This window comes from Streptomyces sp. NPDC006655 (genome assembly GCF_040703965.1).
Taxonomy (GTDB): Bacteria; Actinomycetota; Actinomycetes; order Streptomycetales; family Streptomycetaceae; genus Streptomyces.
In genome coordinates, this window is the sequence record NZ_JBEYJU010000048.1 from 1 (window position 1) to 56,761 (window position 56,761).

The 56,761-nt window shown below is 71.0% G+C and carries 52 protein-coding genes, 1 tRNA gene and 1 pseudogene; 37 read left to right on the forward strand and 17 right to left on the reverse strand.

The window, feature by feature from the left end:
* Window positions 1-605 (forward strand): hypothetical protein (locus AB0958_RS25920; protein WP_366892855.1); only part of this gene is annotated, 605 nt, incomplete at its 5' end.
* A gap of 98 nt (window positions 606-703) precedes the next feature.
* A complete protein-coding gene (locus AB0958_RS25925) occupies window positions 704-1,627 on the forward strand; it encodes a hypothetical protein (RefSeq protein WP_366892857.1) in 924 nt (307 codons plus the stop codon).
* Between the two features lie 211 nt (window positions 1,628-1,838).
* Here the strand turns inward: AB0958_RS25925 and AB0958_RS25930 are convergent, their stop codons facing one another.
* The gene (locus AB0958_RS25930) at window positions 1,839-2,297 is read right to left on the reverse strand and encodes a MarR family transcriptional regulator (protein ID WP_366892858.1); all 459 of its coding nucleotides are present in this window, start codon (window positions 2,295-2,297) and stop codon (window positions 1,839-1,841) included.
* A gap of 63 nt (window positions 2,298-2,360) precedes the next feature.
* Here AB0958_RS25930 and AB0958_RS25935 point away from each other — a divergent pair, with 63 nt between their 5' ends.
* The 4 genes and pseudogenes from AB0958_RS25935 (at window position 2,361) to AB0958_RS25950 (ending at window position 7,416) form a co-directional block, all read left to right on the forward strand.
* Entirely contained in the window at window positions 2,361-2,729 is a 369-nt protein-coding gene (locus AB0958_RS25935; protein ID WP_366892859.1) for a VOC family protein, read from the forward strand.
* Window positions 2,730-2,761: 32 nt separating this feature from the next.
* Window positions 2,762-4,086, forward strand: a pseudogene (locus AB0958_RS25940) (ISL3 family transposase).
* A gap of 710 nt (window positions 4,087-4,796) precedes the next feature.
* Window positions 4,797-6,164 (forward strand): nitrate/nitrite transporter, encoded by a 1,368-nt coding sequence (locus tag AB0958_RS25945; RefSeq protein WP_366892860.1) that lies wholly within the window; start codon window positions 4,797-4,799, stop codon window positions 6,162-6,164.
* A gap of 88 nt (window positions 6,165-6,252) precedes the next feature.
* Window positions 6,253-7,416 (forward strand): uroporphyrinogen-III synthase, encoded by a 1,164-nt coding sequence (locus AB0958_RS25950; RefSeq protein ID WP_366892861.1) that lies wholly within the window; start codon window positions 6,253-6,255, stop codon window positions 7,414-7,416.
* A 33-nt stretch (window positions 7,417-7,449) separates the two neighbouring features.
* On the opposite strand, the gene AB0958_RS25955 is transcribed toward AB0958_RS25950, so the two are convergent.
* The 3 genes from AB0958_RS25955 to AB0958_RS25965 all read right to left on the reverse strand — a co-directional run bounded on the left by AB0958_RS25955 (window position 7,450) and on the right by AB0958_RS25965 (window position 8,652).
* Window positions 7,450-7,701, reverse strand: a complete 252-nt coding sequence (locus AB0958_RS25955; RefSeq protein ID WP_358983514.1) for a hypothetical protein — start codon at window positions 7,699-7,701, stop codon at window positions 7,450-7,452.
* Complete coding sequence (locus tag AB0958_RS25960; RefSeq protein WP_358983516.1) at window positions 7,698-8,054, reverse strand: hypothetical protein; 357 nt, start codon at window positions 8,052-8,054, stop codon at window positions 7,698-7,700. The genes AB0958_RS25955 and AB0958_RS25960 overlap by 4 nt, the downstream gene beginning before the upstream one ends.
* Before the next feature lie 67 nt (window positions 8,055-8,121).
* A complete protein-coding gene (locus AB0958_RS25965) occupies window positions 8,122-8,652 on the reverse strand; it encodes an ATP-binding protein (protein WP_366892862.1) in 531 nt (176 codons plus the stop codon).
* A 223-nt stretch (window positions 8,653-8,875) separates the two neighbouring features.
* Here AB0958_RS25965 and AB0958_RS25970 point away from each other — a divergent pair, with 223 nt between their 5' ends.
* From AB0958_RS25970 to AB0958_RS26010, 9 genes are all read left to right on the forward strand, one after another.
* Window positions 8,876-9,730, forward strand: a complete 855-nt coding sequence (locus AB0958_RS25970) for a helix-turn-helix transcriptional regulator (RefSeq protein WP_366892863.1) — start codon at window positions 8,876-8,878, stop codon at window positions 9,728-9,730.
* Window positions 9,731-9,747: 17 nt separating this feature from the next.
* The gene (locus AB0958_RS25975) at window positions 9,748-9,942 is read left to right on the forward strand and encodes a DUF397 domain-containing protein (RefSeq protein WP_366892864.1); all 195 of its coding nucleotides are present in this window, start codon (window positions 9,748-9,750) and stop codon (window positions 9,940-9,942) included.
* On the forward strand, window positions 9,935-10,243 hold the full coding sequence (locus tag AB0958_RS25980) for a hypothetical protein (RefSeq protein ID WP_366892865.1): 309 nt from the start codon (window positions 9,935-9,937) through the stop codon (window positions 10,241-10,243). Before AB0958_RS25975 ends, AB0958_RS25980 begins: the two co-directional genes overlap by 8 nt.
* Before the next feature lie 197 nt (window positions 10,244-10,440).
* Entirely contained in the window at window positions 10,441-11,034 is a 594-nt protein-coding gene (locus AB0958_RS25985; RefSeq protein ID WP_366892866.1) for an ABATE domain-containing protein, read from the forward strand.
* Between the two features lie 376 nt (window positions 11,035-11,410).
* Window positions 11,411-11,932 carry a sigma-70 family RNA polymerase sigma factor gene (locus AB0958_RS25990; protein ID WP_010039908.1) on the forward strand — a complete coding sequence of 174 codons (522 nt, stop codon included), beginning with the start codon at window positions 11,411-11,413 and terminating at the stop codon, window positions 11,930-11,932.
* A complete protein-coding gene (locus tag AB0958_RS25995; protein WP_361333845.1) occupies window positions 11,932-12,756 on the forward strand; it encodes a zf-HC2 domain-containing protein in 825 nt (274 codons plus the stop codon). Before AB0958_RS25990 ends, AB0958_RS25995 begins: the two co-directional genes overlap by 1 nt.
* Before the next feature lie 60 nt (window positions 12,757-12,816).
* A complete protein-coding gene (locus tag AB0958_RS26000; RefSeq protein WP_366892867.1) occupies window positions 12,817-15,132 on the forward strand; it encodes a UvrD-helicase domain-containing protein in 2,316 nt (771 codons plus the stop codon).
* A gap of 336 nt (window positions 15,133-15,468) precedes the next feature.
* On the forward strand, window positions 15,469-16,872 hold the full coding sequence (locus AB0958_RS26005) for an NAD-dependent malic enzyme (protein WP_132890533.1): 1,404 nt from the start codon (window positions 15,469-15,471) through the stop codon (window positions 16,870-16,872).
* Between the two features lie 221 nt (window positions 16,873-17,093).
* On the forward strand, window positions 17,094-17,375 hold the full coding sequence (locus AB0958_RS26010; RefSeq protein WP_046733427.1) for an HU family DNA-binding protein: 282 nt from the start codon (window positions 17,094-17,096) through the stop codon (window positions 17,373-17,375).
* Between the two features lie 534 nt (window positions 17,376-17,909).
* On the opposite strand, the gene murA is transcribed toward AB0958_RS26010, so the two are convergent.
* Window positions 17,910-19,250, reverse strand: a complete 1,341-nt coding sequence (gene murA, locus AB0958_RS26015) for a UDP-N-acetylglucosamine 1-carboxyvinyltransferase (RefSeq protein WP_358983422.1) — start codon at window positions 19,248-19,250, stop codon at window positions 17,910-17,912.
* Between the two features lie 251 nt (window positions 19,251-19,501).
* Between murA and AB0958_RS26020 the strand changes: the two genes are divergently transcribed.
* From AB0958_RS26020 to AB0958_RS26055, 8 genes are all read left to right on the forward strand, one after another.
* A complete protein-coding gene (locus tag AB0958_RS26020; protein ID WP_358983442.1) occupies window positions 19,502-20,074 on the forward strand; it encodes a YqgE/AlgH family protein in 573 nt (190 codons plus the stop codon).
* A 29-nt stretch (window positions 20,075-20,103) separates the two neighbouring features.
* On the forward strand, window positions 20,104-20,382 hold the full coding sequence (locus AB0958_RS26025; protein ID WP_132890535.1) for a DUF3039 domain-containing protein: 279 nt from the start codon (window positions 20,104-20,106) through the stop codon (window positions 20,380-20,382).
* Window positions 20,383-20,925: 543 nt separating this feature from the next.
* Window positions 20,926-22,554 carry a beta-N-acetylhexosaminidase gene (locus AB0958_RS26030; RefSeq protein WP_366892868.1) on the forward strand — a complete coding sequence of 543 codons (1,629 nt, stop codon included), beginning with the start codon at window positions 20,926-20,928 and terminating at the stop codon, window positions 22,552-22,554.
* A gap of 261 nt (window positions 22,555-22,815) precedes the next feature.
* Window positions 22,816-23,709 (forward strand): FAD binding domain-containing protein, encoded by an 894-nt coding sequence (locus AB0958_RS26035; RefSeq protein WP_132890537.1) that lies wholly within the window; start codon window positions 22,816-22,818, stop codon window positions 23,707-23,709.
* Window positions 23,706-25,439 (forward strand): 2Fe-2S iron-sulfur cluster-binding protein, encoded by a 1,734-nt coding sequence (locus AB0958_RS26040; RefSeq protein ID WP_366892869.1) that lies wholly within the window; start codon window positions 23,706-23,708, stop codon window positions 25,437-25,439. Before AB0958_RS26035 ends, AB0958_RS26040 begins: the two co-directional genes overlap by 4 nt.
* The gene (locus AB0958_RS26045) at window positions 25,436-27,745 is read left to right on the forward strand and encodes a molybdopterin cofactor-binding domain-containing protein (protein WP_366892870.1); all 2,310 of its coding nucleotides are present in this window, start codon (window positions 25,436-25,438) and stop codon (window positions 27,743-27,745) included. Before AB0958_RS26040 ends, AB0958_RS26045 begins: the two co-directional genes overlap by 4 nt.
* Before the next feature lie 4 nt (window positions 27,746-27,749).
* Window positions 27,750-27,956 carry a hypothetical protein gene (locus AB0958_RS26050; protein WP_366892871.1) on the forward strand — a complete coding sequence of 69 codons (207 nt, stop codon included), beginning with the start codon at window positions 27,750-27,752 and terminating at the stop codon, window positions 27,954-27,956.
* A gap of 135 nt (window positions 27,957-28,091) precedes the next feature.
* Window positions 28,092-29,261 (forward strand): SUKH-4 family immunity protein, encoded by a 1,170-nt coding sequence (locus tag AB0958_RS26055; protein WP_366892872.1) that lies wholly within the window; start codon window positions 28,092-28,094, stop codon window positions 29,259-29,261.
* Between the two features lie 28 nt (window positions 29,262-29,289).
* On the opposite strand, the gene AB0958_RS26060 is transcribed toward AB0958_RS26055, so the two are convergent.
* The 4 genes from AB0958_RS26060 to AB0958_RS26075 form a co-directional block, all read right to left on the reverse strand.
* Window positions 29,290-29,964 carry a response regulator transcription factor gene (locus AB0958_RS26060; protein WP_366892873.1) on the reverse strand — a complete coding sequence of 225 codons (675 nt, stop codon included), beginning with the start codon at window positions 29,962-29,964 and terminating at the stop codon, window positions 29,290-29,292.
* Window positions 29,961-31,124 carry a histidine kinase gene (locus tag AB0958_RS26065; protein ID WP_366892874.1) on the reverse strand — a complete coding sequence of 388 codons (1,164 nt, stop codon included), beginning with the start codon at window positions 31,122-31,124 and terminating at the stop codon, window positions 29,961-29,963. The genes AB0958_RS26060 and AB0958_RS26065 overlap by 4 nt, the downstream gene beginning before the upstream one ends.
* Window positions 31,121-31,957 (reverse strand): CPBP family intramembrane glutamic endopeptidase, encoded by an 837-nt coding sequence (locus tag AB0958_RS26070; RefSeq protein WP_366892875.1) that lies wholly within the window; start codon window positions 31,955-31,957, stop codon window positions 31,121-31,123. The genes AB0958_RS26065 and AB0958_RS26070 overlap by 4 nt, the downstream gene beginning before the upstream one ends.
* Before the next feature lie 1,069 nt (window positions 31,958-33,026).
* A tRNA-Cys gene (locus tag AB0958_RS26075) sits at window positions 33,027-33,098 on the reverse strand.
* A 181-nt stretch (window positions 33,099-33,279) separates the two neighbouring features.
* Between AB0958_RS26075 and AB0958_RS26080 the strand changes: the two genes are divergently transcribed.
* The 4 genes from AB0958_RS26080 to AB0958_RS26095 all read left to right on the forward strand — a co-directional run bounded on the left by AB0958_RS26080 (window position 33,280) and on the right by AB0958_RS26095 (window position 38,594).
* Complete coding sequence (locus tag AB0958_RS26080; protein WP_366892876.1) at window positions 33,280-34,719, forward strand: MFS transporter; 1,440 nt, start codon at window positions 33,280-33,282, stop codon at window positions 34,717-34,719.
* A 306-nt stretch (window positions 34,720-35,025) separates the two neighbouring features.
* Window positions 35,026-36,831 (forward strand): DEAD/DEAH box helicase, encoded by a 1,806-nt coding sequence (locus tag AB0958_RS26085; RefSeq protein ID WP_366892878.1) that lies wholly within the window; start codon window positions 35,026-35,028, stop codon window positions 36,829-36,831.
* Between the two features lie 288 nt (window positions 36,832-37,119).
* Window positions 37,120-37,761, forward strand: coding sequence for a helix-turn-helix domain-containing protein (locus tag AB0958_RS26090; protein ID WP_360513204.1), 642 nt, complete (start codon window positions 37,120-37,122; stop codon window positions 37,759-37,761).
* A gap of 44 nt (window positions 37,762-37,805) precedes the next feature.
* Window positions 37,806-38,594 carry a S16 family serine protease gene (locus AB0958_RS26095; RefSeq protein WP_366892879.1) on the forward strand — a complete coding sequence of 263 codons (789 nt, stop codon included), beginning with the start codon at window positions 37,806-37,808 and terminating at the stop codon, window positions 38,592-38,594.
* A 72-nt stretch (window positions 38,595-38,666) separates the two neighbouring features.
* Here the strand turns inward: AB0958_RS26095 and AB0958_RS26100 are convergent, their stop codons facing one another.
* The 3 genes from AB0958_RS26100 to AB0958_RS26110 all read right to left on the reverse strand — a co-directional run bounded on the left by AB0958_RS26100 (window position 38,667) and on the right by AB0958_RS26110 (window position 40,016).
* Window positions 38,667-38,852 (reverse strand): hypothetical protein, encoded by a 186-nt coding sequence (locus AB0958_RS26100; protein ID WP_366892906.1) that lies wholly within the window; start codon window positions 38,850-38,852, stop codon window positions 38,667-38,669.
* Window positions 38,853-38,865: 13 nt separating this feature from the next.
* Complete coding sequence (locus tag AB0958_RS26105; protein ID WP_366892880.1) at window positions 38,866-39,444, reverse strand: helix-turn-helix domain-containing protein; 579 nt, start codon at window positions 39,442-39,444, stop codon at window positions 38,866-38,868.
* A gap of 92 nt (window positions 39,445-39,536) precedes the next feature.
* Window positions 39,537-40,016, reverse strand: a complete 480-nt coding sequence (locus AB0958_RS26110; RefSeq protein ID WP_366892881.1) for an Lrp/AsnC family transcriptional regulator — start codon at window positions 40,014-40,016, stop codon at window positions 39,537-39,539.
* A gap of 121 nt (window positions 40,017-40,137) precedes the next feature.
* Here AB0958_RS26110 and hppD point away from each other — a divergent pair, with 121 nt between their 5' ends.
* Window positions 40,138-41,286, forward strand: coding sequence for a 4-hydroxyphenylpyruvate dioxygenase (hppD, locus tag AB0958_RS26115; RefSeq protein WP_366892882.1), 1,149 nt, complete (start codon window positions 40,138-40,140; stop codon window positions 41,284-41,286).
* Window positions 41,287-41,313: 27 nt separating this feature from the next.
* Here hppD and AB0958_RS26120 read toward each other — a convergent pair whose 3' ends face one another.
* Window positions 41,314-42,801: a hypothetical protein gene (locus AB0958_RS26120; RefSeq protein ID WP_366892883.1), complete on the reverse strand. Its 1,488-nt coding sequence runs from the start codon at window positions 42,799-42,801 to the stop codon at window positions 41,314-41,316.
* Between the two features lie 92 nt (window positions 42,802-42,893).
* On the opposite strand from AB0958_RS26120, the gene AB0958_RS26125 reads away from it, so the two are divergent.
* Window positions 42,894-44,300, forward strand: a complete 1,407-nt coding sequence (locus tag AB0958_RS26125; RefSeq protein ID WP_366892884.1) for an FAD-linked oxidase C-terminal domain-containing protein — start codon at window positions 42,894-42,896, stop codon at window positions 44,298-44,300.
* Window positions 44,301-44,318: 18 nt separating this feature from the next.
* Here AB0958_RS26125 and AB0958_RS26130 read toward each other — a convergent pair whose 3' ends face one another.
* The gene (locus AB0958_RS26130) at window positions 44,319-44,732 is read right to left on the reverse strand and encodes an SsgA family sporulation/cell division regulator (protein ID WP_366892886.1); all 414 of its coding nucleotides are present in this window, start codon (window positions 44,730-44,732) and stop codon (window positions 44,319-44,321) included.
* Between the two features lie 242 nt (window positions 44,733-44,974).
* Between AB0958_RS26130 and AB0958_RS26135 the strand changes: the two genes are divergently transcribed.
* Together AB0958_RS26135 and AB0958_RS26140 are read left to right on the forward strand one after the other, a co-directional pair.
* Window positions 44,975-46,462 carry an RDD family protein gene (locus AB0958_RS26135; RefSeq protein ID WP_366892887.1) on the forward strand — a complete coding sequence of 496 codons (1,488 nt, stop codon included), beginning with the start codon at window positions 44,975-44,977 and terminating at the stop codon, window positions 46,460-46,462.
* A gap of 55 nt (window positions 46,463-46,517) precedes the next feature.
* Window positions 46,518-47,210 (forward strand): RDD family protein, encoded by a 693-nt coding sequence (locus AB0958_RS26140; protein ID WP_366892888.1) that lies wholly within the window; start codon window positions 46,518-46,520, stop codon window positions 47,208-47,210.
* Window positions 47,211-47,285: 75 nt separating this feature from the next.
* Here AB0958_RS26140 and AB0958_RS26145 read toward each other — a convergent pair whose 3' ends face one another.
* Entirely contained in the window at window positions 47,286-47,579 is a 294-nt protein-coding gene (locus AB0958_RS26145; protein WP_366892889.1) for a hypothetical protein, read from the reverse strand.
* Window positions 47,580-47,992: 413 nt separating this feature from the next.
* On the opposite strand from AB0958_RS26145, the gene AB0958_RS26150 reads away from it, so the two are divergent.
* Both AB0958_RS26150 and AB0958_RS26155 read left to right on the forward strand, forming a co-directional pair.
* On the forward strand, window positions 47,993-50,353 hold the full coding sequence (locus tag AB0958_RS26150) for an immune inhibitor A domain-containing protein (RefSeq protein WP_366892890.1): 2,361 nt from the start codon (window positions 47,993-47,995) through the stop codon (window positions 50,351-50,353).
* A gap of 121 nt (window positions 50,354-50,474) precedes the next feature.
* Window positions 50,475-50,801, forward strand: a complete 327-nt coding sequence (locus tag AB0958_RS26155) for a hypothetical protein (protein ID WP_366892891.1) — start codon at window positions 50,475-50,477, stop codon at window positions 50,799-50,801.
* Window positions 50,802-50,941: 140 nt separating this feature from the next.
* Here the strand turns inward: AB0958_RS26155 and AB0958_RS26160 are convergent, their stop codons facing one another.
* Both AB0958_RS26160 and AB0958_RS26165 read right to left on the reverse strand, forming a co-directional pair.
* Window positions 50,942-51,526 carry an isochorismatase family protein gene (locus tag AB0958_RS26160; RefSeq protein WP_358983381.1) on the reverse strand — a complete coding sequence of 195 codons (585 nt, stop codon included), beginning with the start codon at window positions 51,524-51,526 and terminating at the stop codon, window positions 50,942-50,944.
* A gap of 149 nt (window positions 51,527-51,675) precedes the next feature.
* Window positions 51,676-53,022, reverse strand: a complete 1,347-nt coding sequence (locus AB0958_RS26165) for a nicotinate phosphoribosyltransferase (RefSeq protein ID WP_366892892.1) — start codon at window positions 53,020-53,022, stop codon at window positions 51,676-51,678.
* A gap of 56 nt (window positions 53,023-53,078) precedes the next feature.
* Between AB0958_RS26165 and clpS the strand changes: the two genes are divergently transcribed.
* From clpS to AB0958_RS26185, 4 genes are all read left to right on the forward strand, one after another.
* Window positions 53,079-53,396 (forward strand): ATP-dependent Clp protease adapter ClpS, encoded by a 318-nt coding sequence (gene clpS / locus AB0958_RS26170; protein ID WP_366892893.1) that lies wholly within the window; start codon window positions 53,079-53,081, stop codon window positions 53,394-53,396.
* A gap of 95 nt (window positions 53,397-53,491) precedes the next feature.
* The gene (locus tag AB0958_RS26175) at window positions 53,492-54,097 is read left to right on the forward strand and encodes a DUF2017 domain-containing protein (protein ID WP_366892894.1); all 606 of its coding nucleotides are present in this window, start codon (window positions 53,492-53,494) and stop codon (window positions 54,095-54,097) included.
* A 372-nt stretch (window positions 54,098-54,469) separates the two neighbouring features.
* Window positions 54,470-55,927, forward strand: coding sequence for an amino acid permease (locus AB0958_RS26180; RefSeq protein ID WP_366892895.1), 1,458 nt, complete (start codon window positions 54,470-54,472; stop codon window positions 55,925-55,927).
* Window positions 55,928-56,059: 132 nt separating this feature from the next.
* On the forward strand, window positions 56,060-56,482 hold the full coding sequence (locus AB0958_RS26185) for a M67 family metallopeptidase (protein ID WP_366892896.1): 423 nt from the start codon (window positions 56,060-56,062) through the stop codon (window positions 56,480-56,482).
* The last annotated feature ends 279 nt before the right edge of the window (window positions 56,483-56,761 follow it).

Here is a 56,761-nt window from a genome sequence, read left to right on the forward strand (position 1 = left end):
TCGCCGGTTGCGGTGGGGGAAGCGGAGACAAGTCCGACTCGAACAGCAAGATCGCGGGCGCGGACACGGGGGCGGCGGCTTCGGCTTCGCCGAGCACTTCGGCTTCGACGTCCGAGGCGGCAGGGCGCCCCAAGATCAGTTTCCCTTCTTATGCCTCGAATGTCTTCGAAGACCAGAAGTCCGGCGATGGTACGAAAGATGCGATCCTCGCGGACAGCGCTATGAGTATCAATTCCATGGATGACGCGATCTTCCAGGGGAGTGCCAGCACGAAGGCCCTGGGGTTCTACAATGCGGGCAAGGCGCTCGGTGCGGCGATCACCTATGTGCAAGGGTATATCGACAAGGGCGACACATGGGTCGGTAAAACCCGGTACTTCGACCGCACTGTGACGGTGTCCGGAGCCAAGGATGCATACGTCACCTACTGTTCCGACGAGAGCAAGTCGTTCCTGAAAAACAGGAAGACCGGCAAGGTGAAGAACACGCCGACGACCGCGGAAAGCTACGTGCTTTACCACACCAAGCTTACGAAGAATGCCAAGGGTGTTTGGCAGACAACTGACATTGTGCCGAATCGGGGGGACAAGGCGTGTCAGCCGTAAGAAAGTTGGTCCGAGGCGCAGCGGTGTTTTCGCTGGCGTGGGGTTCGGTCTTCGTCTCGCAGGCCGCTTACGCGGGTGGACGCGGGGACGATGGGACTGTGACCACCGAGACGCAGGAGCACGGAGATTCGTCCTCGGACGGGACCCTGTCCTCGACAGCCGGCGCCATCGTCTACGACCGCTCCAAGAACGGTTCCGGTGCCTCCGTGGGACCCGTCACCTCGACCACGTCCTGGACGCCGCCGGCCTGCTGGTACGCCCCCAAGTACAGCCCCGCCGAGTTCAAGGCGTACGTGGAACCGATCTGGGCGGCGGACTCCACGGGATACCAGTGGGACGCCGAGCAGCGTGACCGCTACGTCAACGGTCACCCCTACAAGGACTTCAACGAGGACAAGACCGGCAAGGGCTACTGGTGGGACTCGTACGTCAACAAGTCCTTCCCGCCGGGGTGGGACAAGTGTGACGAGCCCTATTTCTGGGTGGACAAGGGAGCCGCGCCGCCCGCCGACATCCCGAACACCATCTCCACGAAGATCCTCGGCGAACTTGCGTACAACGAGATCCGTGTCCCCACCACAGAGGTGAGCCTGAAACCCGCGGGCACGACCAAGGTCAACCTCGCCACCTGGGCATGGCTGGACAAGGCCACGTTCAAGCCGGTGTCGGTCACCGCCAGCGTTCCGCTGCTCGGCATATCCGCGACGACGACCGCCGAACCCGTCTCCCTCAGGATCGACCCGGGTACTTCTGACGCGGTGACCTATCCGGCTTCCGGAGTCTGCGAGTTCAACAACGGCAGTGTCGGTGAGGAGTACACCGCGGGTGACGCAGGCAAGACGCCCCCCTGCGGGGTGAAGTACCTCCGCTCCTCCGGCAACGGCTCGTACCAGCTCAAGGCGACGGTGACCTGGAAGATCCACTGGACCGGAAGCGACGGCAACGGCGACAACCTCCCCGACGGCGCCTTCGGCCGATCGCAGGACGTCGTCGTGCAGGAGATCCAGTCCGTCAACAGGTGAGAAATGTCGTCCGGTGACGGCGATCGGGACCTGGCCGTGTCACACACAAGTGCACCTGGCCAGGCCTGCACCCAAGCACGCCGCAAGCCTTTTCCGGCTCATCGCAGTAGAGGGTGTAGTCGGGTCTGTCGGTTTTCGAGGTCGCCGGCACGGATTTCAGGCTCGGCTGCACTCCTGTCCGAGCGCGACGAGACGTGCGCTGCGGAACGAGCTATGCACCCTCGTTGTCATCGCGCAGGGAATGGATCATGCTCTGCAGGATTCGGAACGCGTCTGACTGCTCGGTCTCGGTCAGGCCGGCCAGCATTCTGGCCTCGACGGATCGGACGGCTGCGCTCGCCTTCTCGAGGCTTCGTCGGCCGCGAGGCGTGAGCCGCGTGGGAAGCGCCTTCCCGACGGGCGCCTCCGCAGGCCTGGTCACGTAGCCGTCTCGTTCCAAGGCCTGGAGTAGCACGTTCATCGTCTGCCGTGTCACGAACGCGCCTCGCGCGAGCTCGGAGTTCGACAAGCCCGGTCGTTGCGCCAGCAGCTCGAGGCAGGAGTAGTGCGTCACGCTCATCCCGAGCGGCCGCAGCACTTCCTCCATGGCCGCGCGGAGGGCGCTCGACGCTTCTTTGAGCAGGTAGCCCAGTGACGTCTCCAGGTCGACGCCGACACCTTCTTGACTCATGTCAGTATTCTGACATACCTTGCCGCATGTCAGAAAACTGACACGAAAAGAAGGAGTATCATCATGCCCGCCACCGGCCCCGACTTCATCTCGCTCCAAGTGCGCGACCTCGACGCTTCGCAGGCGTTCTACGAGCAGTACCTGGGCCTCGTCCGCTCGCCGGCCGGACCTCCGCACGCCGTCGTCTTCGAGACGAAGCCGATCGCGTTCGCACTCCGCGACGTCATACCCGGCACCGACCTCACATCCATCGCTCAGCCCGGTATCGGTGCCGCGATCTGGCTCCACGCCACCGACGTCCAGGCCATCCACGACGCGCTCGTCGCCGACGGTCACACCATCGTCTCCGCACCGATCGACGGCCCCTTCGGCCGGACCTTCACCTTCGCCGACCCCGACGGCTACCAGGTCACGCTCCACGACCGCGCTTGATCGACCCAACACCACCGGACGATCATCAGCGGTTGCGCCCTGGGCTCGTACGTGACGCCACCTTCTGCCCTGCTGACCTGACGGCGTTCTGCCGGCTGGATGACCTCGGCTTGGAAGTGGTCGGCCAACAGCTGCATCCCGACCACGCCGTGTTGCTCTGTCGAGTGGTCGACCCTGACGACTGGTGCCATGCCTGCGGCTGTCTGGGGGTGCCGCGCGACAGCGTGCTGCGCCGACTGGTGCACGTCCCGCTCGGCTGGCGGGCAACGATCCTGCACGTCCGCATCCGCCGCTACCGCTGTTCGGGCTGTGGGCAGGTCTGGCGCCAAGACACGACCGCGGCCGCCGCGCCGAGGGCGAAACTCTCGACGCAGGCGGTGATGTGGGCGTTGAAGAGTGTCGTCATCGACCGGATGTCGATCGCCCGGATCGCCGCCGGGCTCGGGGTGTCCTGGCACACCGTCAACGACGCCGTCCTGGCGACCGGCCACCAGTTGCTGATCGCCGACCCGACCCGCTTCGACGGTGTCCAAGTCTTGGGCATGGATGAGCGCGCGTGGCGCCACACCCGCCGCGGGGACAAGTTCGTCACCGTCATCATCGACCTCACCCCGGTCCGCGACGGCGCCGGACCGTCGAGACTGCTGGACATGGTCGAAGGCCGATCCAAGCAGGTGTTCAGGACATGGCTCGAGGCCCGGACACCAGCGTTTCGCGACGGGATCGAGATCGTGGCCATGGACGGCTTCACCGGCTTCGAGACCGCCGCAGGCGAAGAAATCCCCGACGCAGTAGCGGTGATGGACCCCTTTCATGTTGTCGCCCTGACCGGCGATGCGCTGGACCGATGCCGCCAACGCGTCCAGCAAGACACCTACGGGCACCGCGGCCGGGTCGGTGATCCGCTCTACGGCATCCGCAGAGTGCTGCGCACCGGTGTCAGCCTGCTCACCGACCGCCAACACGCCCGACTCACCACCGTATTCACCGCCGATGAGCACGCCGCGGTCGAGGCGACCTGGGGTGCCTACCAGCGCATCGTGTCCGCCTACCGGCAACCCGACCGCCGCGCCGGCAAGACCGAACTCGCCGCCGTCATCAAGACGATCAGCCACGGCGTCCCGGCCGGACTGCCCGAACTGAGTCGACTCGGCAGAACACTGAAACAGCGCGCCGCTGACGTGCTGGCCTACTTCGACCGACCCGGCACGTCCAACGGCCCGACCGAGGCCATCAACGGCCGACTCGAACACCTCCGCGGCACCGCCCTCGGCTTCCGCAACCTGATCAACTACATCACGCGCAGCCCGTTTGACACCGCGGTTTCAGACCCCGACTACACCCTCTGCCGCGATGAGCCGGGAATCCTCTGAGGTTACGCAGCATCGGCCCCTCAACCCGCTCGTAGTGGTGCATGGCGTCACCGTTGCGGTTACGCCGGATGAACTCGGCCACGTCGTCCCCCGGCCCGCTGAAGATCTTGCTCCGCAACCCTTCCAGCTGGGCCTTGGGTTCCCTGAAGTGGATGACGGCCGGGACCGCTCGATCAAGGTGCCCGAGTAGCTGCGATCGCCGGGCCCCGTCTCCTCGTCCCGGACTGAGCTGTGCGGGGACGCGCTCGCGGACTACTGGCCGAGGCTGGAGCGGGCCAAGGCCCTGGCGGACACGGCCCTCGCCAAGGCGAAGCGGGCGCAGCCCGACCTCTCCTCATGTGTCCCAGTTTTCCTCGAACCAGTGGCCGACGTCCTGCCACCAGTGCCGGTTCGGGATCCTGCCGTCGGACGCCTCCTTGGGTCAGGCGGGCGACGAAGGAAGCGGCCAAATACAAGGACGATTCCACCGGCAGCAAGTCGGACGGTGACAAGCCGGACGAGGGCAAGAGCCATGCCCATCCCCCCGAGACGGCCCCTTCTCCCGGACCTCTCACCCGCCCCCTCCCCGGGGTGAGAGCAACGTTCCCTTCCGGTCACCCACAGCCACAGCACGGAAACGCCGCCTCCCTACCTTCGGGCTCAGTCACTCATCCGAAGTCGGCAGACCGAGCACGCGGAGCACCGTGGAGGCGTCATGACAGCCCCAGCCCCTACGTCACGTAGTCGCTGGATCCAGGAGTGGGATCCGGAGGACGAGGCGTTCTGGAAGGACAAGGGAGAGAAGATCGCCCGGCGGAACCTGGCCTTCTCCGTCCTCTCCGAGCACATCGGGTTCTCGATCTGGACCATGTGGTCCGTGCTGGTGCTGTTCATGGGCCCGCAGTACGGGCTCACCCCGTCGGACAAGTTCCTGCTGACGTCGATGGTCACCCTGGTCGGCGCGGTCGTCCGGGTGCCCTACACCTTCGCCGTCGCCCTCTTCGGCGGCCGGAACTGGACCATCATCAGCGCCGGGCTCCTGCTCGTACCGACCGTCGCCGCGTTCGCGGTGATGAAGCCGGGGACGTCCTTCACCACCTTCCTCCTCGTCGGCCTGCTGGCCGGCATCGGCGGTGGGAACTTCGCGTCCAGCATGACCAACATCAACGCCTTCTTCCCGTTGCGGAAGAAGGGGTGGGCGCTGGGGCTGAACGCGGGCGGCGGCAACATCGGCGTGCCCGTCATCCAGCTCGTCGCGCTCGCGATCATCGGGGCGAGCGGCGGACCGCGCGTCCTCCTCGGCATCTACATCCCGCTGATCGTCGTCGCCGCCGTGCTCGCCGCCCTCTTCATGGACAACCTCGCCACGGTGAAGAACGACACCGGCGCCGCGATCGACGCGGCCAGGGACGCCCACACCTGGATCATGTCCTTCCTGTACGTCGGCACCTTCGGCTCGTTCATCGGCTACGCCTTCGCCTTCGGGCAGGTGCTCCAGGTCCAGTTCGGGCGTACCCCCCTCCAGGCCGCCTACCTCACCTTCATCGGACCGCTCCTCGGCTCGCTGATCCGGCCGCTGGGCGGCTGGCTCGCCGACAAGTACGGCGGGGCGCGGATCACCCTGTGGAACTACGTCGGCATGGCCGCCGCCACCGCGCTCCTCGTGATCGCCAGCATGAACAAGTCGCTCCCCCTGTTCGTCACCGTCTTCGTCGCCCTCTTCGTGCTCAGCGGGCTCGGCAACGGCTCGACGTTCAAGATGATCCCCGGCATCTTCCAGGCCAAGGCACTCGCCAAGGGCTACGAAGGGGAGGCGGCCGTGCTGTACGGACGACGTCTCTCCGGCGCCTCCATGGGGCTCATCGGGGCGGTCGGCGCGCTCGGCGGCGTCGGCATCAACCTCGCCTTCCGGCAGTCGTACCTCTCCTACGGCAGCGGCACCGGTGCCTTCGTCGCCTTCCTGGTCTTCTACGGCCTGTGCTTCGCCGTCACCTGGGCCGTATACCTTCGCCGGCCGGTCGCCCAGGGACACCCCACGGCCGCCTCAGCGGCAAAGACGCAGCTCAGCTATGCCGAGGTGTGACGTAACACTGGTGACATGAAGCGGAACCGAGCCTGTCACGCGCCGTTGACAGGCTCGGGTCGCATGCGGGTCAGCTAGGAGAGCAGCCATGTACGAGGTACAGCAGCGACCGGACGACGGCGGTCAGCACGGTCCCCTCGCGGGGTTCACCGTCGGGGTCACGGCCGCGCGTCGCGCCGACGAGCTGGGAGCACTGCTCCAGCGGCGTGGCGCCGCCGTGCTGCACGCCCCCGCCCTGCGCATCGTGCCGCTCGCCGACGACGGGGAGCTGCTCGCCGCCACGAAGGAGATCATCGACCAGGCGCCGGACGTGGTCGTGGCGACGACCGCGATCGGGTTCCGCGGCTGGATCGAGGCCGCGGACGGGTGGGGTTTCGGCGAACAGCTGCTGGAGAGGCTGCGGAACGTCGAGCTGCTCGCACGCGGGCCCAAGGTGAGGGGGGCCGTCCGGGCCGCCGGGCTCACCGAGGAGTGGTCGCCGTCCTCCGAGTCCATGGCGGAGGTGCTGGACCGGCTCCTGGAGGAGGGCGTCGACGGCCGCCGGATCGCCGTACAGCTGCACGGGGAACCGCTGCCCGGGTTCGTCGAGTCGCTGCGGGCCGCGGGCGCGGAGGTGCTGCCGGTACCGGTGTACCGGTGGATGCCGCCGGAGGACCTCGGGCCGGTGGACCGGCTCCTCGACGCCGTGGTCTCGCGCTCGGTGGACGCCCTCACCTTCACCAGCGCGCCCGCCGCGGCCTCGCTGATCTCCCGCGCCGAGGACCGCGGGCTGCGGGACGACCTGCTCGCCGCCCTCGGCCACGACGTCGTCCCCGCCTGCGTCGGGCCGGTGACGGCCCTGCCGCTCCAGGCCCTCGGGGTCGACACCATCCAGCCGGAGCGCTTCCGGCTCGGCCCCCTCGTACAGCTTCTCTGCCGGGAACTCCCCTCGCGTGCCCGGGCGTTGCCGGTCGCCGGTCACCGGGTGGAGATCCGGGGTCACGCCGTCCTGGTCGACGGCGACCTGAAGCCGGTACCGCCGGCCGGCATGTCCCTGCTGCGGGCGCTCTCCCGCCGTCCGGGTTGGGTGGTCGCCCGCTCCGAACTCCTCCGCGCCCTGCCCGGCGCGGGCCGCGACGAGCACGCGGTGGAGACGGCGATGGCCCGGCTGCGTACGGCCCTGGGCTCGCCGAAACTGATCCAGACGGTGGTCAAGCGCGGGTACCGGCTGGCCCTGGACCCGGCGGCGGACACGAAGTACGGGGACGCGTGAGGGACGGCCGGGAACGTGGGCCCGGCCACTCCCTCAGACGTAGGTCACCTGGTGGATGTACAGACACTCGTGTCGCGGGACGATGAGGTACAGGAAGAACCCGCCGGGGACATCCGCGACGTTCCCTTTGGGCCCGGCCTCCTGGTAGGAGGTGCCGTCGAGGTAGAAGGCGGACGCGGCCCGCACCAGCTCGTCGGCTCTTTTCTCGATCTCGGCGACAAAGGCAGGTGGCGAGCCACCAACGACGTACTCCTCGGCCGGGTCGTACTCCCACCGCCAGGTCACCCGGCCACCGCCTGTTGAGCCTCGGCCTCGACAGCTCGCAGCTCCGTCGTCGCCGTCCGGAAGCCGGGGTCGTCACGGCTGTTTGTGGCGTGCAGGGCCGCTAGGGCCGCCTGGTAACGGGAATGGAGATCGGGCCGTCGTTCGATCTCCACCTGTGCCTGCCAATAGGCCAGCCAGTGCCGAAGGTGGCCGATCTTGCCATCCTGAAGCGCGGCGGCCAGCGCCTGTTCCTTGTGCTGTTCCATCTCGGACAGTCGGTGCGGGGCGATGCGGGCCAGCGCGACCCGAACCGCGTCCGGCGTCGACTCGGGGCGCGGGATCAGCTCATGACCATGGTCGGGCTGTGTGGTCACGCGGCGGCTCCTCTGTCCTTCGCTTCCTGCCCCCACCGTACTGGGCATCACGGACAACGGCGTGGTCTCACGTCGCACCTGCCACATCACATGCGACGCCCTTCCGCGTTCCCTCAGGTCCCCGGCCCCTCACCTCGAACCACAGCAGCTTCCCGGCACCCCGGTCCAGTGGGCCGCCGTCGCCGATCGGCCAGCCGCCCCATGCGTCGGCGTACTCCTGCACGAGACGCAGCCCGCGTCCCTCTTCGGCATCCGCCGGGGCCGGCCGGACGCTGTCCCAGGGCGGTTCGCCGAAAGGGGCGGGGATGCGCGGGTGGCTGTCCCAGACCCCCACCCGCAGCCGGCCGTTCGCGAGGGCGGTCAGTCGGAGGGAAGCGGGGCCGTGGGTGTGCCGGTAGGCGTTGGTGACCAGTTCCGACGTCAACAGCGCAACGGTGTCGAGGGATTCTTGCCTGCCGTGGCCGCTGAGCGCCGCCCGTACGGTCATACGTGCGACGCGTGCCGCGCGCGGATCATTACGTGCGACGCGTGCCGCGCGCGGATCATGGGGCAGGCGAAGGGCGTACGACCAGGTGCCGGACGGGGATACGGTGTCCACACGGGCCTCCTACGAGAGACGCGACTCAGGTTCGCTCAACGACCGCGCCGGGCGGTGGCTCTGCCTGGAAAGGTGCGCTTCCGGCTTCTCGGACGGCTGGTTGAGCGGTGTGCTTTCACCGTAGGGCAGTTAGTTAGATGCATCTAACTGAATGCCATGAATGCATCCATGCTTCACTCGTGCGAGGGAGCGCAAGGCCGCCTCACAGCAGAAGGGAGACGGTGTGCCGTCCACCGAAAGCCCCACGCTCCGGCAGCGACGGCTGGGAGCGGAACTGCGGAAACTGCGGGAGCGGGCTGGACTCACCGCCACCGGCGCCGGTGCACTCCTTGGCGTCAACCAAGCACGCGTCAGCATGATCGAGACCGGCCGCACACCGGTCAGCGCCGACCGACTGCGCTCCATGGCCCGTGCTTACGACTGCTCCGACGAGGAACTCATGGACGCACTGGCCTCGATGACGGGCCGACGCGGTCGGGGCTGGTGGGAGGAGTACCGCGAACATGTGCCGGTGGCGCTCGTCGACCTGGCCGAGTTGGAGCACCACGCCTGCGCGCTGAGGGTCGCACTGCTCATCCACATCCCGGCGTTGCTGCAGACGACCGACCACGCCCGCGCGCTCTTCCGGTCGGTGGTGCCGCCGATGCGCCAGCACGAGATCGAGCACCGGCTCACTCACCGAATCAAACGGCAGGGCATCCTGCACCGGGCAGACCCACCCTTGTACACGGCGATCATTCATGAGGCCGCACTCCGTATGGCATTCGGCGGCGCGACCGTCGCCCGAGGCCAGCTCGCGCACCTGCTCGACATGAGCGAATTCCCGCACATCTCCGTACGGGTGGTCCCCTTCGGCGCTGACAACTTCCCCACGACCGGCCAGTCCTTCGACTACGTCGAGGGCCCTGTCCCACAGCTCGACACGGTTCAGCTGGACTCCCATCACGGCGCCTGCGAGTTCCTCGACGCCGAAGCCCAGTTGGCCAAGTACCGAGCCGTACTGGGCCGCATGGAGTCCTGCGCGCTCTCACCGGCCAAAAGTCGGGACTTCATCCACCAGCGGATGCTGGACCTTTGATCTCCGAGGAGGCACCTGTGCGCATACTCCACTGGCGTGCGTCGACCCACAGCGGCGACGGGTCGAACTGCGTCGAGATAGCCCCGGCGCCCCAGGCCGTCCATATCCGCGACTCGAAGCACCCCGACGGCCCCCGCCTCACCGTCACGCCCTCCACCTGGGCGGACTTCGTGGCTGGTGGGCTTAAGCCCGGATCCCTGTCCCGTGGCTGACCTGACCTGGTACGGCGTTCGGTGCGTCTTCCGGCACCGAGTCCTGGGGGTGTACGAGGAGCGGGTGACGCTGTGGACCGCAGGTTCGCTGGACGAGGCGATCGGGCGGGGAGAGGACGAGGCCCGGGCGTACTGCGAAACGCTCCACGACGTCGAGTACGTGAGGTTCGCCGAGGCTTTCCGGATGGACGGGACGCCCGGGGAGGGGGCCGAGGTCTTCTCGCTCATGCGGGAGAGCGAGCTTCCCGCGGGGGAGTACGTGATGCGGTTCTTCGCCACGGGGGACGAGCGGGTGGGCTGACCGGCGTACGGCGCTCCGGGTACCGGCTGCCGGTAGGGACTCGGGTCAGTTCGCCTCGTTCGCGGGCCTCTTCTGTGGGGTGCCGCCACCATATCGCCCCGGAACCGCACCCAACCCCCGTGCGAGGGCTTCCGGCCGGTCCTCGGGCCGGGCACTGTGAAGGGACACGGTTCGCTGTCCTAGGCGGTGACAGGCACATGGCACTGGGTACGGCCGCGGCCCCCTACGAGCTGCGCTTCGACGCCGGGCGGATCTGCCTGGACCTGCTGGCGACCACGCATCCGGGCGAACGGCTCGACGGGCCGGAGCCGTTGCGGGCCTGGATCACCGGATCCGGGCTGGTCCCGGCGGGCACGCCGTTGGCGCACGCCGACCCGGGATGGTTGCCGGGCTTCCGGGAACTGCGCGGTCACATGGCGGAGTTGGTGCGCGGCCGGAACGCTGCGCGGACCCGGTCGTACGATCTCGCGCTCGCCCGCGTCAACGAGCTGGCCGTCGCCGCGCCCCCGGCCCCGCGTGCCGTCTCCGGCGAGGACGGCTCCCTGGTCCGGGAGTTGGCGGGACCGCCCGGGTGCGCGGCGCTGCTCGCGGCCGTCGCCCGGGACGCCGTGGAACTGCTCACCGACCCCGTCGCCCGGGCGGCGATCCGGGAGTGCGAGGGCGACACCTGCCCCCTGGTGTATCTGGACACCTCCCGGGGCCGCAGGCGCCGTTGGTGCTCCAGCGAGGTCTGCGGCAACCGCGAACGGGTGGCCCGGCACCGCCGTCGAGCCGCACTCGCCCGCGCCTGAACCCCGGGCTTCCCGTCATCCGACCGGCCGACCCGAGCGGCCAACTCCTGTCCCATTGACGGCTTCTGCCGGACCTTCACCGAAGCTCCCGGAACGTGATTTCGACAACACTCCGTTTGGTGACCGCCGCGTACGGGCAGCCCGCCCCTCCTCGACGATGTGTCGGAAATGTAAAGATCACGAGGTGGGAATGTGCTGTCATGTCCCGCTCGTCATGGCACCACGCAGAAAAATGTGGGGTCTTGTTGAACACCCCGCGAGTCACTTCCGTACCGGTGGGGGAGCGACCGACTGGGGGAACCCCCGGACACCGGAGGTGGGCGTGCGCAAGGATGCGGCCGTGGCCAATGAACGTGGATCGAGGGCCCGACATCGCATGTCCCAGCCCTCGGAGCCTGATGAGGAGCTGATGCGTGCCCTGTACAGGGAGCACGCCGGACCTCTCCTCGCGTATGTCCTGCGACTGGTCGCCGGTGACCGGCAACGCGCCGAGGACGTCGTGCAAGAGACACTCATCCGTGCCTGGAAGAACGCCGGTCAGCTCAATCGAGCGACCGGATCGGTACGCCCCTGGCTGGTGACGGTCGCTCGCCGCATCGTCATCGACGGTCACCGCAGCCGGCAGGCCCGGCCGCAGGAGGTCGATCCGTCGCCGCTGGAGGTCATCCCCGCGGAGGACGAGATCGACAAGGCGCTGTGGCTGATGACGCTGTCCGACGCGCTCGACGACCTGACCCCGGCCCACCGGGAGGTGCTCGTCGAGACGTACTTCAAGGGGCGTACCGTCAACGAGGCGGCCGAGACGCTGGGCATACCCAGCGGCACCGTTCGCTCTCGGGTGTTCTACGCCCTGCGGTCGATGAAGCTGGCGCTTGAGGAGCGGGGGGTGACGGCGTGATGAGTGTGTACGGGGGGCACGGCGGGTTCGGCACAGGTGGTGCGGGTATGTCTGGTGCCATGCAGGAATCTCCGGTGCCCAATGAGCACGAGACCGTCGGCGCGTATGCGCTGGGGATTCTCGACGACGCCGAGGCAACCGCTTTCGAAGCGCATCTGGCCGGGTGCGAATGGTGCGCCCAGCAGCTCGACGAGCTGGCCGGGATGGAGCCCATGCTGGCGGCCCTGGCCGATCTGCCGGGCTCCGGAAGCACCCCGTCCATCGGCGAGTCGCTGTCCGCGAAGCCCAGCCCCCGGATGGTCGAGAAGCTGGTCGTGGAGGTGGCCGAGAAGCGGAAGGTCCGCAGCCGGCGCAACCTCTTCGCCCTGGCGGCCTCGATCGCGCTGATCGTCGGCGGCCCGCTGGCCGTGCTGGCGGCGAGCGGCGGATCCTCGGGCGGCACCTCCAACACGGCGGGCGGGACGGCTGCCCAGGCGGCCTTCCAGACCCTGTCCGACAAGATGACGGCCACGGACCCGACGACCCACGTCACCGCGACCGTCGCCCTGGAGAAGAAGGACTGGGGCACCCACGCGGTCCTCCAGCTCAAGAACGTCAGCGGCCCGGAGAAGTGCTCGCTCATCGCCGTCGGCAAGAACGGCGAGCGTGAGACGGTCTCCTCCTGGTCCGTCCCGAACTGGGGCTACGGCCTCGCCGACGCCAAGACGGAGAAGGCCAAGCAGCCGCTCTACGTCAACGGCGGCGCCGCCTTCACCCCCAACGAGATCGATCACTTCGAAGTGATGACGTTCAGCGGCAAGAAGCTGGTCTCGGTCAGCGCGTAGCTTCGGCGGGCCCCCTTCGCGTACGGTTGACGGCTGCCCAGCACGTCAGAAGGGGGCCCGGTGGCCGCTCAGGCTCAGCAATCCGCGGTCGGCTCGCACGGCTCCGCACCCGACTCCACAGAGGACTCGGTTCGGGACCGTGAGATCAGCGTCGAACAAGCACACCTCGACCGGGTGTACAGGCGCCTCGAGGAGAAGATCCACGAGGCGGAGTTCCTGATGAACGACGCGGCCCAGCGCGGTCAGGTAGGCACCCCCGGTGCGCTCGCCGAGCGGGACGCGCAGGTCTTCCGGGCCGGCGTCCACCTCAACCGGCTCAACAACGAGTTCGAGGACTTCCTCTTCGGCCGGATCGACCTGCTCCTCGGCAAGGACGGCAAGAAGGGCCCCGACGGCGCCTACACCGCCGTGGAGCCGGCGCAGGGCGCGGTCCGCGCCGACAACACCGCCGACATCGCCGAGACCCTGCACATCGGCCGCATCGGCGTCCTCGACCAGGACTACGCGCCCCTGGTCATCGACTGGCGGGCGCCGGCCGCGGCCCCCTTCTACAGGTCCACTCCGGTGGATCCCGGGCGTGTCGTACGACGCCGGGTCATCCGCTCCAAGGGCCGTCGCGTCCTCGGTGTCGAGGACGACCTGATGCGCCCCGAGCTCACCGCGTTCCTGGACGGCGACACGCTGCCCGTGATCGGCGACGGCGCCCTGATGGCCGCCCTCGGCCAGGCCCGCAGCCACACCATGCGGGACATCGTCGCCTCCATCCAGGCCGAGCAGGACCTGGTCATCCGCGCCCCCGCCGCCTCCGTCACCTACGTCGAGGGCGGTCCGGGCACCGGCAAGACCGCCGTCGCCCTGCACCGCGCCGCCTACCTGCTCTACCAGGACCGGCGCCGCTACGCGGGCGGCATCCTGATCGTCTCCCCGACCCCGCTCCTGGTGGCGTACACCGAAGGCGTCCTGCCCTCCCTCGGCGAGGAGGGCCAGGTCGCCATCCGCGCCATCGGCTCCCTGGTCGACGGCGCGGAGGCCACCCTCTACGACACCCCGGCCACCGCCCGCGCCAAGGGCTCCTCGCGGATGCTCCGGGTGCTGCGCAAGGCCGCCCGCGGCGCCCTGGAGCTGACCGACTCGCCGACCCGGCTCCGGGTGGTCGCCTTCGGCCGCCGCCTGGAACTGGAGGCCGAGGACCTCGACCGCATCCGGCAGAACGCGCTGGGCGGCACGGCCCCGGTCAACCTGCTCCGCCCGCGCGCCCGCAAGCTGCTCCTCGACGCCCTGTGGGCCCGCTCGGGCGCGGCCGGCCGGCACACCGACCCGGAACTCGCCGCCGAACTGCGCTCCTCCTTCGACGAGGACATCCTCACCGAGGACCCGTTCATCGAGTTCCTCGACGCCTGGTGGCCCGAGCTGACCCCGCGGACCGTGCTCACGGCCATGGCCGACGAGAGACGCCTCGGCCGCTGGGCCCGCCGCATCCTCAACCCCGGTGAGGTCCGCCGGGTGGCCCGCTCCCTGAAGCGGGACGGCCACACGGTCCACGACATCGCCATGCTCGACGAGCTCCAGGCGATCCTCGGCGCCCCGGCCCGCCCGAGGCGCAGGCGCGAGGCGGACCCGCTGGACCAGCTCACCGGCCTGGAGGAGCTGATGCCGGTGCGTGAGGAGTCCCAGCGCGAGCGCGCCGAGCGGCTCGCCCAGGAGCGCGTCGAGTACGCCCATGTCATCGTCGACGAGGCCCAGGACCTCACCCCGATGCAGTGGCGGATGGTCGGCCGCAGGGGCCGGCACGCCACCTGGACGGTCGTCGGCGACCCGGCCCAGTCCTCCTGGTCCGACCCCGACGAGGCCGCCGAGGCCCGCGACGAGGCCCTCGGCAGCCGCCCGCGCCGCCGCTTCGAGCTCACCGTGAACTACCGCAACCCGGCGGAGATCGCCGAGCTGGCCGCCAAGGTGCTGGCCCTCGCCATGCCCGGCGCGAAGTCCCCCTCGGCCGTCCGCTCCACCGGCGTCGAACCCCGCTTCACGGTGGTGCGCGACTCCCTGGAGAAGACGGTGCGCGCCGAGGCGGAGCGGCTGCTCGGCCTGGTGGACGGCACGGTCGGCGTGGTCGTCGCCATGGACCGGCGCGCCGAGGCCGCCCGCTGGCTGGCCGGACTCGGCGACCGGGTGGTGGCCCTGGGCAGCCTGGAGGCCAAGGGCCTGGAGTACGACGCGACGGTCGTGGTGTCGCCCGCGGAGATCGCCGACGAGTCCCCGGCCGGGCTGCGCGTGCTGTACGTGGCGCTCACCCGGGCGACCCAGCAGCTGACGGTGGTCTCCGCGGAGCGGGACGAACCGGACGCGGCGGGAGTGCCCGACCTGCTCAGGGACTGAGGCCGGGAGCGGTCCGGGGGCCGTTCGGCTGGAGGTTTCCTGTGAAGTCGGCGGACGGGAATGGCCAGACGGGATCTGTTTGTTAGCCTTGTCGTGACACCGGCCCGATCCAAGCCCCCGGGCCCAACCTTCGTCGCTGCGAGCGACCACTTGCCGCGAGGCGAGCATGGCGGGTCGGTGTCATGAACGTCGGAGAGGCCCACGTCAGGTGTGACGTGGGCCTCTTTTCCGTGCGAACAATAGGTACTCAATCAAGCCCGGCTAACGCCTACCCGGCGGTAGGTGCGACGATCGGACGGCAAAACCAGCGACACGGTGAAACGAAGGAAGTCGGCCATGGCAACGGCGCCCAGCGTCTCCTACTCGATGACCATCCGGTTGGAGGTGCCCGCGAGCGGAACGGCCGTCTCGCAGCTCACCACCGCCGTGGAGTCCTCCGGAGGCTCGGTCACCGGCCTCGACGTCACCGCGTCCGGCCACGAGAAGCTCCGTATCGACGTCACCATCGCGGCCAGCTCGACCGCCCACGCCGACCAGATCGTCCAGCAGCTGCGCGGCATCGAGGGCGTCACCCTCGGCAAGGTCTCCGACCGTACGTTCCTGATGCACCTCGGCGGCAAGATCGAGATGGCGTCGAAGCATCCCATCCGCAACCGTGACGACCTCTCCATGATCTACACCCCGGGCGTGGCCCGCGTGTGCATGGCGATCGCGGAGAACCCCGAGGACGCGCGCCGCCTCACCATCAAGCGCAACTCCGTTGCGGTCGTGACGGACGGCTCCGCGGTCCTCGGCCTCGGCAACATCGGCCCCAAGGCCGCGCTGCCCGTCATGGAGGGCAAGGCGGCCCTCTTCAAGCGGTTCGCGGGCATCGACGCCTGGCCGCTGTGCCTCGACACCCAGGACACCGACGCGATCGTCGAGATCGTCAAGGCCATCGCGCCGGGCTTCGCGGGCATCAACCTGGAGGACATCTCCGCCCCCCGCTGCTTCGAGATCGAGGCGCGCCTGCGCGAGGCCCTCGACATCCCCGTCTTCCACGACGACCAGCACGGCACCGCGATCGTCGTGCTCGCCGCCCTCACGAACGCGCTGCGCTGCACCGGCAAGGCGATCGAGAACATCCGGGTCGTCATGTCCGGCGCCGGCGCGGCCGGAACGGCCATCCTCAAGCTGCTGATCGCGGCCGGCGTGAAGAACGCCGTCGTCGCCGACATCCGCGGTGTCGTGCACTCCGCCCGCGAGGACCTCGTGGACGCGCCCGCCGACTCGCCGCTGCGCTGGATCGCCGACAACACCAACCCCGAGGCCCTCACCGGCTCCCTCAAGGAGGCCGTGCGCGGCGCGGACGTCTTCATCGGCGTCTCCGCCCCGAACGTCCTCGACGGCGCGGACGTCGCCGCCATGGCCGACGGCGCGATCGTGTTCGCACTCGCGAATCCTGACCCCGAGGTCGACCCGGCGATCGCCCGCCAGACGGCCGCCGTGGTGGCCACCGGCCGCTCCGACTTCCCGAACCAGATCAACAACGTGCTGGTCTTCCCGGGTGTCTTCCGTGGCCTGCTGGACGCGCAGTCCCGTACGGTGAACACGGACATGATGCTCGCGGCCGCGAAGGCTCTCGCCGACGTGGTCACCGAGGACGAACTGAACCCGAACTACATCATCCCCAGCGTCTTCAACGAGAAGGTCGCGGGGGCGGTGGCGGGGGCGGTCCGGGAAGCGGCGAAGGGCGCCTGAGCCCCGCGTCGGGGGTGTGGCCCCCGGGGCAGACGGCTGTGAAACTTGCCACGCTCCAGAACCGGCGCGTCGTGAAACCCCCCCTTCGGCCCAGCCGTAGGGTAGGCGCGGCGCCCGGATTGGCGTTCCCGCCGCAGGTGGGGGCAGGATGCGTCCCGGCCCAACATGCGGCTTCGCCGCGTGGCACGCCTCAATGGCAAGAAGAACACGGGAGTAACAACATGAACCGCAGTGAGCTGGTGGCCGCGCTGGCCGACCGTGCCGAGGTGACTCGCAAGGACGCCGACGCCGTGCTGGCCGCGTTCGCCGACGTCGTCGGCGACATCGTCTCCAAGGGCGACGAGAAGGTCACCATCCCCGGCTTCCTGACCTTCGAGCGCACCCACCGTGCCGCTCGTACCGCGCGCAACCCGCAGACCGGCGAGCCGATCAACATTCCCGCGGGCTACAGCGTGAAGGTCTCCGCGGGCTCGAAGCTGAAGGAAGCCGCGAAGGGCAAGTGACCTTGCCGTCCGTAAGCCACGGGACGGCATACGGCGCGTGACACGACGATGGGGCGGCCCCTCCACCAAGGGGCCGCCCCATCGTCGTACCGGCACCGGAACCGCCGCCCGAGCGGGGGCTGCGCCGGCCCGCGGCACCTGCCGCATCGGCGACCCCACCGAGGCCCCCGAGAGGGCGCTCACCGGGCCCGGGCCCGGTCGGGGCGGCGGTCAGCCGGGGGGTGCCGGGAGGCTGGCCCTCGGGCTCCCGGCCGGAGGGTGTGGTTCCGGCCGGAGGGTGCTGTTCCGGGCCGGGGTGGGGCGGTGGTCGGCCAGGGCCTAGCCCGGCAGTTCTGCCTTCGCGCCCGGTCTCCCGGGCGGCCCCCACCCCGCCCGAGGGCGTTTCCGGGGGCCGGGGCGGATGTCAGCCGTGAGGGCCGGATGGTTCTGCCTTCGCGGCCGGTTCCACGAGCTTGTCCGTGCCGTGTCCGCCCGGGGGCAGCCCGCCCCCGGCCGGAGGGTGCTTCCCGGGCCGGGGTGGGGCGGGCGCGGTGGTCAGCCGAGGGCCTTGCCCGGGAGTTCCACCTTGGCGCCCAGTTCCACGAGCTTCTCCATGAAGTTCTCGTAGCCGCGGTTGATGAGGTCGATGCCGTGGACGCGGGAGGTGCCCTGGGCCGCGAGGGCCGCGATGAGGTAGGAGAAGCCGCCGCGCAGGTCGGGGATGACCAGGTCGGCGCCCTGGAGCCGGGTCGGTCCCGAGACGACCGCGGAGTGCAGGAAGTTGCGCTGGCCGAAGCGGCAGGCCGAACCGCCGAGGCACTCGCGGTAGAGCTGGATGTGCGCGCCCATCTGGTTCAGCGCGGAGGTGAAGCCGAGGCGGGACTCGTACACCGTCTCGTGGACGATGGACAGGCCCGTCGCCTGGGTCAGGGCGACCACGAGCGGCTGCTGCCAGTCGGTCTGGAAGCCGGGGTGCACGTCCGTCTCCAGCGCGATGGACTTCAGCTGGCCGCCGGGGTGCCAGAAGCGGATGCCCTCGTCGTCGATCTCGAAGGCACCGCCCACCTTCCGGTAGGTGTTCAGGAACGTCATCATCGAGCGCTGCTGGGCGCCCCGGACGTAGATGTTGCCCTCGGTCGCCAGCGCCGCCGACGCCCAGGACGCCGCCTCCAGACGGTCCGACAGGGCGCGGTGGGTGTAGCCGCCGAGCTGGTCCACACCGGTGATGCGGATCGTGCGGTCGGTGTCGATCGCGATGATCGCGCCCATCTTCTGCAGCACGCAGATGAGGTCCTCGATCTCCGGCTCGACGGCCGCGTTCGACAACTCCGTGACGCCCTCGGCGAGTACGGCCGTCAGCAGCACCTGCTCGGTCGCGCCGACGGACGGGTACGGCAGCTGGATCTTCGTACCGCGCAGCCCCTTCGGCGCCTCCAGGTACTGCCCGTCCGCACGCTTCTCGATGGTCGCGCCGAACTGCCGCAGCACGTCGAAGTGGAAGTCGATCGGCCGGCCGCCGATGTCGCAGCCGCCGAGCCCGGGGATGAACGCGTGCCCGAGCCGGTGCAGCAGCGGACCGCAGAACAGGATCGGGATCCGGCTGGACCCCGCGTGGGCATCGATGTCGGCGACGTTCGCGCTCTCCACGTACGTCGGGTCCAGCACCAGTTCACCGGGCTCCTCACCCGGCCGTACCGTCACCCCGTGCAGTTGCAGCAGGCCGCGTACGACCCGCACGTCACGGATGTCCGGAACGTTGCGCAGCCGACTCGGCGCACTGCCCAGCAGCGCGGCGACCATGGCCTTCGGTACGAGGTTCTTCGCACCGCGGACCCGGATCTCGCCCTCCAGCGGGGTGCCGCCGTGGACAAGCAGGACATCGTCGTTGACGGTCATGAATCTCGCGTTCCGTGGAGTTGGGCAGGGCTGGAGAGACAGAGTAATCGCCCATCGGCCCCCTGCCGTAAGCCCAAGTGCCGCGCAGCTGCGTCATAGCTGTGTCACAACACGAACCGTTCCTCTTCGGGCACGAGGGGTCACCGGCTGTCACCGTGCGCCGGGGACGCTTCCGTCCTCCCTGAGCTGCATTCACTCCCACACCCTGATTGGCTCCCCACCGGGCGGGAAGATGCGGGATCATGTCTGGCATGACCGAGGTGTCCTCGCTCACAGGGCGGCTGCTCGTGGCCACGCCCGCCCTGGCGGACCCGAACTTCGACCGCGCGGTGGTGCTCCTTCTCGACCACGACGAGGAGGGCTCCCTCGGTGTCGTCCTCAACCGGCCCACCCCGGTGGGCGTCGGGGACATCCTGGAGGGCTGGGCCTCCCTCGCCGGCGAGCCCGGGGTCGTCTTCCAGGGCGGCCCGGTGTCGCTGGACTCCGCGCTCGGCGTCGCGGTCATCCCGGGCGGCGGGAACGGCGACCGGGCCCCGCTCGGCTGGCGCCGGGTGCACGGCGCGATCGGACTGGTCGACCTGGAGGCACCGCCGGAACTGCTCGCCTCGGCCCTCGGCTCCCTGCGGATCTTCGCCGGGTACGCCGGATGGGGCCCCGGCCAGCTGGAGGACGAACTGGTGGAGGGCGCCTGGTACGTCGTCGAGTCCGAACCCGGCGACGTCTCCTCCCCGTCCCCCGAGAGACTCTGGCGCGAGGTCCTGCGCCGCCAGCGCAACGAGCTCGCGATGGTGGCCACGTACCCCGACGACCCGTCGCTCAACTGATTCACGCGCGCCTCGGTACCCTTGGCGGCATGAGCACTCTTGAGCCCGAGCGCGGGACTGGTACGGGGACCCTCGTAGAGCCGACGCCGCAGGTGTCCCACGGCGACGGCGACCACGAGCGCTTCGCCCACTACGTCCAGAAGGACAAGATCATGGCGAGCGCGCTCGACGGCACGCCCGTCGTGGCGCTGTGCGGCAAGGTGTGGGTGCCCGGCCGCGACCCGAAGAAGTACCCCGTGTGCCCCATGTGCAAGGAGATCTACGAGTCCATGAGCGGCGGCGGCGACAACGAGGGCAAGGACAAGTAGCCCCCCGCCTTCCAGCTCGGCTCTCTGAGGCCCCGAGCGCGCTCCGGCGTGCGTCGGGGCCTTTGCCGTGGTCCAGACCTCTTGCCGAGGTGTTCGTGTTGTCCCTACCCTCCGTTGTGGTGTTGTGCGGAGCGAAACGGCTATTGCACATGCTGCAACGATGTCCGTCGCGTGCAGGGGGGAGGAGCTGTGGCCGTGGTGAATCTTGTGCGCGGGTCGTACGGCGGTCGGGGGTTCGGGCGGCGGGAATTCGGCCGCCGCCGCGTCGACGGCCCGGCGGTGCGGCGGGCGGTGCGGTGATCGGCTCGGCGCCCCTCGCCCTATTCGCGGCGAGCGCCGTACCGCGATTCCGGTTCCGCTTCCGGACCGCTTCCTGATCATGTTTCCGGTGACCCGTGGGAAGGGGTACGCGCTTTCTCCCGGGGACCCTTTTCCCGGTCGCCCCGTGACGGCGATTCCGGAGGGCGATTCCGGTGCCGGAGTTCTTCGTACTCGTACAGCGACGGCCGGTCCCGGGACCGAGCCGTGCGGTTAAGGACTGACATGGTGGACGTGATTCCCGAGCCCCGTGACGCGGTTGTCCACGGGGACGGTTTCTTCGAACTGGACACGCGGACCGGACTGTCGGCGGGCGAGGGCGCCGCGCCCACGGAACGCTGGCTGCGCAACACCCTGGGGGCGGCCACCGGCCTGCCGCTGCCGCCCGGTGCGCGCGCGGACGACAACGTCGTACGGCTGTCCGTCGACCCGGCGGTCACCGCGGACCTCGGCGTGGAGGGTTACCGCCTCGCGGTCACGCCCACCGGCGTCGATCTGGCGGGCGGCGGCCCGGCCGGGCTCTTCTGGGGCGCCCAGACGCTGCGTCAGCTGCTCGGCCCCGACGCCTTCCGGCGCGCCCCGCTGCCCGGCGGTTCCCGGCGGCTGCCGCTGTGCCGGATCGAGGACGCCCCGCGCTTCCGGTGGCGCGGCCTGCTGCTCGACGTGGCCCGGCACTTCATGCCGAAGGAAGGCGTCCTGCGCTATCTGGATCTGATGGCGGCGCACAAACTCAACGTCTTCCACTTCCATCTGACGGACGACCAGGGCTGGCGCCTCCGGATCGAGCGGTACCCCCGGCTCACCGAGGTCGGCTCCTGGCGGCCCCGCACGAAATTCGGCCACCGCGCGTCACCGCTGTGGGAGGAGAAGCCGCACGGCGGCCACTACACCCAGGACGACATCCGGGAGATCGTCGCCTACGCGGCCGAGCGGCATATCACGGTGGTCCCCGAAATCGACGTACCCGGCCACTCGCAGGCCGCCATCACCGCGTATCCGGAACTCGGCAACACCGACGTCATCGACACCACCTCCCTGACCGTCTGGGACACCTGGGGGATCTCTCCGAACGTACTCGCCCCCACGGACGACACCCTGCGCTTCTACGAGGGGGTGTTCGAGGAAGTGCTGGAACTGTTCCCTTCGCAGTTCGTCCACATCGGCGGCGACGAATGCCCGAAGGACCAGTGGCGGGCGTCACCGGCCGCGCAGGCGCGCATCCGGGAGCTCGGGCTCGCCGACGAGGACGCGTTGCAGGCGTGGTTCGTCGGCCACTTCGCGACGTGGCTCTCCGCGCGGGGCCGCAGGCTGATCGGCTGGGACGAGATCCTGGAAGGCGGTGTCGCCGAGGGCGCGGCCGTGTCGTCGTGGCGTGGTTACGGCGGCGGGATCGCGGCCGCGCGGGCCGGGCACGACGTCGTCATGTGCCCCGAGCAGCACGTGTACCTGGACCACCGGCAGGCGGACGGCGCGGACGAGCCCGTACCGATCGGCTATGTGCGCACCCTGGAGGACGTGTACCGGTTCGAGCCCGTTCCACCGGAGCTCGACGCATCGCAGGCGCGCCGGATCCTCGGGACCCAGGCCAACCTCTGGACGGAGGTCATGGAGGACCACGCGCGCGTGGACTACCAGGCCTTCCCCCGGCTCGCGGCCTTCGCCGAGGTGGCCTGGAGCGCTCTTCCGGCCCCCCGGGAACGGGACTTCGCCGGCTTCGAGCGCCGGATGGCGGCCCATTACCGGCGGCTCGACGCCCTGGGGGTCGGCTACCGGCCGCCGGGCGGCCCGCTGCCCTGGCAACGGCGCCCCGGGGTGCCCGGCCGCCCGATCGACGGCCCGCCCCCGAACCGGTAGCCCGCTTCGCGTCACCCGCCGGTCCGGAACGCGTAAGGGAAAAAGCCCCCGAGGGTCACCGAAGAGTGTCAATCGGAACTCGCCGCCGATGGCGTACGAAAACGGAACATGTCGCCGGTGAGGTGGGCGAATGCCTCCTAGCGGACCCGTGCGTTCGAGGCTTGCGAAGATGTGCCAGAGTTGCCACGTCCGCCCTGTGAGCACGTACCGTACGGCCACACAGGTGGGACCAGGTGGGGCAGCGGGAAGGGGCAGCCGGTTTTGACCACGCACGCACCGCAGGCGGGGCAGTCCGTCACGCTGCCCACGACGCTGAACGAGGCCGTGTCGGCCCTCACCGCCATGCCCGCGGCGGTCCCCGTGGCCGGCGGCACCGACCTGATGGCCGCCGTCAACTCCGGGCAGCTCAGGCCCGCCGCGCTGGTCGGTCTCGGCCGGATCAGCGAGATCCGCGGCTGGCAGTACCAGGACGGCAACGCACTGCTCGGCGCCGGCCTCACCCACGCGCGCATGGGCCGCCCCGACTTCGCCGCCCTGATCCCGGCGCTCGCCGCCGCCGCGCGGGCCGCCGGTCCGCCGCACATCCGCAACGCGGGCACCCTGGGCGGCAACATCGCCACGGCCGCGCCGACGGGCGACGCGCTGCCGGTCCTCGCCGCCCTGGAGGCGACGCTGATCATCGCGGGTCCCGGCGGGTCCCGACGCGAGATCCCGGTGTCGCACCTGCTGGCCGGGGTGGAGATGCTCCGCGCCGGCGAGCTGATCGGCTTCGTGCGGGTGCCGCTGCTGCACGCCCCGCAGGTCTTCCTGAAGGCGACCGGGCGTACCGGTCCCGGCCGCTCGGTGGCCTCCGTGGCGCTCGTCCTCGATCCGGCGCGGCGCGGCGTCAGATGCGCGGTCGGGGCCATAGCGCCGATGCCGCTCAGGCCCCTGGAGGCCGAGCAGTGGGTGGCCAGGCTGATCGACTGGGACAACGACCGCGCGCTCGTCCCGGAGGCGTTGAGCGCGTTCGGCGAGTACGTGGCCGCCGCCTGCATCCCGGACCCGGCCCCCGAGCCCGACGGCTCGGTGCCGGCGCTTCCGCCCGCCGTACTGCACCTGCGGCGCACCGTCGCCGCGCTGGCCCGACGAGCACTGGGGAGGGCGCTGTCATGACCGACGAGCAGCACGCGGAGGGCGCGCCCTCCGGCGGCGGCCGGTGGGATCCGCTGCCCCAGGGCGACTACGACGACGGTGCCACCGCCTTCGTGAAGCTCCCCGAGGGCGGCATCGACGCCCTGCTGTCCGGTGACAGCCCGCTGGCCGCACCCGGGCACGGCTACGTGCCACCGCAGATAACGGTGGCTCCCGGCCCCGAGACCTGGGGCGCGCCGGCCGACGGCGCCCGGTGGCCCGACCCCGAGGCGGCCTCCCAGGAGCAGCGCCCGGGCGACCGGTTCACGTACAACCCCGCGTCGACGCAGCAGTGGACGTACGAGGAGCCGCCGCCCGCTCCCGGTCACGACGTGACCGGCCAGTGGTCGATTCCGGTCGCACGTGGTGACGTTCCGGACGAATCCGGCGAGTTCACCACATCCGCCCTCATGGAGCAGTGGGGCGGCACACCCCCGGCGACCCTGCCCGGCGGAGCCGCCGCGCCCTGGGCGACGGAGAGCCCGGCCTGGGAGCACCCCGCGGAGCCCTCGGAAGCCCCCGTGGACGCCCCGCCGCAGCACACCCCCACTCCAGCCGCGGACCCCGCCCCCGAACCCGCTGACGGCCCGTCTGCGGGCGACGGCGCCCCGGCGGACGACGCGGGTGAGCCCTCCGGGACGGGCCCGGTCCCGGCGGCCGACGACGGTCACGGTGCTCCCGAGCCGCCGCGGGCCGCCGACGCCGAGGCGCCCCCGCAGGAGCCGCCCGCGCCCGACGAAGGCCACCCGGGCGACGCGGAGGGGATACAACGCGCCGAGGACGCGGCCGAGGCGGTCGACGACCACCCTCTCGCCTCCTACGTCCTGCGGGTCAACGGCACCGACCGCCCCGTCACCGAAGCGTGGATCGGCGAGTCCCTGCTCTACGTCCTGAGGGAACGCCTGGGTCTCGCCGGCGCCAAGGACGGCTGCTCCCAGGGCGAGTGCGGCGCCTGCAACGTCCAGGTGGACGGCCGGCTCGTGGCCTCCTGCCTGGTCCCGGCGGTGACCGCCGCCGGCAGCGAGGTCCGCACAGTGGAGGGGCTCGCCCAGGACGGCCGGCCGTCCGACGTGCAACGCGCCCTGGCCCGCTGCGGAGCGGTCCAGTGCGGCTTCTGCGTCCCCGGCATGGCCATGACCGTGCACGACCTGCTGGAGGGCAACCCGGCCCCGACCGAGCTGGAGGCCCGCCAGGCCCTGTGCGGCAACCTCTGCCGCTGCTCCGGCTACCGGGGCGTCCTGGACGCCGTCCAGGACGTCGTCGCCGAACGCGAGGCACATGCCGCCGCCGACGCTGAGACGGACGGCGACGCGGCCCGTATTCCCCATCAGGCGGGGCCGGGCGGCGGTGGCGTGCACGCGTCGGCGTTCGACTCCCCGGGCACGTTCGGCGCGGGCATCCGGGTCCCGCACGAGCAGGCGTACGACCAGTCGTTCGGCGGCAACCAGTCGTTCGCCGGTGACCAGACGTTCGGAGGCAACCAGTCCTTCGGCGGTGACCAGTCGTTCGGCGGTGACCAGTCGTTCGGCGGCAACCAGTCGTTCGCCGGTGACCAGTCCTTCGGAGGCAATCAGTCCTTCGGCGGTGACCAGTCGTTCGGCGGTGACCAGTCGTTCGGCGGTCACCAGACGTTCGGCGGCGACCCGTCGCCGGACGAGCAGAGCCAGAGCTACGACGACCAGCCCTACGGCCCGGACGGAGGCCAGGCGTGACCAACGAGACCGTCACCACGAGCGCCGCCGCGGAGGCCCCCGCCCCCGCACCGGAGCCGCCGCACGGCCTCGGCGTGTCGCTGTCGCCCGCGGACGCGCGCGCGAAGACCGAGGGCACCTTCCCGTACGCGGCCGACCTGTGGGCCGAGGGCCTGCTGTGGGCGGCCGTACTGCGCTCCCCGCACGCGCACGCGCGCATCGTGTCGATCGACACCAGCCACGCGCGCGAGATGCCCGGCGTACGGGCCGTCATCACCCACGAGGACGTCCCCGGCACCCCGCGCCACGGCCGCGGCACCCCGGACCGCCCGGTGTTCGCCTCGGAGGTCGTACGGCACCACGGCGAGCCCATCGCGGCCGTCGCCGCCGACCACCCCGACACCGCCCGCATGGCCGCCGCCGCCGTCATCGTCGAGTACGAGGTCCTCGACCCCGTCATCGACCCCGAGCACGCCTTCGAGGCCGAGCCCCTGCACCCCGACGGCAACCTGATCCGGCACATCCCGCTGCGCCACGGAGACCCCGACGCGGCCGGTGAGATCGTCGTCGAGGGCCAGTACCGCATCGGCCGCGCCGACCCCGCCCCCATCGGCGCCGAGGCCGGACTCGCCGTGCCCCGCCCCGACGGCGGGGTCGAGCTGTACCTGGCCTCCACCGACCCGCACACCGACCGCAACACGGCCGCCGCCTGCTACGGCCTGTCGCTCGAACAGGTGAAGATCGTCGTCACCGGTGTGCCCGGCGCCACCGCCGACCGCGAGGACCAGGGCTTCCAGCTGCCGCTCGGCCTGCTCGCCCTGAAGACCGGCTGCCCGGTCAAACTCACCGCCACGCGCGAGGAGTCCTTCCTCGGCCACGCCCACCGCCACCCCACCCTGCTGCGGTACCGCCACCACGCGGACGCCGAGGGCAGACTGGTCAAGGTCGAGGCGCAGATCCTGCTCGACGCCGGCGCCTACGCCGACACCTCCGCCGAGTCGCTGGCCGCCGCCGTCTCCTTCGCCTGCGGCCCCTACGTCGTCCCGAACGCCTTCATCGAGGGCTGGGCCGTGCGCACCAACAACCCGCCCTCCGGTCACGTCCGCGGCGAGGGCGCCATGCAGGTGTGCGCCGCCTACGAGGCGCAGATGGACAAGCTGGCGAAGAAACTCGGCCTGGACCCGGCCGAGATCCGGCTGCGCAACGCCCTCGCGACCGGTGACGTCCTGCCGATCGGCCAGACGGTCACCTGCCCGGCCCCCGTCGCCGAACTCCTCCAGGCGGTCCAGGACTTCCCGCTGCCCCAGCTCCCCAAGGACACCCCCGAGGACGAGTGGCTGCTGCCCGGCGGCCCGGAGGGCGCCGGCGAACCGGGCGCGGTGCGCCGGGGCGTCGGCTACGGCCTCGGCATGGTCCACATGCTCGGTGCCGAGGGCGCCGACGAGGTCTCCACCGCCACCGTCAAGGTCCACGACGGCATCGCGACCGTGCTCTGCGCGGCCGTGGAGACCGGGCAGGGCTTCACCACGCTGGCCCGGCAGATCGTCCAGGAGACACTCGGGATCGACGAGGTCCACGTGGCACCCGTGGACACCGACCAGCCCCCGGCGGGACCCGGCTGCCGCGGCCGCCATACCTGGGTGTCGGGCGGGGCGGTGGAACGCGCCGCGAAGATGGTCCGCACCCAGCTCCTGCAACCCCTCGCCCACAAGTTCGGCATGTCCACCGAGCTGCTCCAGATCACCGACGGCAAGATCACGTCCTACGACGGCGTCCTGTCGACCACCGTCACCGAGGCGCTGGACGGCAAGGAGCTGTGGGCCACCGCCCAGTGCCGCCCGCACCCCACCGAGCCGCTGGACGCCGAGGGCCAGGGCGACGCCTTCGTGGGCCTCGCCTTCTGCGCGATCCGCGCGGTCGTCGACGTGGACATCGAGCTGGGCTCGGTACGGGTCGTGGAGCTGGCCGTCGCCCAGGACGTCGGCCGGATCCTCAACCCGTCGCAGCTCAACGCCCGCATCGAGGCCGGCGTCACGCAGGGCGTGGGCATCGCCCTGACGGAGAACCTGCGCACCCCGCGCGGTCTCGTCCGCCACCCCGACCTCACCGGCTACGCCCTCCCCACCGCCCTGGACGCGCCCGACATCCGGATCGTCAAGCTGGTCGAGGAACGGGACGTGGTCGCCCCCTTCGGCGCCAAGTCGGTCAGCGCGGTACCGGTGGTCACGTCCCCCGCGGCCATCGCCTCCGCCGTCCGCGCGGCGACCGGCCGCCCGGTCAACCGCCTCCCGATCCGTCCCCAGGCGGCGGTGGTCACGGGTCAGTGAGCGGGTGACTCCGCGAGGGGGCGTCGTCATCGCGGGGGACGGGCACACGGGTGCCGTCTCCCGTGGTGGTCCCGGCCCCGAGCCCCGGGACGGCCGGGAACTCCGGCGGTGCACCGAGCCGTTGGGACTGTGGCCGGACACCTCCGGGCTCACCGTGGAACAGACGGCGGAGGCGATTCCGGCGCACGCGGAACGGGCGCGGGCCTCCTGACGTCCTTCCTCTGCGGGGCGTTGTCAGTGGGGCGGCGTAGTGTTCTGGGCAGTGGGGGACGCGCGGTTCGCCGCACTTTTCATTCGACTTCTCACACGACGTGAATTTGTGAACTCTGTGATCGCGGGGGCAGCGATGAGCACGATCAGCACGACCGGCAGCGGTGCGGCGGCGATCACGCTGACCGAGGCTGAACTGGACAGGTACATCACGCACGAACCGACGCGCAGCTGGCTCACCGGCTCCGAACTGCCCGACACCGAAGGCCTGTTGACGTTCGAGCCGCTGCGCACGGCGGGCCTGCGCACCCTCGCCGACGTCACCGACGGCCCGTCCCGGCTCGCCGAGGAGCTGCGGGACCGGCTGGTGATAGGGCAGTTGCTCGCCCCGGTCGGCCTGGACGCCGAGTCGATCCTCCTCGACGGCGGCACGGGCGAGATCACCACGGCCCACCTCGCCGACCCGGCCGACCCGCGCCCGCTCGCCCCCTCGCTGGAGACCCTGCTGCGCTTCGCCGCGGTCACCGAGGAACTGACGGGCCTGCGCGGCCGTTTCGCGTCCCTCGCCGGGACCTACGGCACGAAGACGGCGACCGAGGCCTCCCGCAAGCTCCTGGAGCTCTTCGAGGAGGGCACGGACGGCCGGGTCCCGCCGTACTGGAAGGCGACGGCCCTGATCCGCCCCCTCAGCCTCGTCGCGGGCCCCGGCACGGACTCCGGGCTCACCCTCGACCTGCCGGCCCGGCTCCTGGACCAGGAGTTCGGGCAGGGCCGGGTGGCCCGCTTCGAGGAGGTCGACTTCCCGCCCACGCTCACCCACGAGCCGACCCGCCGCTTCCTGCGCGAGACCGGGCTGCCGGAGCGCGCGGTCCTGTTCCACCTCGACCCGGACGCCGCGCTCCCCACCCTCACCGAGTACTTCACCGACATCCACCCGGGCGGCTTCCCGGCGGACGGCCTCCCGGCCCACGCCGACCGCCTCATACGCCTCGGCCACCTGGTGGAGGACAACAGCCTGGTCGTGGACGGCGGCACGGGCGCGATCCTCAACTTCTCCGAGCCCGAGGCGACCCTCTACCCCCTCAACACGGACATCTCCACCCTCGCGTACACGCTCTGGCTCCTCCATCACGAGCGCACCATCGACGAGCACCTGCACCACGAGCTCACCACGGAGGCCTACGACCAGCTCGCCGCCACCATGCTCCACACCCTCGCCACGATCGACCCCACCCCCACCACGACGGACGCCGACTGGCACTACTGGACGGAGCTGTTCCAGGACGAGGCCGGCGGGGTCCTGTAGCCGCCCGGCCGGACACGGGGCGGGCCCGTCAGGTCACCAGGCCCCGGCGGTAGGCGTAGACGACGGCCTGCACCCGGTCGCGCAGACCGAGCTTGGCGAGGATGCGGGACACGAAGGTCTTGACGGTCTCCTGACTGATCACGAGGGCCGCGGCGATCTCGCTGTTCGAGCGGCCGTCCGCGATCAGACGCAGCACCTCGAGCTCACGCGGGGTCAGCGGGACGTCCTGCCGTGCCCCGCTGTCGGAGGGCCGGATCCGGGCCGCGTACCGGCCCACCAGCCGGAGGGTCACCTCGGGGTCCAGCAGGGCCGCACCGGTGGCCACGGTCCGGATGCCGTGCAGCAGCCGGTCCGGCGGCGCGTCCTTGAGCAGGAAGCCGCTGGCACCCGCGCGCAGGGCGTCGTACACGTACTCGTCCAGGTTGAACGTCGTCACCACAAGCACCTTCACGGGATGCGGCACCCCGGCGCCGGCCAGCAGCCGGGTGGCTTCGATGCCGTCCAGGACCGGCATCCGGATGTCCATCACCACGACGTCGGGGCGCAGCCGGGCGGCGAGGTCGACCGCGGTCCGCCCGTCCCCGCACTCACCGGCCACCGTCAGGTCCGGCTGGGCGTCGATGATCGTCGCCAGGCCGGTGCGGACCAGCATCTGGTCGTCGCAGACCAGCACCCGCAGCGGGGCGTCGCTCGCGGCGGTCACGTGGGATTCCCCGCTGGTATCCGGGCCCGGACGGTGAAGCCGCCGTCGGTGGCGGGCTCCGCGCTGAACTCGCCGCCGAGGACGGTCACCCGCTCCCGGAGACCGGCGAGCCCGCGGCCGCCCCCGCCGGGGGACGCCGCGGCCGAACCGGACCCGTCCGTGCCGACCTCCACGGTGATCTCCTTCTCGCTGTGCACCACCCGGACCGAAGTGCGGCCGCCGTGGGCGTACTTGAGGGCGTTCGTCAAAGCTTCCTGCACCACCCGGTAGGCCACCAGGTCGGCGCTGCCTGCGGACGGGCCGGGCATGCCCTCCTCGGTGAACTCCACGGGCTGCCCGGCCTGCCGCGTCCGTTCCACGAGGGTGAGCAGCCGGCCCGCGGGCGGTGTCCTGGGCTCCGTGCCGGGGGCGGGGTCGGGGTCGAGCAGGTCGAGCAGATGACGCAGGTCGGAGATGGCACGCCGACCGGTGTCGCCGACCGCGGCCAGGGTCCGGTCGAGCCGGTCGGGCGCGGCGGTCAGATACCGTGCCGCCTCGGCCTGCACGACCATCGCCGTCACGTGATGGGTCACCACGTCGTGCAACTCGCGAGCGATCCGGGTGCGTTCGGCCGTGCGGGTGTCCTCGGCGACCCGCAGCCGGTGTTCGGCCTCCGCGATCCGGTTGGCGCGCAGCCAGGCCCCGGCGCCCCAGGCGAGGACCAGCACCAGGTAGAAGGTCACGAACCCGGTGACCGTCTCGCCGCCCGACCCCAGCCGGTACAGCGCGACCGCCAACGGCACGTAGGCCGCGGAGAACCCGAGTGCGGCGGCCCGCCGGTGTCCTTCCAGATGGGCCCCGGTGCTGATCAGCGCGAGGGGCAGGGCGGTCCCCGCGACCGCGTGGTAGCCGCGCAGCTGGTCGACGGCGAAGCCCAGCGACACCAGGGCGAGACAGCCGGCCGGCCACCGTCGGCGCACCGCCAGCGGCAGGGACTCCAGGCCGAGCACCAGGAGGGCCCATGCGTCGAAGGGGCGGGTCGGCAGCTCCCCGACCTCGGTGCCCTTGCCGTGCAGCGCAGGCAGGAACGACCCGGCCAGGAGGAGCAGCCCGAGGGGCAGATCCCGGACCCGGACGTCGAGCCGGTGCCACCACCCGGACAGCTGCCGAGGACTGATCACCGGGGCAGTGTAGCGACGGCGTCGGCCGGAGCGCCCCGACGGCGACGGGGCATCAGGTGACCCCGCCGACGGGCCAGCCGCAGGAACGCGAGCGTCACCAGCACCCCGAGCAGCACCGAGTAGACGCTGGCCTCAGGCCCGAACTCGCCGCCGGTGACCAGCCGCGCCCCCGAGGTCGTGGCGTCCAGCAGCCCGTGCTGCGCCCCGCTGCCGGAGACCTCGGTGCCGAAGAGGCCGGACTCGGCGAAGTTCCAGCCGAAGTGCAGGCCGATGGGCAGCCACAGGGAGCGGGTGGCCACGAACGCGGCGCCGAGCATGCCGCCGGCCTCGATCGCGATGGCGAGGGCGCCTCCCACGGTGGCGTCCTTGTTGAACAGATGCATCGTCCCGAACAGCGCACCGGTCGACGTGAGCGCGATCCACGTCCCGAAGCGCTCCTCCACGATCCGCAACAGCACCCCCCTGAACAGCAGTTCCTCGGTGGTGGCGGCGGCGGCCATGAACCCGACCAGGCCCACCGCGCCCGTCACCGACCCCAGGCCGTGCACCGTGTAGTCCCCGAGGAGGGCGATGTTCACGATGACCCCGGTGAACACCGCCACGCCGATCAGCGCCCCGCGCCCCGCTGCCGCCCGGGCGCCGTCCCGCGCCACCTCCGTCACCGGCCGGTGCTCGGTCCGCCCTACCACCCACCGGTAGACGCACACCGCTCCCACGGCGGTCAGCAGGCCGAGCACCAGAGTGAGGAACCAGTTCCCGTCCACCGCCGCGACCGCCTGCCCACCGGCCAACGAGACGGCCGCGACGGCCAGCAGCTGCCAGAACACCCTCATGACGACTTCCTCCCAGGGACGCGCGGCCGAAGCGCCGCGAACGCCTCCGACGCTAGGGACCGGCCGCCCCGAAATCGTCACCGCTCGGAGGACACCCGCACGTAGCTCGCACGGGGGACAAGGCTCGTTTTGGTGCCGCCCTGTTGCGTTGTCGTTGGAATACGGCGCTCATGGTCGAGAAAATCGTTGATGCGGAACCTATTTATCGCTCAACCGCACTGGGCGGTCCTAGCGTTAGGCATCCCGGCCCACGAGTAGTAACGTTGGTTTCGCCATCGTCGGTGGGTCATGTGCCTCGGGTGGTTGCCCAGTAGTGGTGTAACCGCGAGTGCGGACGTGGGCGTCGCGCGACACCATGAAAAAGAGCCGGTTCTCGGCCAGCGAGGGTTAACCTCGGTCTTCTTTTAGAAATCGATGTGCCGCGAGGAGTCAACTCATGCGTAGGAGTCTCGTCGTTGCCGTTCTGGCAATACCGCCCATGCTCGTGGGTGGGGTTCTTGACAGTGCGTCCGCTTCAGTGCAACAACCGGTCGCGCAAAAAGTGGTGACGGCCCAGCAGCGTAGCCCAGATCGGTCATGCAACTACAACCACTGCAATGGCGGTTCCCATAACGGTCGGAACAGCGGTGGTAACAACGGTCGAAAAAACGGTCGGAACAAGGGCACTGTGTTCATCTGTCAGACGGGCGCAACGTGCAACTTCGGGAACCGGCAGAACGGCACGCCGGGTGGTGGCACGCCGGGCAGTGGCACCACGACGGGTGGTGGCAGCACGACGGGCGGTAGCGGCACGATGGGTGGTGGCGGTACGACCGGCGGTAGTGGCACGACCGGCGGTAGCGGCACCACGGGCGGTAGCGGCACGACCGGTGGTAGCGGCACCACGGGCGGTAGCGGCACGACCGGTGGTAGCGGCACCACGGGCGGTAGCGGCACCACGGGCGGTAGCGGCACGACCGGTGGTAGCGGCACGTCGGGCGGCTAGCACTGGTGGAAGTGGACGGACGCCGAAAGGGCGGCACCCCCTCTGGGGTGCCGCCCTTCGCGTTCTGCCTGGTCAGGCAGTCAGAGGCCGTGGCGGGAATTGAACCCACGTACCTCGCTTTGCAGGCGAGTCCCTAAGCCACTCGGGCACACGGCCGTGTCCGTGTGTCGAAGGTAGGGGGCGTGCGGGAGGGGAGCAAGGAGATCCGCGGGGGTGCAACGCGACTGCCACACGGCGTTCATGAAAGGGGCGGCTACCGGGTCTACGACCAAGGTCCGAGGCGGGGTACGGCTCTCGACAGGGGCCATACCCGGTTGTGGGCCTTACCGTGGTCGGCATGACCGTCCTTGAGCCGAGCGACACCGTCGCGCACGAGACAGCAGACAGAGCCGATGACGAGGGCGTGCTCGGCCGGTCGTACCGTGCGTTGAGCGTCGGGATCGTCTCCGTCGTGCTGCTGATCGCCTTCGAGGCGACCGCCGTGGGTACCGCGATGCCGGTCGCGGCCCGGGAGCTGGACGGGGTGTCGTCGTACGCGTTCGCCTTCTCCGGGTACTTCACGACCAGTCTGTTCGGGATGGTGCTGGCCGGGCAGTGGTCGGACCGCAGGGGGCCGCTCGGAGCGCTGACGTCCGGGATCGGGGCCTTCGCCGCCGGGCTCGTGGTCGCCGGGACCGCCCAGAGCATGGGGGTGTTCGTCCTCGGGCGGGCCGTGCAGGGGCTCGGCGGCGGCCTGGTCATCGTCGCGCTGTACGTGGTCGTCGGGCGGGCCTACCCGGAGCGGCTGCGGCCCGCGATCATGGCCGCCTTCGCCGCCGGCTGGGTCGTGCCGTCCATCGTCGGGCCGCTGGCCGCCGGCGCCGTCACCGAGCAGCTCGGCTGGCGGTGGGTGTTCCTCGGGATCCCGGCGCTGGTGGTCCTCCCGGTTGCACTCGCGCTGCCGCAGATCCAGCGGCGGGCCGGCGGACCGGTGCCGGGCGGGGGACAGGAGGCCTTCGACCGGCGGCGGATCCGGCTGGCCCTCGGCATCTCCCTCGGTGCGGGGCTCCTCCAGTACGCGGCCCAGGACCTGCGGTGGCTGTCGCTGCTGCCGGGGGCCGTCGGCGCCGCGCTGCTAGGGCCGGCCGTGCGCGGGCTGCTGCCCCGCGGGACGTACCGTGCCGCGCGCGGGCTGCCCTCGGTCGTGCTGCTGCGCGGCGTCGCCGCCGGTTCCTTCCTGGCCGCCGAGTCCTTCGTGCCGTTGATGCTCGTCACCCAGCGGGGGCTGTCGCCCACGCTCGCCGGGTTCTCGCTGGCGGCGGGCGGGGTGACCTGGGCGATCGGCTCGTGGGTGCAGGCGCGGCCGCGCGTGCAGCCGTACCGGGAACGGCTGATGACCCTCGGCATGGTGCTGGTCGCGGCGGCGATCGCGACCGCCCCCAGCGTGCTCCTGCCCGCCGTGCCGGCCTGGATCGTCGCCGTCGCCTGGGCCTTCGGGTGTTTCGGGATGGGGCTGGTGATCGCCTCGGCGAGCGTCCTGATGCTCCGGCTCTCCGCCCCCGAGGAGGCCGGCGCCAACTCCGCCGCCCTGCAGATCTCCGACGCCCTGTCCAACGTGGTGCTGCTCGCCGCCGCGGGCGCGGCCTTCGCCGGGCTCGGCGGCGGCAGCATGACCGGGGCGGCGCACTCCGGTTCCCATCCCGCCGCCTTCGCCGCCGTTTTCCTGCCGATGGCGGCCGTGGCGCTCGCCGGGACCTGGGTGACGACCCGGCTCCGCGATCCCGACCCGGCTCCGTGACTCTGTCCCGGCTCCGTGACTCTGTCCCGGCTCCGTGACTCTGGTCCGGCTCCGTGCCCCTGGTCCGGCTCCGTGCCCCTGGTCCGGTCCCTGACCTCGACCCGCTTCCTGACCTCGACCCGGCTCCGTGCCCCGGTCCCGCGCCCTTACTCCGGCCCGGCTTCGTGATCTGTGACGTGGGTCCCACCCCGGGGTGACCCGGCCTCGTCCGCGCGTTGACAGCCACAGCACGCCGGTAGGGTGGCCCGGTTGTCATACGGAGTCACCCGACCCTCGTACACCTCGCGACCCCCTACTACGGAGACCGTGACTACCACCGCCGCTTCCCCGTCCTCCTCCAACTCCCACCACCTGTCGCCGGCCTTCCCGGGCCGGGCGCCCTGGGGTACCGCCAGCAAACTGCGGGCCTGGCAGCAGGCGGCCATGGAGAAGTACGTCCAGGAGCAGCCGCGCGACTTCCTAGCCGTGGCCACGCCCGGCGCCGGCAAGACCACGTTCGCGTTGACGCTCGCCTCCTGGCTGCTGCACCACCACGTCGTGCAGCAGGTCACGGTCGTCGCCCCCACGGAGCACCTGAAGAAGCAGTGGGCGGAGGCCGCGGCCCGGATAGGGATCAAGCTGGACCCCGAGTACAGCGCCGGACCGCTCAGCCGCGAGTACGACGGGGTCGCCGTCACCTACGCCGGTGTCGGCGTGCGGCCCATGTTGCACCGCAACCGGTCCGAGCAGCGCAAGACCCTCGTCATCCTCGACGAGATCCACCACGCCGGTGACTCCAAGTCCTGGGGCGAGGCCTGCCTGGAGGCGTTCGAACCGGCCACCCGGCGGCTGGCCCTGACCGGTACGCCCTTCCGGTCCGACACCAACCCCATCCCCTTCGTGACCTACGAGGAGGGGCAGGACGGCATCCGGCGCTCCGCCGCCGACTACACGTACGGGTACGGCAACGCGCTCGCCGACCACGTCGTGCGCCCCGTCATCTTCCTCTCCTACAGCGGCAACATGCGCTGGCGCACCAAGGCCGGCGACGAGATCGCCGCCCGGCTCGGCGAGCCCATGACCAAGGACGCCGTCAGCCAGGCCTGGCGCACGGCGCTCGATCCGCGCGGCGAGTGGATGCCGGCCGTGCTGCGCGCCGCCGACCAGCGGCTGACCGAGGTGCGCAAGGGCATCCCGGACGCGGGCGCCCTCGTCATCGCCTCCGACCAGGACTCGGCCCGCGCCTACGCCAAGCTGATCCGCGAGATCACCGGGTCCAAGGCGACCCTGGTCCTCTCCGACGACACCGGCGCGTCCAAGCGGATCGACGACTTCAGCGCGAGCGACGACCGGTGGATGGTCGCCGTGCGCATGGTGTCCGAGGGCGTCGACGTCCCCCGGCTGGCCGTCGGCGTCTACGCCACCACCATCTCCACGCCGCTCTTCTTCGCGCAGGCCGTCGGGCGTTTCGTGCGGTCCAGGCGGCGCGGCGAGACCGCGTCGGTCTTCCTGCCGACCGTCCCGGACCTGCTGACCTTCGCCAACGAGATGGAGGTCGAGCGCGACCACGCCCTCGACAAGCCGAAGAAGGAGGGCGAGGAGGACCCGTACGCCGAGTCCGAGAAGGAGATGGAGGAGGCGAACAAGGAGCAGGACGAGGACACCGGCGAGCAGGAGCAGTTCGCCTTCGAGGCGCTGGAGTCCGAGGCCGTCTTCGACCGGGTCCTCTACGACGGCGCCGAGTTCGGCATGCAGGCCCACCCGGGGAGCGAGGAGGAGCAGGACTACCTCGGCATCCCCGGACTCCTCGAACCCGACCAGGTGCAGCTGCTGTTGCAGAAGCGGCAGGCCCGGCAGATCGCGCACAGCCGCAAGAAACCGGACACCGAGGCCGACCTCCTCGAACTCCCGGCGGAGCGGCGGCCTGTCGTCTCCCACAAGGAGATGATGGAACTGCGCAAGCAGCTGAACACGATGGTCAGCGCGTATGTGCACCAGAGCGGCAAACCGCACGGGGTGATCCACACGGAGCTGCGCCGGGTGTGCGGGGGACCGCCGAGCGCGGAGGCCACGGCCGGGCAGCTGCGGCAGCGGATCGCCAAGGTGCAGGAGTGGGCCACCCGGATGCGGTGACGCCGCGGGCACGGGGCGTATATAACGGCACATACCGAGGTGGTCCGTACCGGTCTCTGACCGGATTCTGGACGCAGACTTCCGCTCAGCGAACCCCCTTCGCTACTGTCCGGCTACGCACACGCCCCGTGGCAGCGCCGCCGCGGAGCGCAGCCGTGAAGCGACTGGGCCCGGAGCCGCCGGGCCGCCTTGCCGATCGGCGGCCTCTGAAGCGCGTCGCTGACGGGACTCGGTGACGCATCCGCCGCGTCGGAGGTTGCCGACCTCACCACTTAAGGAGTGGGCGTCGTGACCGCGGAGACCTCTCAGACGCTCGATCGGGGCCTCAGGGTCCTCAAACTGCTGGCCGATACGGACCACGGGCTGACCGTCACCGAGCTTTCCAACAGACTGGGCGTGAACCGGACCGTGGTGTACCGGTTGCTCGCCACGCTCGAACAGCATGCACTGGTACGGCGTGACCTGGGCGGCCGGGCCCGGGTCGGGCTGGGGGTGCTGCGCCTCGGGCGGCAGGTGCATCCGCTCGTACGGGAGGCCGCCCTGCCGGCGCTTCGTTCGCTCGCCGAGGACATCGGGGCGACCGCGCACCTGACGCTGGTCGACGGGGCCGAGGCCCTCGCGGTCGCGGTGGTCGAACCGAGCTGGACCGACTACCACGTGGCCTACCGGGCCGGGTTCCGGCATCCGCTGGACCGGGGGGCCGCCGGGCGGGCGATCCTGTCGGCCCGGCTGTCGCCGCGCGACGACCCCGGTTACACGCTGACGCACGGCGAGCTGGAGGCCGGGGCGAGCGGGGCCGCGGCTCCGCTGCTCGGGGTCACCGGGGTCGAGGGCAGCGTCGGGGTCGTGATGCTGGCCGACGCGGTGCCGGAACGGGTCGGGGCGCGGGTGGTGGACGCGGCCCGGGAGGTCGCGGAGGCGCTGCGCTGAGCCGGGGCGGTGGCCTGAACAGGTCGCCGCGTTAGATTGACTCCGTGCTCTCACGTCTCACGCGTCTCCAGGCCGTCGCCGTCTGCGCGGTTCCCGTCGTGGCCCTGCTCGGCGCGGCCGTCCTCGCGCCGCTGCCGTTCTCGGTGGCCCAGCCCGGGATGACGGCGAACGTCCTCGGCGACAACAAGGGCACCCCGGTGATCACCGTCGCCGGGGCGCCCACCCGCACGACCAGCGGGCAGCTGCGGATGACCACGATCGAGGCGACCGGGCCGGACGCGCGGGTGTCGCTGGGCGACGTCGTCGGCAACTGGTTCCGGACGGACCGGGCGGTGATGCCGCGCGACTCGGTGTACCCGAGCGGCGGCAACGTCAAGGAGATCGAGCAGCACAACACGGAGCAGATGCAGCAGTCGCAGGACGCGGCGGCCCAGGCGGCACTGAAGTACCTCGGGCTCAGCCCGAGCAAGGTCAAGGTGACGCTGAAGCTGGCCGACGTGGGCGGGCCGAGCGCGGGGCTGCTGTTCTCGCTCGGGGTCATCGACAAGCTCGACGGGAACGGCGGCGGAGGGGACCTCACCGGGGGGAAGAACATCGCCGGTACGGGGACCATCACCGCCGACGGCACCGTGGGGGCCGTCGGCGGGGTCGCGTTGAAGACGCAGGCGGCGCGGCGGGACGGGGCGACGGTGTTCCTGGTGCCGAAGGACGAGTGCGGCGAGGCGAAGGCGGAGCTGCCCCAGGGGTTGAGGCTGCTGCCGGTGACGACACTCAAGGGCGCCGTCTCCGACCTGATGGCGCTGGAGAAGGGGACGAAGGTCCCCAGCTGTTGAGTTCCGGGTGACTGGTGACGGGTGACTGGTGACTGGTGACTGGGGGCTGGGGGCTGGGGGCTGGTCGCGTCTCTAAAGGGGCGCCGATACCGGAACCGGGGTTGCCAGGCGCAGGCCGATCTGCACCAGGGTCCAGCCGACGCGGGTACGCAGGGCGCGGGGGCGTCGGGCCCGGCCGGCGAGGCGGTGGGCCTCGGCCTCGGCGTGGAGTTCCGCGGTGCGGGTGTGGTGCAGGGCGAGGTGGGTCTCGGGGTGCAGCATCGGGAGCCTCTCAGTCCGTCTCGATGGGGAAGAGGTGCGTGTGGATGCGTACGTGCGCCGCGCTGTCGTCCTCGACGGCCAGTTCGCGGTAGGTGTCGACGACCGCGTGCAGCTTCGCGATCAGCTCCTCGGTGAGTTCCGGCGTGAGCCGTAGCGTCGCGCTGCTCATGTCCCAGACGCGGTTCCACTCCTCGGGCCAGTCGGCGCGGCTGCCCAGCCAGGTGGACAGGTTCCTGATCTGGGCGGTGGCGACCTCGTGCAGGTACATGTCGGCGGCCCCGCGGACGACCGGGTCGGTGTGCGTGAGCAGGGAGTCGTCGAAGCGCAGACCCTGGTGCGCGGCCTGCCACCAGCGTTCCCGCCCCTTGCCCCGCTCGGGAGCGTCCACGACGAAGCCGTGTGCCGCGAGCTGACGCAGGTGGTAGCTGGTGGCGCCGCTCGACTCGCCCAGTTTCTCCGCGAGTTGGGAGGCGGTGGCCGGTCCGCCGAAGCGCAGGGCGTCCAGCAACTGCATCCGCAGGGGGTGCGCGAGCCCGCGCAGGGAGCGGGCGTCGAGATTGCGGACCTGGGGGTCCTCGGGCTCGGTCATGCGTCTGAGCGTAGCCATGCAAAGAGACCTTTGCAACGACTCTTTTGCATCCAGTCCTTTGCAACTCCCCTTCGCTCCGCCTCCTGTGCCGCTCAGTCCCCCTCGCTGTCCGCTGCCGCCTGCTCCACCAGGGGGATGACCCGCAGGGGTACCGGGTTCTCCATGACGATCGCCGTGGAGGCGCGGTCGATGCCGTCGAAGCCGACGACCCGGTCGATGACCCGTTGGAGGTCGGCGTTGGAGCGGGCCACCAGCCGGCACAGCATGTCCCCGGTGCCGGTGGTGGTGTGCAGTTCCAGCACCTCCGGCACCGTCGCCAGGTGCGCCCGCACGTCCGGTCCCTGGCCCTGCCGGATCTGGAGCGTGGCGAACGCGGTGACCGGGTAGCCGAGGGCCGCCGGATCCACCTGGGGGCCGAACCCCTGGATCACCCCGTTCGACTGGAGCCGGTCGAGCCGTGCCTGCACGGTCCCCCGGGCCACCCCCAGCCGCCGCGACATCTCCAGCACCCCGATCCGCGGCTCCCGGGCCAGCAGCACCAGGATCCGGCCGTCCAGATGATCGATCGCCATGCCCGCCTCCGAATGAGCACCCTGTACAGAAAGTCCGCTGAAACGCGCGTATCGCTGAGCATATTGTTCAGCTGAAACGCAAACTATTGCGCACCTTGTCGGCCCGGTTCACTCTTCGAGCATGACGCAGACCACACAGCACACTCCCGGCACGACGGTCCGGCAGGACGACCCCTTCCCGGTCCGGGGAATGGACGCGGTCGTCTTCGCCGTGGGCAACGCCAAGCAGGCGGCGCACTACTACTCCAGCGCCTTCGGCATGCGGCTGGTCGCGTACTCCGGACCGGAGAACGGCAGCCGCGAGACCGCGAGCTACGTGCTGGAGAACGGCTCGGCGAGGTTCGTCCTCACCTCCGTCATCAAGCCCGCCACCCCCTGGGGCCACTTCCTCGCCCAGCACGTCGCCGAGCACGGCGACGGGGTGGTCGACCTCGCCATCGAGGTCCCGGACGCCCGCCGCGCCTACGCGTACGCGATCGAGCACGGCGCCCGTTCGGTGGCCGAGCCCTACGAGCTGAAGGACGAGCACGGCACGGTGGTGCTGGCCGCGATCGCCACCTACGGCGAGACCCGCCACACCCTGGTCGAACGCACCGGCTACGACGGCCCCTACCTGCCGGGGTTCACCGCCGCGTCCCCGATCGTCGAACCCCCGGCCCGCCGCACCTTCCAGGCCGTCGACCACTGCGTCGGCAACGTCGAACTCGGCCGCATGAACGACTGGGTGGACTTCTACCACCGGGTCATGGGCTTCTCGAACATGAAGGAGTTCGTCGGCGACGACATCGCCACCGAGTACAGCGCGCTGATGTCCAAGGTGGTCGCCGACGGAACCCTCAAGGTCAAGTTCCCGATCAACGAACCGGCCATCGCCAAGAAGAAGTCCCAGATCGACGAGTACCTGGAGTTCTACGGCGGCGCGGGCGTCCAGCACATCGCGCTCAACACCAACGACATCGTCGAGTCCGTACGGACCATGCGCGCGGCCGGCGTCGAGTTCCTCGACACCCCGGACAGCTACTACGACACCCTCGGCGAGTGGGTCGGCGACACCCGGGTGCCGATCGACACCCTGCGCGAGCTGAAGATCCTCGCCGACCGCGACGAGGACGGCTACCTGCTGCAGATCTTCACCAAGCCGGTCCAGGACCGCCCGACGGTCTTCTTCGAGATCATCGAACGGCACGGCTCGATGGGCTTCGGCAAGGGCAACTTCAAGGCCCTCTTCGAGGCGATCGAACGGGAGCAGGACCGCCGCGGCAACCTCTAGCCGGTGCAGGCCGGGGAGGGGCCGCCGTCAGCCCGGCAGTGGCTCCTCCGGAGGTTCCTCGCCCAGTGCCGCCAGGGCCGATCGCGCCACCGGGGCCTGCAGCGGGGAGAAGTACGGGTTGACGCGCAGCGCGTCCTGGAGGTGGCGGCGGGCCGGGGCGTCCTCGTCCAGGTCGCGTTCGATCATGCCCCGGTGGAAGGCGTACAGGGCGCTGCGCACCCCGCCGCCCTTCGTCGAGTCCGTGGCGATCGACGCGTACCGCAGGGCCTCCTGGTCGTCGCCGGTCCGGTGCAGCGCCCAGCCCAGCGCGTCCGCGACCTCGATGCCGGGCTGCCGCTCCCACTCGGCGGTCAGCCGCTGCACGCCCTCCTCGGGGTCCCCGTGGTCCGCCTCGTACTGCCCGATCAGCAGATCGTCGTCGACCCCGGCGGCCAGCTCCTTCTCCACCTGGGTCCGCATCAGCCCGAACTGCGTGTGCGCCTGCCGGTCCATCCCCGACGACTCGTACAGCTCGGCCAGCTCCAGCGAGACCCGCGGCGCGGCCCCGTGGGCGAGGGCCTCCCGGTACGCGGTCAGCGCGTCCTGGGTGCGGCCCAGCGCGGCCAGCGCCCGCCCCTGCCCGGCGCGCGCGGCCCACTGGTCGGCGTCGAGGCGTACGGCCGCCTCGAAGTGCCGCAGCGCCTCCTCCCGTTCGCCCCGCTCCCAGGCCAGCTGCCCGGCCTGGGTCAGGTACGCGGCCTGCTCGACGGGCGTCCCCGCGGCCGCCGCCGCGTCCGTCACCTGGGCCACCGCGTCCTCGCGCCAGCCCCGGTCCCGGTACACCGCGGAGGCCCGCGCCATCACGGCCGGTTTCACCGCCGCCCCCACCTTCAGCGCCATCAGCTTGTCCAGCGCGGCGCGGGCCGCCTTGTAGTCGCCGAGCCCGTCGCAGGCGTCGATCAGCACCGGATAGGTCGCCCACCGCTTCGGCGCCGCCTTCAGGGCCTCCTCCGCGTACTTCCGGCCCTCGGTGAAGTCCCGGCGCGCGTTCGCCAGCGCGGCGAGCCCGCCCAGCGCCTCGGTGTCGCCCTTCGCGGCCACCTGGAGCGAGGTCCGCAGCGCCTGTTCGGCCTTCGGGTAGTCGGCGGTCCCGTCCGTCCGCCCGGCCCTCGCCACGTACGCGGCCCCCAGCACCGCCCAGGCCCGCGCGTCCTTCGGATGCTCCCGCACCCGCAGCTCCCGGGCGCCGATGAGCGCGGTGAGGTCGGGCAGGGCGGCCGGCCGGCCGTCGAGGACGGCCGCCTGCACCGCCGCCGCCCGCGCGCCCGCGAAGGCGGGGGGTCCGGCCGCCGGCCGCGGTGCGGCGGCCCGGTGCGGCTCGCGCGGCCACAGCAGCAGCGTCCCGCCCGCCGCCACCCCGCAGGCCAGCGCGACGACCAGCAGCCGCCGCAGCACCCGGCCCCGGTGGCGCGGCGGACCGGGCTCCGCGAGCAGCGACGTACCGGGCCCGGACTGTCGGTTCTCGAGCGCGCACATGCCGCTCACTGTGCGTCAATACGACCACGGCATCCGGGCGGCCCAAGGACGGACCCTGTGGGGTTCACACCGATGGCCCCGGGTGCGACGCTGTGATCATGAGCCGTATCGAAGCGCCTCGGGACGAAGCCACCAGCAACCTCACCGACCGGCTCCTCGCGGGTCTGCCGGCCGACGCGGTGCTCGTCGACCCCGACGTGACCGCCTCCTACGCCAACGACATGGCGAGCTTCTGCCCGGCGGGCACGCCGGCCGTCGTCGTGCTGCCGCGCACGGTCGAACAGGTCCAGCACGTCATGCGCGTCGCCACCGAGCTGCGCGTCCCGGTCGTCCCGCAGGGCGCCCGCACCGGCCTGTCCGGCGGCGCCAACGCAGTCGACGGCTGCATCGCGCTGTCCCTGACCCGGATGGACCGCATCCTGGAGATCTCGCCGGTGGACCGCGTCGCGGTCGTCGAACCCGGCGTCGTCAACGCCGCCCTCTCCCGGGCGGTCGAGGAACACGGCCTGTCCTACCCGCCGGACCCCTCCAGCTGGGAGACGTGCACGATCGGCGGGAACATCGGCACCGCCTCGGGCGGCCTGTGCTGTGTGAAGTACGGGGTGACCGCCGAGTACGTCCTCGGTCTGGACGTCGTCCTCGCCGACGGCCGGCTGATGTCCACCGGCAGACGGACGGCGAAGGGCGTCGCGGGCTACGACCTCACCCGGCTCTTCGTCGGCTCCGAGGGCTCCCTCGGCATCGTCGTACGCGCCGTGCTCGCGCTGAAGCCCCGGCCGCCGCAGCAGCTGGTGCTGGCCGCCGAGTTCGCCTCCGCGGCCGCCGCCTGCGACGCGGTGTGCCGGATCATGGCGGGCGGGCACGTCCCGTCCCTCCTCGAACTGATGGACCGCACGACCGTGCGGGCCGTCAACGAACTCACCCACATGGGCCTGCCCGAGTCCACCGAGGCCCTGCTGCTCGCCGCGTTCGACACCCCGGACCCCGCCGCGGACCTCGCCGCCCTCGGCAGGCTCTGCGAGGCCGCGGGCGCCACCCAGGTGGTCCCGGCCGACGACGCCGCCGAGTCCGAACTCCTCCTCCAGGCCCGCCGCTCCTCGCTGATCGCCCTGGAGAAGGTCAAGGGCACCACGATGATCGACGACGTGTGCGTGCCGCGCTCCCGGCTCGGCGACATGCTCGAAGGGGTGGAGCGCATCGCCGAGAAGCACCGGCTGACCATCGGGGTCGTCGCGCACGCCGGAGACGGCAACACCCACCCCACCGTCTGCTTCGACGCCCAGGACCCCGACGAACGCGCCCGCGCCCGCGAGTCCTTCGACGAGATCATGGCCCTCGGCCTGGAACTCGGCGGCACCATCACCGGCGAACACGGCGTCGGCGTCCTGAAGAAGGAGTGGCTGGCCCAGGAGATCGGACCGGTGGGCGTTCAGATGCAGCGGGCCGTCAAGGACGTCTTCGACCCGCTGGGCATCCTCAATCCCGGCAAGCTGTTCTGAACCCATCCGCCGGCGGCCTCACTGGGCGAGCAGCTGGTCGAGAGCGTCGTCGATCCCCAGCCGCGCGCCCTCGGTCCCCGGCGGCACGGCGCGCAGCGTCCGCTCCAGCCAGGCGGACACCTGGGCGGTCGGCGCCTCCAGGAGGGCGTCACCGTCGGGTGAACTCAGCGCCATCAGCACGACGCTGCGGCCCTCCGCCTTCGTCGGCCACACCCGCACGTCCCCGTGCCCGCTCGGCCGGAACACCCCTTCCACCAGCAGGTCGCGGGCGAACGTCCAGTGGACCGGGGACTCCGACGTGATGTGGAAGCTGACATGGACCGCGTAGGGGTCGTCGGAGCGGTAGCGGAGCCGGGCCGGGACCGGGATGCTCCGCTCGGGGGACAGGATGAGCCGCAGCTCCAGTTCGCGTTCCACGACGGTGTGATGCATGGCGTCCGTTTCCTCTCTCGATCAGTCGTACGGGCACCGGTGGCGGGGCCCGTACGAGTGGAGAGCCGCTGGGGGCGCGAGCATTACGCGGGTTCCGGGAAATTTTCTTCCGATGGGGTGAAGGGGGTGCACAGGGCTGCCCGGAAAGGGGCGGGTCCTGCGGGACTGGCGGTGACGGGCACCCGGGTCTGATAGATGTGGAGGCTCCCACACGACCCCCGAGCAGATACGGGACGACGGACATGAGCGCCCCAACTCCGGCACCCGGTGACGAACGGCCCCGCGAGGGCTACTACCCGGACCCGTCCATCCCCGGCTACGTCCGTTACTGGAACGGTGCCGCGTGGGTGCCGGGCACCAGCCGTCCGGCCCCGGCCGCCGGTGAACCGCTCAGCCCTCCGCCCGGCTCCCGGCCTGCGGCACCCGCCTCCGTCGAGGAGACCGGCCCGCACTTCTTCGACGAGGACCCGCAGCCGCCGACGGCCTCCGGCTGGACGGCCGAGGGGGCCGCCTGGGGCACCGACCCGCGGTCGGCGCCGGGCTCGCCGCCCCGGCCCGACGGCCGGTCCTTTCGCACCGACGGCACGGCGACGATCCCGCCCGCGGACGAGGGGGACCTCGACGACGGCGGCACGTTCGTCTTCCGTAGGCCGACGGTCGGCCCCGCGGGCACCCGACCCCCCGTGGACGACGGGACGATGACCTTCCGCCCGGTCCGGGACGAGTCCCCGCCGAACCGGGGGACGGACCCCGGGTCCCAGGGCGGCGCCGGAGCGCCGGGCGCGGCGGGTGGCGCCCCCGGCTCGGGCGGCCACGGCGGTCAGCGTTCCGGGGGGTCCGGTGACGCGGCCGGTTTCGGTGACGCGGCCGGTTTCGGGGGCCAGGGCGGCCGGGGTCCCGCCGGTTCCGCCGGGTTCGGTGCCCAGGGGCCCGTCGGTGCGCCCGGTGCCACCGGTGGGGCCGTTCCCGGGCGGCCCGGCTTCGGTGCCGGGAAGGCCGCCGTGGAACGGGCCGCCGCGGCCCTGCCGTTGCCCGCGGGCCCCGCCGTCGCCCCCGCCGTACCCCCGCAGTCCGCCGGGCCGGATCCCGCGCCCGCCCTGCCCGTCGCTCCGATGGCCGCCGGTTCCGGGGGCGGACAGTCCTCGTGGCCGCAGCAGGTGCACCGGCTCGCCGGTGACCAGCAGGTCGCGCCCTGGAAGCCGCCGGTGGAGGACGTCTTCCAGGCCGCCGCCCGACGCCAGGCGGCGGCCCGCCCCGCCGGGCTCGGCAGGCGGTTCGGCGCTCGGCTCGTCGACAGCCTGCTCGTCGGCATGGTGACCGCGGTCGCCGCCGTACCGCTCGGCACCAAGGCCGCCGACCACGTCCAGGACAAGATCGACGCGGCCAAGCTGTCCGGCCGTACCGAGACCGTATGGCTGCTCGACGGCACCACGGGCCTGTACCTGGGCGTCGTGCTCGCCGTCCTGCTCGTCGCGGGCGTCCTCTACGAGGTGCTGCCCACCGCCAAGTGGGGCCGCACGCTCGGCAAGAAGCTGTTCGGCCTGGAGGTGCGCGACATCGAGGGCCACGAGCCGCCGGGCTTCGGCGCCTCGCTGCGCCGCTGGCTGGTGTACACCGTGCCGGGGCTGCTCGGCATCGGGATCGTCGGGGTCGCCTGGTGCCTGTTCGACCGCCCCTGGCACCAGTGCTGGCACGACAAGGCCGCGCACACCTTCGTAGCGGGCGCATGACCCGTACGGCCGCTCGCCGGATGCGGACCCGGCCGCCGCGCGTTCCACTCGGGCCATGAGCACCGAACCGCCCCCGCCCCCGGGTCCTGGAGAGCCGCCGGAAGAAGACCCGTTCAGGAAGCCGCCCTCGCCCGGCCGGGACGAGGGCCGGGGCGCGGGCTCGCCGTACGACGCCCCGTACGGCGGCGCACACCCCCCGCCGCCCTCCTACGGCGGCGGCCCCTACGGGGGCGGTCCCTACGACGGCGGCGGCTACGGTGGCGGCGGTCCTGGCGGCTCCCCGGCCGATCCGCTCGCCGGCATGCCCCCGCTCGCGGACAGCGGCAGGCGCACCCTCGCCCGCATCATCGACATGATCCTGGTGCTCATCGTGGTCTGGCTGATCACCCTGGTCTTCGGCGTGCGCGAGTACGAGGTGAACAGCGACCGGGTCGCGGTCGGCAAGTCCCTCGCGCAGTCGATCGTCGCCTGTGTCCTGTTCGTCGCGTACGACACCCTGCTGATCGCGAAGTCGGGGCAGACCCTCGGCAAGAAGTGGCTGGGCATGCGGGTCGCCAACCTGAGCGACGGCGCCACGCCCTCGACCCGGACCTCCCTGGTCCGCGCCCTGGTGCTCTGGGTGCCGTTCGCCTTCTGCTGCGCCTGTGTCTGGACGGTGATCTGCGGCGGCTGGAGCTTCTTCGACAAGCCGTACAAGCAGGGACTGCACGACAAGGCGGGCAAGACGGTCGTCGTCAGCACGAGATAGCGAAGGGGAGGGCGCACAGGCAGCCGGCGGGGCCGCTCTCACGGCTTCGCCGGCTGTCGGCCGTCGGTGCGGGCGTCAGGGGGCGGTGCGCTCCCGGACGGGCTCGGCCGTGGTGGCGGCCACGGTCTCCCGGTGCACGGGGACCCGCACGCCGGGCGGTGCGGAAGGGGCGGGCTCGGACCGGGCGACCGTGCGCGGCCGGGGGAGCGGGACCGTCATGGCCACCAGCAGTCCCAGACCGAGCGCGGCGAGCGCGATGACCGCGATCCCGATGCCCGAACTCGTCTGTGACAGCAGCAGCATGGCGAGCGTCGAGCAGATCACGGTGCAGGAACCGTAGACGAGCTGTGCCGGGGTCGGACGAGGCATGGCAATCGTGTCCTCGGGAGATGTGGAGGTGAGACGGGGAGCAGGCCTGGCATTTCACCGGCTTCCGGGCGTTCCACCATTCGACTCTATTCGCGTGTGTGCCCGAGCGGAACGACCGGTAAGCGTGACCTAACCCACGGTACCGGTGCACAGGGGGCGCACGGTCGCATGCGTCTCGCCAACTGGATGCATATGCGCGCCGGTTATCCATGTCCGGCTCCGGGCCGGAGTGTCCGTAAAGCGAACTTCAGCTCCGCATACTGGAATTGGATGGCCTGAGTCAAGGTCTGTCTTTTCTCGTAAACCAGTAGTCAAATGACGTCACTTGAATCGACGCGTTGATCGTGCGCGCACGGACCCCCAACCATCACCCGGTCCCCCTTCCGTGCGCGCGGCGCGGGGGAGGAACTCAAGTGACCAGCAGACCCTGGACGTTCAGAGCAATCGCCGTCGGCGTGACGCTCGCGACCGCCTCCGCAGGTTTCGCCACCTTCGCGGTCGCGCAGGCGGCGACCCCGGCGAAGAGTGCCACCGTCGACCGGCACGACCCGTCGGCGAAGCAGGACGAGCACGACCTGGACGGCCCGCTGAGCAAGACTCAGGAGGCCCAGCGCCAGGAGGCCCTCGACCAGGTCATATCCGGTAAGGCCCAGGTCAAGGACCGGGACGGCTCCAAGGTCGTCCAGCTGAAGGGCAAGAAGGGCGGCAGCAAGTACGTCGAGCTCGGGCGGGAGAAGACGGACAAGATCTTCACCATCCTGGTCGAGTTCGGGGACCAGACCGACCCCCGGTACAACGGCACGGCCGGCCCGCTGCACAACCAGATAGCCCAGCCCGACCGGACCAAGGACAACTCCACGGCCTGGCAGGCGGACTACAACCAGCAGCACTTCCAGGACCTCTACTTCGGCACCGGCAAGAACACCGAGTCGCTGAAGAAGTACTACGAGAAGCAGTCCTCGGGCCGCTACTCGGTCGACGGTGAGGTCACCGACTGGGTCAAGGTCCCCTACAACGAGGCCCGTTACGGCAACAACGCCTGCGGCTCCACCACCTGCTCCAGCGTGTGGAACCTGGTGCGCGACGGCCTGAACGCCTGGGTCGCCGACCAGAAGGCGGCCGGCGAGTCCGACGCCGCGATCAAGGCGGACCTCGCCCAGTACGACCAGTGGGACCGCTACGACTACGACGGCGACGGCAACTTCAACGAGCCGGACGGCTACGTCGACCACTTCCAGATCGTGCACGCCGGTGAGGACGAGTCCGCGGGCGGCGGCGCCCAGGGCACCGACGCGATCTGGGCGCACCGCTGGTACGCCTTCGGCACCGACGCCGGCGCCACCGGCCCGGCGGACAACAAGCTCGGCGGCACCCAGGTCGGCAACACCGGCGTCTGGGTCGGCGACTACACGATGCAGCCGGAGAACGGCGGCCTCGGCGTCTACGCCCACGAGTACGGCCACGACCTCGGCCTGCCGGACGAGTACGACACCGACGGCGGCGAGAACTCCACCGGTTTCTGGACCCTGATGTCCTCCGGCTCCTGGCTGGGCACCGGCAAGGAGGCCATCGGCGACCTGCCGGGCGACATGAACGCCTGGGACAAGCTCCAGCTGGGCTGGCTGAACTACGACACGGCCAAGGCCGGCACCCGGTCCAGCCACAAGCTGGGCGTCGCCGAGTACAACACGAAGAACAAGCAGGCCCTGGTGGTCTCGCTGCCCGACAAGGCGGTCACGACCACGGTCGTCACCCCCGCCCAGGGCTCGTCCCAGTGGTGGAGCGGCAGCGGCAACGACCTGAAGAACACGCTGACCCGTGACGTCGACCTCACCGGCAAGTCGTCCGCGACGCTCTCGCTGGACGGTTGGTACGACATCGAGGCGAACTACGACTACCTCTACGCCGAGGTGTCCACCGACGGCGGCGCCAACTGGACCGCCCTGGACGGCACGGTCAACGGCACGGCCATCCCTCGCGACGGCAGCGACAAGCCGGCGCTCACCGGTTCGATCGACGCGTACGCCAAGCTGTCGTACCCGCTGGACGCCTACGCGGGCCAGAAGATCCAGCTCCGCTTCCGTTACCAGACCGACGGCGGGGTGGCCCTGAAGGGCTTCGCGGCCGACGAGATCACGGTGACGGCCGACAGTTCGACCGTCTTCTCCGACAACGCCGAGACGGCGGACCCCGCGTGGACCGCGGCCGGCTTCTCCCGGATCGGCGCGTCCTTCACCAAGGACTACGCGCAGTACTACATCGCGGAGAACCGCCAGTACGTGTCGTACGACAAGACCCTCAAGGTCGGCCCGTACAACTTCGGCTTCTCGACGACCCGTCCGGACTGGGTGGAGCACTACCCGTACCAGAACGGCCTGTTGATCTGGAAGTGGGACACCTCCGAGGCTGACAACAACACGCACACGGGCGACGGCGGTCACCCGGGCACCGGTCTGATCCTCCCGGTCGACTCCCACCCGGCGCCGCTGAAGTGGTCCGACGGCACGCTGATGCGCAACCGCGTCCAGGCCTACGACTCGCCGTTCAGCCTCTACTCGACCGACGGCATCACGCTGCACAAGGCGGACGTCGCGACGAAGATCAAGGGGGCGCGCGGGGTGCCGGTCTTCGACGACCACGCCAGCACGTACTACGACCCGTCGAACCCGACCGCCGGTGTCAAGATCACTGACACCAACACCAAGATCAAGATCGTCAAGGAGGCGCGAGACGGCTCCACGATCTCCCTCCAGGTCGGCCCCGCGGTGAAGTAGTTCCAATAACCGCAGGTCAGACGCGTATCGGCGGCAACCCCTTGGCGGGTCGCCGCCGATCGTGTTTAGGTGCGTCCTGTGACTTTCTTATTGACACCGACGCACACGGGGGTGTGACCGCATGACCGCAGGAGGGTTCTGCAAGCTGCCGAACGGCACGGTGGTGGTGGCGCTGAACCTGCCCAGTCCGGCCGCCGCGGACAGCGCGTCCGCCGTCCGCGTCCTGGTCCACGCCCAGAACCGCGCCCGAGCCCTGACCAGGCTCCGCAACCTCGGCATGCGGGCGGTCTACCTGCGGGGCAACGCCGCCCCGCCGACCCCGGACGAGATCACGGCCGTCCTCCACCACCCGGACGGCCTCATATGGCGAACGACCCCTGACAACGGTGTCACCCCCCTGGAACTCTGGAGACCGATCAGATCCCTGCTCCAAAGATCAGCAGCCTGACATAGGCGGCGGCGAGTACAGCGCGCCCAAGGGGCGCTGGGGGTCCCCCCGGCCGAAGGCTGGGGGAGGAACTGCGCGACAAGCCCCCACCGGCCCGCACGTACCCACCGCCCGCCCGGCTCGGCCACCACCCGCGGAGCTCACACCACCGGCTTGCCGGTCAGCTCCACGCCCGCCTGGCGGAGCTCCTCCAGGGCCCGCTGGGTGGTCGCCTCGGCCACCCCCGCCGTGAGGTCCAGCAGCACCTGCGTGCGGAAGCCCGCCTTCGCGGCGTCCAGGGCGGTGGCCCGCACGCAGTGGTCCGTCGCTATGCCCACCACGTCCACCTCGTCGATCTTGCGGGCCCGCAGCCACTCCGCGAGGCCGACCCCGTTCTCGTCGACCCCCTCGAACCCGCTGTACGCCGCCGCGTACTCTCCCTTGCTGAACACCGCGTCCACCGCGCCGGAGGCGACCGCCGGGGCGAAGTTCGGATGGAAGCCCACGCCCTCGGTACCGGCGACGCAGTGCGCCGGCCAGCTGCGGACGTAGTCCGGGTTGTCGGCGAAGTGGCCGCCCGGCGCGATGTGGTGGTCGCGGGTCGCCACCACGTGGCGGTACCCGGCCGGCGCCTGACCGATCAGCTCCGTGATCGCGGCGGCCACGTCGGCACCCCCGGCCACGGCGAGACTGCCCCCCTCGCAGAAGTCGTTCTGCACATCGACGACGATCAAGGCGCGGCGCATGGTGGGTGCCCTTCGGATTCGGTATCGGCTGGTGTCGAGGGGGGAGACGCAGAATGAAGGCGTGCGGGTCCGGCCTGAACCTCCGAGCGTAGAGAGTTACGGGGGCGTAGGGGAGGGGGCTTCGCGGGGCGCGTACGCGGGCACTCGCTCTAGCTACCCGAGCGCCCCTGGACGTACTCCGTCGGAATGACCGGTTCCCCCCGGGAGAGCTGGGTCGCGGAGAGGGGCAGACCGGCCCTGGCCGCCGCATGGCGTGCGCGGGGCGCGTCCAGGGGCTCGCGTGCCACCACGTCGCCGGACTTCACCAGTTCGACCAGGAGCTGTCGTTCGGCCAGGTCGGCCGGGACCTCCCCGGTGCCCACGACCTCGGCCTCCGCCACCCCGTCGGCGTCCAGCCGCCGCGCCGCCCACTTGCGCCCGCCCACGGAGGTCTTGCCGCCCGACGACTTCTTCGCCACCGGCACCAGCCGCGCCTTCGGGTCGGCGGACTCGGCGCGGGCGACCAGCTTGTAGACCATGGAGCAGGTGGGGTGCCCGGAGCCGGTCACCAGCTGGGTGCCCACGCCGTAGGCGTCCACCGGCGCGGCGGCCAGCGAGGCGATGGCGTACTCGTCCAGGTCGGAGGTCACCACGATCTTCGTGTCGACCGCGCCCAGCTCGTCCAGCTGCTGGCGCACCCGGTGGGCGACCAGCAGCAGGTCGCCGGAGTCGATGCGTACGGCGCCCAGCTCGGGGCCCGCCACCTCCACGGCCGCCCGGACCGCCTCGGCGACGTCGTAGGTGTCGACCAGCAGGGTGGTGCCCCGGCCGAGCGAGTCGACCTGGGCCCGGAAGGCGTCCCGCTCGTGGTCGTGGAGGAGGGTGAAGGCGTGCGCGGAGGTGCCGACGGTGGGGATGCCGTAGCGGAAGCCGGCCGCCAGGTCGGAGGTGGTCGCGAAACCGCCGACGTAGGCCGCGCGGGAGGCGGCGACGGCGGCCAGTTCGTGGGTGCGGCGGGCACCCATCTCGATCAGCGGGCGGTCCCCGGCGGCCGAGGACATGCGGGAGGCGGCGGCCGCGATCGCCGAGTCGTGGTTGAGGATGGAGAGGATCACGGTCTCCAGGAGCACGCACTCCCCGAAGGACCCCTCCACCCGCATGACCGGCGAGCCCGGGAAGTAGACCTCGCCCTCGGGATAGCCCCAGATGTCGCCGCTGAAGCGGTAGCCGGCGAGCCACTGGAGGGTCGGGCCGTCGACGATGCCGCGCTCCTCCAGGAAGCGGAGCACGTCCGCGTCGAACCGGAAGTTCTCGACCGCGTCCAGGACCCGCCCGGTGCCCGCCAGCACGCCGTAGCGGCGCCCTTCCGGCAGCCTCCGGGTGAAGACCTCGAAGACGCTGTGCCGCTCGGCCGTCCCCGCCTTGAGGGCGGCCTGCAACATCGTCAGCTCGTACTGGTCGGTGAAGAGCGCGGTCGACGGAACATCCACCGGCAGCCCCAGGTCCGCAATGTTCATGACCGAGACTGTACCCCCATTTCGTCAGTGTGACGATTTTTCTCCGGCGTGGCAGCATGGGCCATGTGACGTCACCTGCTCCCGTAGAGATCGAACGCACCGAGTCGGCGGAGGAGACCTTCGCCGTACCCGAGCCCGACGTCCCGTGGATCACGCTCGTGCACAACGACCCCGTCAACCTCATGAGCTATGTGACGTACGTCTTCCAGACGTACTTCGGCTATCCCAAGGACAAGGCCACCAAGCTCATGCTGGACGTCCACCACAAGGGCCGGGCGGTCGTCTCCAGCGGCAGCCGCGAGGAGATGGAACGCGACGTGCAGGCCATGCACGGCTACGGCCTGTGGGCCACCCTCCAGCAGGACCGGAAGTAGCGCCGGAAAGCAGCCAGCGGCCGGCGGTCCCGGAGAGCAGTCCCGGAGGCGCGGCCGGACTCCTCGACCAGGACCGGAAGCAGCGAACCTTCTCCATGCCAGGAACCTTCGAACCACTCCCCGGCGGCGGCGCGGCCGTCGTCCTCGACGACGTCGAGATCTCCATCATCCGGTCGCTGGCCGTCCAGCTCCTGGAGCTCATCGGCCCGGGACCGGCCGAGGACGCCCCCGACGACCCGCTCGCCGAACTGTTCGCCGAGGGCCCCAGCGAGGCCCCCGCCGACCCGGTGCTGCGCCGGCTCTTCCCGGACGCCTACGGCGACCCGGAGCGGGTCCCTGGGTCGCCCGAGGAGGCCGCGGAGCAGCAGGCCCACTCCGCCGAGTTCCGCCGCTACACCGAGAACGACCTGCGTGCCCGCAAGCGGGAGAGCGCCCTCGCGGTGATCCGCTCCCTGGACGCGCTCGCCCCCGCGGAGCAGGGCGGCGCGGTCCTGGAGCTGGCCCCTGGGGAGTCCCGGGAGTGGCTCGGCGCCCTCAACGACCTGCGCCTCGCGATCGGCTCCCGGCTGGACATCACCGACGAGGACGACACCGACCTGCTCTACCGGCTCCCCGACGAGGACCCGCGCAAGCCGATGGTGATGGCGTACCTGTGGCTCGGCGGCCTCCAGGAGACCCTGGTCGCCACCCTCATGCCCTAAGTGTCATCCCCTATGTCGTAGAAGCTCCGGATTCGGTGTTCGCTCAGAGGACGCTCAAATCCGGATAACGATCCCGTCACCGTTGCGGCCGCTTATGACCTTTTTGGCCGCGCTTTGTCCACTTCTTCCAGTGGTGTGCGCCACACTCCCGCTCGGCGGATCCCGGTGATCAATGTTGCGCCCGTGATAAATCTTCACGACCGCCCGGCGAACACCACCCATGTGTCGTCCGGGTGCGCCACCGAACCGGCGACCGCCGGTCAGGCTCAGCGGGCTCGCAAACCCGCTCGCTCCATCAATCCGGGGGGATCGAAACCCGATCCGAGGCCGACCAGAGGCCCGGTTCGGCATGGAGAAAGGCGCACACCACACATGACCTCCGCTCAGGTCGACACGTCGCAGAAGGGCTCCGGAGCCTCCGGGACCGGCGAAGCCCCCGAAGAGGGGTACGAGCGCGGGCTCGGCAGCCGCCAGGTCCAGATGATCGCGATCGGCGGCGCCATCGGCGTCGGACTCTTCCTGGGTGCCGGGGCGAACATCGCCAAGGCCGGGCCCAGCCTGATCCTCATGTACGCCCTCGCCGGCGGCATCATCTTCTTCATCATGCGGGCGCTCGGCGAACTGCTGCTCTACCGCCCGGTCTCCGGCTCCTTCGCCGAGTACTCCCGGGAGTTCCTCGGCCCGTTCTTCGGCTACTTCACCGGCTGGACGTACTGGCTGATGTGGGTCGTCACCGGCATGGCCGAACTGACGGCCGCCGCGATCTACGTCCACTACTGGTTCCCGGCCATCCCCCAGTGGGTGACGGCCCTGGTGTTCCTGGTGGTCCTCTTCGGGGTGAACCTGATCTCCGTGAAGGTGTTCGGAGAGCTGGAGTTCTGGTTCTCCATGGTCAAGGTGACCGCCCTGATCGGCATGATCGTGATCGGCCTCGGCGTCCTCACCTTCGGCTTCAGCTCCGCGGGCGACACGGCGTCGGTCGCGAACCTCTACCAGTTCGACGGCTTCTTCCCCAAGGGCGTCGGCTCCTCCCTGATGACCCTCCAGGGCGTCATGTTCGCCTACCTCGCGGTCGAGCTGGTCGGCGTCACCGCCGGTGAGTCGGAGAACCCCGAGAAGACCCTCCCCAAGGCGATCAACACCCTGCCCTGGCGCATCGCCCTCTTCTACGTCGGCGCGCTCACGGTGATCCTCTGCGTCGTGAAGTGGACCGAGTTCGCCCCGGGCGTCTCCCCGTTCGTCGCCGCCTTCGCGAAGATCGGCATCCCGGCCGGTGCCGGCATCGTCAACTTCGTCGTCCTGACCGCCGCGCTGTCCTCCTGCAACTCCGGCATGTACTCCACCGGCCGCATGCTGCGGAACCTGGCCGACAGCGGTGAGGCCCCCGCCGTCTTCAAGAAGCTCTCCGCGTCCAAGACCCCGGCGTTCGGCGTCACCGTCTCGGTCCTCTTCATGGGCATCGGCGTGGTCCTCAACTACGTCGTCCCCGAGAAGGCCTTCGGCTACGTCACCTCCGTGGCCACCGCGGCCGGCATCTGGACCTGGCTGATGATCCTGGTCAGCCACGTGCTCTACCGCCGCGCGGTCGACGCGGGCCGCCTGCCGGCGTCCTCCTTCCCGGCGCCGGGCGGCGCCGTGTGCAGCTGGATCGCCATCGCCTTCCTGCTCTTCGTGACCTGCCTGATCGCGTACGACGCCGACTCCCGGATCTGCCTGTACGTGATGGCCGGCTGGGCCGCCGCCCTCGGTGTCGGCTGGCTCGTCCTGAAGAACCGCAACCCCGAGGTGACCGAGCGGCGCGAGCAGTCGTCACCGGCGAAGGTGAGCTGACCACCTCCTCCGGACGTCCGCCCCGGGGAGCACTCGTGGCGCTCCCCGGGGCAGCCGCTCAGGATGTCCGGCATCCGGGCCGCCCCGTACCACCCATCGGTACGGGGCGGCCCTTTGCTTATCCTGGCGACCATGCTGACCATCACCCAGGCCCTCGTCGACCAGATCGTCGCCCACGCGCGCAAGGACCACCCCGACGAGGCGTGCGGCGTCGTCGCGGGACCGGCGGGTTCCGACCGGCCCGAGCGGTTCGTCCCGATGCTGAACGCGGCGATGTCCCCCACCTTCTACGAGTTCGACTCCGGGGACCTGCTGAAGCTGTACCGCGAGATGGACGACCGCGACGAGGAGCCGGTGGTGATCTACCACTCCCACACGGCGACCGAGGCGTACCCCTCCCGGACGGACATCTCGTACGCGAACGAGCCCGGCGCCCACTACGTCCTCGTCTCCACCGCCGACACCGACGGCCTGGGCGAATTCCAGTTCCGCTCGTACCGCATCGTGGACGGCGAGGTCACGGAGGAAGAGGTCACGATCGTCGAGGCGTACTGAGGCGCCGGGAGCGCCCGCCTCTTTTTCGCCGCTCACCAGAACCTCTCCGCCGCAACGGCGCTCAGCCGCGACGGCGGATCTCGGCGGTGCCGCACCGGCCGGTGGTCATCCACGGGCCGGCGGGGGCTGGTAGCGCAGTTCCTCCCCCAGCCTTCGGCCGGGGCCACCCCCAGCGCCCCTTCACGTCGGCCACGGTCCGCCTGTCTCACAGTTCGGCCAGAATCCGTCCGTCATGTGGAATCACACTCCAGGACCCCGGCCGGGAATCGATACGATGAC

Excerpts from the sequence above, each read along its gene's own strand:
- AB0958_RS25930 (WP_366892858.1), bottom strand. The coding sequence starts at position 2,297 with ATGAGTCAAGAAGGTGTCGGCGTCGACCTGGAGACGTCACTGGGCTAC.
- AB0958_RS25935 (WP_366892859.1), top strand. The coding sequence starts at position 2,361 with ATGCCCGCCACCGGCCCCGACTTCATCTCGCTCCAAGTGCGCGACCTC.
- AB0958_RS25945 (WP_366892860.1), top strand. The coding sequence starts at position 4,797 with ATGACAGCCCCAGCCCCTACGTCACGTAGTCGCTGGATCCAGGAGTGG.
- AB0958_RS25950 (WP_366892861.1), top strand. The coding sequence starts at position 6,253 with ATGTACGAGGTACAGCAGCGACCGGACGACGGCGGTCAGCACGGTCCC.
- AB0958_RS25985 (WP_366892866.1), top strand. The coding sequence starts at position 10,441 with ATGGCACTGGGTACGGCCGCGGCCCCCTACGAGCTGCGCTTCGACGCC.
- AB0958_RS25990 (WP_010039908.1), top strand. The coding sequence starts at position 11,411 with ATGTCCCAGCCCTCGGAGCCTGATGAGGAGCTGATGCGTGCCCTGTAC.
- AB0958_RS25995 (WP_361333845.1), top strand. The coding sequence starts at position 11,932 with ATGAGTGTGTACGGGGGGCACGGCGGGTTCGGCACAGGTGGTGCGGGT.
- AB0958_RS26005 (WP_132890533.1), top strand. The coding sequence starts at position 15,469 with ATGGCAACGGCGCCCAGCGTCTCCTACTCGATGACCATCCGGTTGGAG.
- AB0958_RS26010 (WP_046733427.1), top strand. The coding sequence starts at position 17,094 with ATGAACCGCAGTGAGCTGGTGGCCGCGCTGGCCGACCGTGCCGAGGTG.
- murA (WP_358983422.1), bottom strand. The coding sequence starts at position 19,250 with ATGACCGTCAACGACGATGTCCTGCTTGTCCACGGCGGCACCCCGCTG.
- AB0958_RS26020 (WP_358983442.1), top strand. The coding sequence starts at position 19,502 with ATGACCGAGGTGTCCTCGCTCACAGGGCGGCTGCTCGTGGCCACGCCC.
- AB0958_RS26025 (WP_132890535.1), top strand. The coding sequence starts at position 20,104 with ATGAGCACTCTTGAGCCCGAGCGCGGGACTGGTACGGGGACCCTCGTA.
- AB0958_RS26030 (WP_366892868.1), top strand. The coding sequence starts at position 20,926 with ATGGTGGACGTGATTCCCGAGCCCCGTGACGCGGTTGTCCACGGGGAC.
- AB0958_RS26040 (WP_366892869.1), top strand. The coding sequence starts at position 23,706 with ATGACCGACGAGCAGCACGCGGAGGGCGCGCCCTCCGGCGGCGGCCGG.
- AB0958_RS26055 (WP_366892872.1), top strand. The coding sequence starts at position 28,092 with ATGAGCACGATCAGCACGACCGGCAGCGGTGCGGCGGCGATCACGCTG.
- AB0958_RS26070 (WP_366892875.1), bottom strand. The coding sequence starts at position 31,957 with ATGAGGGTGTTCTGGCAGCTGCTGGCCGTCGCGGCCGTCTCGTTGGCC.
- AB0958_RS26080 (WP_366892876.1), top strand. The coding sequence starts at position 33,280 with ATGACCGTCCTTGAGCCGAGCGACACCGTCGCGCACGAGACAGCAGAC.
- AB0958_RS26105 (WP_366892880.1), bottom strand. The coding sequence starts at position 39,444 with ATGACCGAGCCCGAGGACCCCCAGGTCCGCAATCTCGACGCCCGCTCC.
- AB0958_RS26110 (WP_366892881.1), bottom strand. The coding sequence starts at position 40,016 with ATGGCGATCGATCATCTGGACGGCCGGATCCTGGTGCTGCTGGCCCGG.
- hppD (WP_366892882.1), top strand. The coding sequence starts at position 40,138 with ATGACGCAGACCACACAGCACACTCCCGGCACGACGGTCCGGCAGGAC.
- AB0958_RS26120 (WP_366892883.1), bottom strand. The coding sequence starts at position 42,801 with ATGTGCGCGCTCGAGAACCGACAGTCCGGGCCCGGTACGTCGCTGCTC.
- AB0958_RS26130 (WP_366892886.1), bottom strand. The coding sequence starts at position 44,732 with ATGCATCACACCGTCGTGGAACGCGAACTGGAGCTGCGGCTCATCCTG.
- AB0958_RS26135 (WP_366892887.1), top strand. The coding sequence starts at position 44,975 with ATGAGCGCCCCAACTCCGGCACCCGGTGACGAACGGCCCCGCGAGGGC.
- AB0958_RS26140 (WP_366892888.1), top strand. The coding sequence starts at position 46,518 with ATGAGCACCGAACCGCCCCCGCCCCCGGGTCCTGGAGAGCCGCCGGAA.
- AB0958_RS26145 (WP_366892889.1), bottom strand. The coding sequence starts at position 47,579 with ATGCCTCGTCCGACCCCGGCACAGCTCGTCTACGGTTCCTGCACCGTG.
- AB0958_RS26155 (WP_366892891.1), top strand. The coding sequence starts at position 50,475 with ATGACCGCAGGAGGGTTCTGCAAGCTGCCGAACGGCACGGTGGTGGTG.
- AB0958_RS26160 (WP_358983381.1), bottom strand. The coding sequence starts at position 51,526 with ATGCGCCGCGCCTTGATCGTCGTCGATGTGCAGAACGACTTCTGCGAG.
- AB0958_RS26165 (WP_366892892.1), bottom strand. The coding sequence starts at position 53,022 with ATGAACATTGCGGACCTGGGGCTGCCGGTGGATGTTCCGTCGACCGCG.
- clpS (WP_366892893.1), top strand. The coding sequence starts at position 53,079 with ATGGGCCATGTGACGTCACCTGCTCCCGTAGAGATCGAACGCACCGAG.
- AB0958_RS26175 (WP_366892894.1), top strand. The coding sequence starts at position 53,492 with ATGCCAGGAACCTTCGAACCACTCCCCGGCGGCGGCGCGGCCGTCGTC.
- AB0958_RS26180 (WP_366892895.1), top strand. The coding sequence starts at position 54,470 with ATGACCTCCGCTCAGGTCGACACGTCGCAGAAGGGCTCCGGAGCCTCC.
- AB0958_RS26185 (WP_366892896.1), top strand. The coding sequence starts at position 56,060 with ATGCTGACCATCACCCAGGCCCTCGTCGACCAGATCGTCGCCCACGCG.